This is a genomic window from Bradyrhizobium sp. GW821-FHT12B03 (assembly GCF_058807535.1).
The window spans coordinates 1-56,315 of the sequence record NZ_JBXAQU010000012.1 but is presented as its reverse complement, the minus strand read 5'-3'; the positions used below and the strand labels follow the sequence as shown (position 1 = coordinate 56,315).

Genomic DNA, 56,315 nt, shown 5'->3' with positions numbered 1-56,315 from the left:
TACAACACCGTCGGCATTCCAACCGGCTCGACCGGCGCCCAGATGGGCGGCTGGTTCCGGAAGGAGATCAAATCGATGGAGGATTTCAAGGGACTGAAATTCCGCGTCGGCGGCTTCGCCGGCACGATCATCGCCAAGGTCGGCGGCGTGCCGCAGCAGATCGCGGGCGGCGACATCTATCCGGCGCTGGAGAAGGGAACGATCGACGCGGCCGAATGGGTTGGGCCCTATGACGACGAGAAGCTCGGCTTCGTGAAGGTCGCGAAGTACTACTACTATCCGGGCTGGTGGGAAGGCACCGGCCAGGGCCACAACATCATGAATCTCGACAAATGGAACGCGCTGCCCAAGCCCTACCAGGCCGCGATCGAGATGGCCTCGCGCGACACCTTCACCTGGGTCACCGGCAAATACGACTACGTCAACCCGCCGGCGCTGAAGCGCCTGCTGGTGGCCGGCGCGATCCTGAAGCCGTTCCCGCAGGAGGTGCTTGAGGCCTGCTACAGCGCCGCGAACGAGATCTACGCCGACCTCACCAAGACCAACCCGCACTTCAACAAGATGTACACGAGCCTGTCCGCCTTCCGGAACGAGTCGCTCGCCTGGATGCAGGTCGCCGAGCTCAGCTACGACAGCTTCATGATGCGGATGCGCACGCGGACGTGAGGCGCTTAGCGGTTTGCTGAGTTGGAAATCGGGATAGGGGGGACGTCTCGCGACGTCGCCCCTCCCACACGACCGGACATACGGGTCCGTATCCGGCGGTTCACCGGACTAAGCGCGAACGGTTTGTTTTGCGTCCGCGCCTGAGGTTCAGATGGTGGACTCCGTCGCGTTGGCTTCGGCTCCTTTGAGCGGCGCCGTCCGGGCTTCACCCTTTCCCGCCGCTCCCAAGGCCAGTGACCTGGATTTCCGCCGCATGGCCGGCTCGAGGTTTCCACATCCAAACGTCTTTCCAGCGTTCGGGCCTTCAGCGAAACTCGTTCCGCCTCCAATGCCGTCTGCTGACTTCTGCGCTGCGGTCAGGCCACCTTACGGCCGCCTCAGTCCCGTTGCCGGGACACAGCGCAGACCTCCCGAGGTAAGACCGACCGCATCCGGTTCTTGTCCATCGGGCCGCGGCTTTGCTCCGGGCTTTCTTCAGACCCCATCTCGCGATGGCGCCCTTGCGCTTCGCTAATCCTTCGCCGTCATCAGGCTGGATAGAGGACTTCCACCTCCAAGCTGTCGTTCATACTCGGCACACACGAAAATGGCCGGAGCTGTGCTCCGGCCATCGCATCCCGTTACGTCGAAGCTCAGGCGGCGCCCTTCAGCTTCTTGGTGCATTCGCTGTAATAGCCGCCGCCCTTCTGGATCCACTTCAAGCCGCCATTGCCATTGGTGGTCTTGTTGGCATTGTACTGGTCGACGCAGGTGTGCAGCCGCGCCTTGCCGGCAGGCTCCTTGGCGTATTTCGAGTCGACCGCGTTCGGAAAGATTGCGGGTCCGGCCGGCAGGGTCGGCGCCGGGGCGGCAGCGGGCGCCGCCTCCTTCTTTGCAGCCGTCTTCGGCTCGGCGGGCGCGGCCGGTGCAGCCGCGGCCGGCGCAGCGGCGGGCGTCGCATCGGCGCCGCACTGGGCCTTGCGGAAGTCATTCCATTTCATCGTACCGAGCGAACCGTCCTTCTTGGCAGCCTGGTATTTCGCGCTGCACTCCTGCGAGGTCAGCGCCTGCGCCGGTGCTGTGGCCACCCATGCCGCAACACCCGACACCACGATCGCACACAACAATTTTGTCTGAATGGTCATCCCTAGGTCTCCTCCTTGGTCTTCCCGGACGGAAGCGAAACGAGGATTGCTATCCTAGCGTGCCGGTCGCTTCCGACAAGAAGGCGATGGCTTTCGCCGCCAAAATATAGTGATCCCCGCCACACGAACCATTCATGTCGCGTTCAGCAACGCGGGTCGACGTTCCATCCCTTCGCCATTTTGCCAAGAAGAGTGCAACACCATGACCCTCGCCTCTCGTCTCGCTGCCGTCGCCCTCGCATCCCTGCTCGCCACCGGCACCGCCTTCGCGCAGACGGCTGCGCCGGCTGCCAAGACCGACGCCGCTGCCACCGCCGACAAGAAGGCGCCGAAGGAGCGTTCGACCGAGTCGCTGGAATGCTCCAAGCAGGCGGATGCCAAGGGCCTGCACGGCAAGGAGCGCAAGAAATTCCGCTCCGAGTGCATCAAGACCGCGAAGGCCGGCACTGCCGCCCCCACCGCCGACAAGAAGTAAATCCGTCACGATCTTCCGCGAGCAATGAGGGGCGTGCGCATTGCGGCATGACGTAGCCGCAATTGTGCGCCTCTCGCCGATTTGCGATAAGGCGGTGTGAAGCAAATCACCGCCTCCCTGTCGTTCGAATGGCCAAGCCGTGCCAAGATCTTGAGCACGGTGGAGACACTCGTCATCGGCACTGCCGGCGGCCTGGTGTTTCTCGTCGCCAATCTTCCCGGCGGGCTGATCTCGGGCTCGATGATCGCGGTCGGGATCGCCGCGATCGCGGGGCGCCAGCTCATGCTGCCGCCGCTCCTGACCCAGACCGTGCTGGTGCTGCTCGGCATCTCGCTGGGCTCGGTCGTCTCGCGCCATCTGATCCAGCAGGTCAGCGCCTATCCTCTGACCATCGGCCTGCTCGCGCTCGCTACCTTCTGCTCGACCTTCGGCTCGAGCTACTACCTCCAGCGCATCCATGGCTGGGACCGCACCTCGGCCTTCCTCGCCGGCAGCCCCGGCGCGCTGTCGCAGATCACGATTTTGGCGGTCGAGCGCGGCGCCGACCTGCCGGGCATCGCGGTGGTGCAGACCATGCGCGTCATCATCCTCACTGCGGCACTGCCGATGGTGCTGGCGCTCGCGGGCGTGGCGCCTTCGGCTGCGCCGTCCCTGACGACGGCCATTGCCTCGCCGCTCGACCTCGTGGAGCTGGTCGCAGCCTCGCTGGCCGCAGCGCTCGTGCTGCGGCTGATCAAGTTTCCGGCAAGCTGGATGTTCGGTGCGATGATCGGCTCCAGCGTGCTGCATGGCGCCGGCTGGGTCGAGGGCGGCCTGCCGGACTGGGGGCGCGGCGTGGCGCTGATCGGCATCGGCGCCCTGATCGGCAGCCGTTTCGCGCGGATGCGGATCAAGACCCTCGCCGGCCACATCAACGCGGCGCTGGGGTCATTTGCCGTGGCAATCGCCGTCTCCGCGCTCTTCGTCGGCATCGTCGCTCTCACCACGCAGGTGAAGTTCTCCGACGTCGTCGTCGCCTTCGCGCCGGGCGCGATGGACGCCATGCTGGCCTTGGCGCTGACGCTGCACATCGACCCGATTTTCGTCGGCGCCCATCATCTGTCGCGCTTCGTGTTCGTGACGATCGCGACGCCCGGCATCGTGCACCTGTTCGGCCGCACGCAGGACGACGTGGATGATTAGGCTCTAGCGCTTCGCAGTCGCCACAAATCCCCACGCGGCGATCGCGGCCATCAGCAGCGAGATCAGCACGTTGTAGCCGGCGAGCGAAAGGCCGAGAAAGCGCCACTGCACCTCGTCGCAGCGCACCACCTTCACGGTGTCGAGCCGCGAGAAGAGATCCCCAGCGTTGCCAAGATTGACGACGGGGCCGGAGCAGTCGGTCGGCCCCTTCCAGAACCCCCATTCGACGCCGGAATGGTAGGTGCCGAGGCCGGCATTGGCGAGCGTCGCCAGCGCGAGGATCGCCAAGGCGGCGAGCAGCAGCGGCCGCGGCGCCCCGCTCCTCGCCGCAAGCGCCGTCAGCGCGCCGAGCGGGATCGCGAGGTAATAGGCGTAACGCTGCTCCAGGCAGAGCGGACAGGGCAGGATCTCCAGCACGAGCTGGAAGAACCAGGCGCCCGCGATCGTGGCTGCCGCAATCAACGTGACGAGCAGCGAGGCGGTCAACGCAGGGCTCGCGGCCGCCGGCTTGAATGCAGGTATTGCGGCACTCTGGGTCGTCACGGCAGCCTCTTCCGGTGGGTCGCTTCCATAGCCTCTAACCCCGGCCCATGCAGCTGTCGAGAACGGCCGGGATCACTTTGGCGCGGGTTGACCTCGCTTTGGCCATGGCTATAGTCCGCCGGCTTCGCGACGCCCGCTTTTGGGGCCGACCGAGGGCCCCTGTGGCGGAACTGGTAGACGCGCTCGACTCAAAATCGAGTTCCGCAAGGAGTGCTGGTTCGATTCCGGCCAGGGGCACCACGCTTCGCCCTTACGGGCTTCGCGTGGCGCAGCCACGCCAAGCCGGAAAGGCGAAGCGTGTCCGGCGAAGCCTCTTGGCGAAGACGGACTGGATCAACATTCCCTCCCCTTCCAATCGTCACATCCCACCTGTATAAACCGGTAGCTTCTTCCGTAACTCGAAGGAGCTCACATGAACGACCTGCACGCGTGGCTTTCAGAGCAGCACCACGGCCTGCGCACCTTCCGGACATTCCAGCAAAAGCTCGAGACGCTCGGCCGGGACGATCCCGCCCAGCGTGGTCTCTGCCGCCTGCTCGGCGGTGTCGTCGGCAGCTATGTCGAGGCCTTTGACGAGGCCCCGCTGCCGGTCGAGGTCGCCGAGGGCGCCTATCACCGCCTGCTGACGCTGGTTGCGAGCATCGACCTGAACGCCGACGCTGACCGCCGGCTCGCCGACATCAACCGTGTGGCGGAGAGCCGGCTCTGGCAGTGACGAGAAAGTGCCGCGTACACTTGCCGGCGTCGCGGACACGCCGTGCCGGCAGAAGGCCGCGTGCGTGCCGGTACGAACGACCGTCGAGGCGTTCGACTTCGCCGGGCTTGTACCTATATCCTGCGGCAACAGTTGGTGTGGCAGCGAGCAGCTTTGATGGCCAGGAGACGCACGACGGAAGCCGACATCGACGACCTTCCCCGCTATTTCGTCTGGGTCCGGGGCCTCGAAGGCCCCGAGCCGCAAAAATGGACGGCGATGGATTTCGGCGTCGGCGACTGGAAGCGGCCGCTCGTGCTCGCCTATCTGGAGCTGCCGGAAGGCGAGCGGCATCTGCCGCTGTCGGCGCTGGCGCGGCGTTATCCGCCGCCGCGAATGGACGTTTCGTAGAGTGGGTGAGCGTCAACGTAACCACCCTGCGACGATCCACATGACCGCCCCGTAGCCGTCCGGCCCGCCGACCACTGCGAGACGGCACGTTCCTGCTTGCCACCTCAGCGGGATTGTGTGCAGAATACACGTTATTTCATAACGCAACCATTGATTGAATCGGGGAAGTGGCGTCCGGCGCGGGCCTGAAACGCTTCCTCGTGCAATTGCCGGAGGAGCCCATGCCACATCATGATGGCGCGCGGAACACCGATATCGCCAGACCGGAACTCCCGCATAGCGACGTGAATGCCGACGGCACGACCGCCGCTCGGTCGCGACGCAAGCTGGTGCTGTTCGCCGATGGCACGGGCAATGCCTTCACGACCCAGGAATCCAGCGTCTGGCGTCTCTACGAGGCGCTCGACCACACTCAGCCGGACCAGATCGCCTATTACATCAAGGGCGTCGGCACCGCCGGCTGGGCGCCGCTCGCCGCGCTCGACGGCGCCACCGGCATCGGCGTGCCCGGCAACGTCCGCAAGCTCTACCGCTTCCTGTGCTGGAACTGGCGCGAGGGCGACGAGATCTACATCTTCGGCTTCAGCCGCGGCGCCTTCACCGCGCGCACGCTGGCGGCGCTGATCGCGAGCCAGGGCCTGGTGCCCGCGGAGATCAAGGGCGAACCGGTCTCACATGCCGAGATGGAGCGCAACGCCATGGCGGCGTGGCGGGAATACCGCAAGAAGTCGGTCGGCTATTGGAGCCTTCCGACGATCTGGATAACACGCTGGATTCGAGACCTGCTGCTCCTCATTTATCACTTCTTCTGCGGCCACCGCTCCTATTGCACCGTCCGCAAGGCCATGGTCGGCCGGAGAAACGTCAAGATCGAATTTCTCGGACTGTTCGACACAGTCGAAGCGTTCGGCGTCCCGATCGAGGAATTACGCGTGGCGATCGACTGGTCGGTCTGGCCAATCTCGTTCCGCAACCACGAACTCTCACGCACGGTGAAGCGCGCCTGTCACGCGCTCGCGCTGGATGACGAGCGCACCAGCTTCCATCCCTTGCGCATCGACCAGAGAAAACTGAAAGAGACGCACCAGACCGTCAACGAGGTGTGGTTCGCCGGCGTGCATTCCGATATCGGCGGCGGTTATCCGGAGTCCTCCCTTTCCTTCGTCCCGCTGGTCTGGATGGTCGAACAGCTCGGTGGGCAGCTCCGCTTCCAGAACGGATCGATCGAGCATTTCCAAGCCTATCAGTCGGCGATCGGACCACGGCATGATTCACGCAGCGGCGCGGCGGTGCTGTACCGATACGATCCTCGTCCGATCCGCGTCGGTGAGGAAAATGGCGGCCCGCCGGTGGTACACTTCGCCGTGGTCGAGCGGATGCTATTCGGGTGCGATGACTACGCACCGATCATGCTTCCAGCAAACGCGCGCGTGCTGATGCCCGATGGAAGCATCCAGGAGCTCACCGATGCCGGCACGCATAAGGCCATGCAGGACGCCTATCTGCAAAAGGCCAAGGGCTTGGGGGACAAGGAGCAAGCCGGCGCCTTCGCCGCGATGGCAGCACCCAACGCGGAGATGGTCAATCTCGCGCATGGCGCCGTGTGGTGGCGGCGCGTGGCTTATTTCTCGCTCCTCATCATGGCCGGTGTGATCGTCGCCTGGCCGTGGATCGCGCACAAGATCGTCGAATTGTCGGTGGAGAACGGCCTGCGCGATACCCTCGTGCTGCGGATCATCACCGACATCGACTGGGGCCTCGGCGCCGTGATCGGGCCCATCGCCAACCTGCTCAAGAACGTCTTGCCGTCCTATGCCGGGCCATGGCTCGACATCGCGCTCTACTACCCCAGCCTGACCTTGCTCGTCGTGCTGTTCACGTGGGGCGTCTGGCGTGTGAACTCCCTGCTGCGCGACGGCATTCAGGAGCGGGCGCGGCTCGCCTGGTACCGGCCGGACCGCAAGGCAAGCCTGAAGAACCTCAGCAGGCTGAACTTCTTGTTCAAATTCGGCGGCTTCATGCAGAGCAACGGCGGATGGCTACACGTCCCGTTCGCCAAGTTCGTCTTTCCGATCGTCGCCATCGTCGCGATCTATGCCTTGGGCCTCCTGATCGGCTCGAGCAGCTTCTTTACCTGGCGCCTCGCGACGGGCCAGGTTTGCGAGAGCCCCGACACAAGGGCGGAAAGGGAAAAAAGAGCCGGGGTAAAGGGGCCGGCGAATATCGCGCCGGCGAAGCCGGTGGGTGACGAGGCTGTCCAGGCAACCGAGCCGTTCAAGGTCGACCAGTTCTGCTGGGCAAGCAGGCTTTCGGTCGAGAAAGGCCGCAAATACCGCGTCTGGATCGATATGGATGAACCCTGGTTCGATCGCACGATCATGACCGGCGTCAACGGATTCCAGACCTACGAAACACATCACTACTTCGCCTTGCCGATTCGGCGGCTGTTCGGCGCAGACTGGTTCCAGCCGATGGTGCGCGTCGGCGAGAAGGGCTTGAACGATCAACCACTGCAAGCCGTGAACGCGATGTCCGCCGATGAGCTGCCCCGCCGGATGAATCCGACCCTCCCTGCGGAAAAGGACAATGACAAGTCGAAGAACAGATATCCCGTGCATCTCGAGGATGCGACGGAGTTGGCCGATCCCGCCGACACGGAGAAGCTGAAGAAGCTCAAGGGCGACGTGGCCGGAATGGGTACATTCGATGCGCTTCCCAAGAACGACACGGCACGCAAGGTCTGGGACACGCAGAAGCTGGCGAACCGGATGGTCGCCGAATTCGTGGCGCCCGACTCCGGCGAGCTGTTCTTCTACGTCAACGACGCCGTGCAGATCTTTCCGGAATTCCTGCGATGGTTGGTCCCGGCAAAATACGCCGCCTATTTCGGACCGGACGAGCAGTACTACAAGAACAACAGCGGAACCGCGCGGATCACGGTGCAGCGGCTGCCGGCACCATCGCTGCCGGTGGACCAACCGCCGGTGAACAAATAGCGCCTGGAGCCGCAACTCACTTCAGGTGACCTCATCGGCCAGCAGCTGCTGGCCCAGCGCCATGGGTCTCCCCCGCCCCATGATTATGGGTGTCGCGGCGCCCGTGCCGCGGCTAAACTTGGCCTTGCGCCGCGGGGGACACGCGGTGCGGGACGATGGACATGAGCGAACAGGGCGAGACGGGTGAAGCCATCACCATCCTCCTCGTCGAGGATGACGCGCCGACCTGCTGGCGGCTCCAGGACGCGCTGGTCAAGGCCGGCTACGAGGTGCGCAGCGCCGGCACGCTGGGCGAAGCCCGTTCAGCGCTGGGAGAGGCGGCGCCGCGCGTGCTGCTCACCGATCTCAGGCTTCCCGACGGCCACGGCGTCGAGCTGATCCGCGAGGTCCGGCAGCGCCTTCCCGACACCGAGATCATGGTGATCTCGGCGCTCGGCGACGAGGAGAGCGTGATTTCCGCGATCACGGTCGGTGCCACCGGCTACCTCCTCAAGGACGCCTTCCCCACCGATATCGCCACCACCGTGCGCGACCTGGTCGCCGGCCATTCGCCGATCTCGGCCTCGATCGCCCGTTTCATCGTACGGCGAACGCAGAATTCGGCAGAGCCGCCGCCGGGCCCCGCACTCAACACCGCAAGACTGACGCCGCGCGAGATCGACATCCTCTGGGGCATCGCCAAGGGTTTCAGCTATGCCGAGATCGCGAGCCATCTCGGCCTGTCCAGGCAGACCGTGCCCGGCCACATCAAGAACATCTATCGCAAGCTCGAAGTGCATACGCGCAGCGAAGCGGTGTTCGAGGCGGTGCAGCAGGGCCTGATCAAGCTGTGAGCGAGATCGCGGCGAAGGCACCGGTCAAACCCGCGCGGCGCCGGCTGCTGGCCGCGCGCCTCGTGCCTTATCTGCTGCTCCAGGCGTTGATCGTGATCGCCACCATCCTCGGACTGCGGCTGCTCCAGCCGAGCGACCCCGACGATTTTGCCCTGAGCGGATTTTCGCTGCGGGAGGACGGCGCGACACGTCCCGTGACGCTGCCGCATTTCACCTCGTCGCGCTACTCGCTGGCCGACCCGCCGCTCTACACTGGCGCCTTCACGTACCGGCGCGGCGAGGCGGCGGCGGGATGGTCGGTATTCCTGCCGCGCTTCAGCAATGCGGTGGAAGTCGCCGTCAACGGCGTCGTGGTGCTCGATTCCCGGCGCGATGCCAACGCCAACCGGCCGGACCGCAACACGCCGCAGATCGCGTTCATCCCCGCATCGCTGCTGCGCGACGGCGGCAACGAGATCACGGTGCGGCTTTTCGTATGGGGCCCGCTGAAGGGTTTTCTCGACACCGTCTATGTCGGACCCGATGCGGCTTTGCGTCCCGCCTATGAGACACGCACGCTGCTGTTCGTCACCTTGCCCGTGGTGTTCTCCGCCTGGCAGTCCATCCTCGCCGTGATCCTCGCGATCATGTGGCTGATGCGGCGACGCGAGCCGGTCTATGGCGTGCTGGCGGCGGCGATGGTGCTCGGCGTCGTGCAGGCGTTCGTTCCGCCGCCGGTGCCGCCGGCCACCACGTCTCGGCTTGCCGCGGTGCTGCTGGCATCGGCCCCGGCCGAGAGCGCGCTGATCGTCATGTTCGGCGTGCTGTTCTTCGGCTGGCGCTGGCCGCGTTACGGCGCGCTGCTGTTCGTGCCGGGCATCGTCGTGTTCGTGGTCGGGGTGATCGCCGGGCCGCCGCTGCCGCGCATTCTGTTTCTCCTGCTTGGCATCCCCACGGTCGGGGTCTGCCTGTTCCTGATGGCCTGCGTCACCGCGGCCGCGGTGGTGCGGCGGCAGGATGCCGCGAGCTTCACGCTCGGCTGCGCCGTGAGCATCGTGCTGACCTGCTGGGTCCACGACATGCTGTCGGTGTTCGAGATCGTGACCAATGAGCGCATCTTCGTTTCGCGCCTGTCCTATTCGGCGATGCTGGTCGCGATCGGCGCCGGGCTGACCTGGCGCTTCGCCCGTGCGCTGAACCAGGTCGACAGCTTCGCCGGTCAGCTCGTGACGCGCGTGCGCGAGGCCGAGGAGCGGCTGAAGGCGAGCTTTGCCCGCGAGGAGGCACGCGCCCGTGCCGCCGCACTCGCCAACGAACGCACGCGGCTGATGCGCGACCTGCATGACGGCCTCGGCGGCCAGCTCGTCAGCATCGTCGCGCTGTCCGAGCGCGGCCATGAGGGCGCGACCATCACGGATGCCGCCCGCGCCGCGCTGAAGGATCTCCGTCTCGTCATCGACTCCATGGACGACATCGGCGGCGACCTCATGCTCGCGCTCGGCTCCTGGCGCGAACGCGCGGCGATGCAATTGCGGCCGCACGACATCGCGCTCGACTGGCGCGTGGCGACGCCGCAGGGCCTACCGCTGCATCCCGAGCTCAGGCCATGGCACGTCATCCAGATCGTGCGTATCCTCGACGAGGCCGTGACCAATGCCGTCAAGCACGCACACGCCCGTAGTATCGCGGTCACCATCGAAACGCTTGACACAGACCGGGGGCCATACGGCGTGATCAGCGTGACCGACGACGGCCGTGGTTTCGCACTGGCCGGCGAGGCCGCGGCTGCGAGCCAGACCGCGCGGGGCTTGCGCAATATGAGAAGCCGCGCTGCGCGCTGCGGCGCCGTGCTCGATCTGAGCTCGGATGCCGGGGGCACGCGGGTGCGGCTGCAATTGCCGCAAACCTTTCCCGACAGCGACGCTGCTGCGGGCTGAAAAGCCCCCTCCCCGAACGTGTGGGACGCGCGGAGAGAGGGAACGGGCCGGATGTTTTGCCTGCGGAGGACGGGGGGTTCGTCCGCAAGGCTCCTGTGCCCGAAGCGATGCAATCAATTCAATCGAACGAGATTGTCAGCGCACGCCGACGCGATTGACCGGGCCGCCGCGATTCATCGGCGTGCCTGCACGGACGCCGACACCGGGCGCACCGACGCCGGGCGTTGCGACCGCCGCTGCCGCGACCGGGGCTCCCGGCGCGACCACCACCGCCGCCGTCGGCCGCACCACGCAGCCCTTGGGTACGCCGACCGTCTTGCAATAGACCACCGCCTGCGCCGGGCTCGTACCTAGCGACACCATCGCCGCACCCGCCAGCGCCATGATCGTCAGCCCGGCGCTCAGCGCTCCCGCTCTTTTCGACATCTTGCTCTCCTGCTCCCGTTCGGCGTCCCGGTGCAATCACCGGTTTTCGCAGCCGACGTGCAGTCTGAATGGCAAAAGACGGCGGGCGGATACATGCCATGAAGATGGGGGGACCGCCGGCCAGACGCGGGGGCCGATGCCATGAACATGGCATGGACCGGCACCAAGGCTTCGCGAGATGGTCCGCCCGCTTGATCCCAGACGGGACCACCGACAATCCCAAAGAGGTGCTTTATGAAGATTTCGGTTCTTGCCGCGCTGCTGCTTGCCGCCACCGCCCTGCCCGCCGCAGCACAATCCGGACCGACGCTGCAGGAGCAGATGGCCTGCCGCGGCGACGCCAGCAAATTCTGCGCCGAACATGTCGGCAAACCGCCGCAGATGAACGCCTGCCTGCGCGAGAACAAGTCGAAGCTTTCAGACAGCTGCCGCAAGGTGGTGGAATCGCGCGGCGGCTGATCTGGCGTAAGCTTCACCCTCCCCCTCCAGGGTCCCTCCAGGGGAGGGTGAAGCAACAGACGACCATTCCAAAGCACAAATCTTGCAAGCGCTTCGCTGCGTAAATGTCTTGGCGGAGTGCTCTTCAATGTACGACACGATCATCGTGGGCGCCGGCTCGGCCGGTTGTGTGCTGGCCAACCGGCTGTCGGCCGATCCGCACCGCAAGGTGCTGGTGCTGGAGGCTGGCCGGGCGGCGCCACTCGCCTCCGACATTCCGTCGGATTGGCCGACGATGTTCAACACGGCGGTCGACTGGGGCTATTACACCGAGCCGCAAGCGGGCTGCCGCGGACGGCGGATCTTCTGGCCGCGCGGCAAGATGGTCGGTGGCTCCGGCGCGATGAATGCGATGATCTACATCCGCGGCCTGCCCTCCGATTACGACGGCTGGGCGAAGGCGGGATGCGCGGGCTGGGCCTGGTGCGACGTGCTGCCGAAATTCATCGCCTTCGAGAACAATACGCGCTTCATCGACGATCCCTTGCACGGCACAAGCGGGCCGCTGCACGTCGCCGACGTTTCCCATGTCGACGCGAACGAGCTGAAATGGCTGGAGGCGGCCCAGGCCGCAGGTCTTCCGCACAATCCCGATTTCAACGGCGCCACCCAGGAAGGCGCCGGCTTCTTCCAGTTCGTCATCCGGGACGGAGAGCGTTTCGGCACCGGCAAGGCCTATTTGCGCCCGGCGCTGACGCGCGCCAATCTCACGCTCAAGACGGGCGTGCGCGTCACCCGCATCATCATCGAGCGCTCACGCGCCATCGGCGTCGAATATCTCGATAACGGGCAACCGAAGAGCGCCTTCGCCACCAGCGAGGTGGTGCTCGCCTCCGGCGCGATCGGCTCGGCGCAACAGCTGATGCTGTCGGGCGTCGGCCCCGCCGACGAATTGAAGGCGGCCGGCGTGGACGTCGTGCACGAGCTGGCGGGCGTCGGCAGGGATCTCCAGGATCACATCAACATTCCCATCACCTTCTACACGAAGGAGAAGATCGGCGTCGGCGCCTGGACCGAGGAGAGTCTGGCCGCGAGCCTCGAGGAGTGGCAGACGCACCGCAGCGGTCCGCGCACCTCGCCCTGGGTCGCCGCCGGCGCGCATGTGCGCAGCCGCCCCGATGTCGAGCCCGACCTCCAGCTCTACGGCGCGATCAGCCCGCACCGCGACTATGTCCGCTTCCTGTCGTCCAGGCCGGGCATCACCCTGCATGCGACCTTGCAGCGGCCGAACAGCCGCGGCCGCATCACGCTGCGCTCGGCCGATCCGATCGAGCATCCCGCGATCGACCCCTGCTATTTCACGTCGGATGCGAGCGGCAGCGACATCGCGACCTTGATCGAAGGCGTGCGCATCAACCGCCGCATCGCCGCGCAATCGCCGCTGAAGGAGATGATCGAGGGCGAGGTCACGCCGAGCGCGGAAGCGGTGAACGACGCCGAGATCGGCGACTACATCCGAGGCCATTGCACCACGCTCTATCACGCCGCCTCGACCTGCCGGATGGGCACCGACGATCTGGCCGTCGTCGATCCGCGGCGCTTGCAGGTGCGCGGCATCGACGGCTTGCATGTCGCCGACGCCTCGGTGATCCCGATCATGGTCTCCGGCAACATCCAGACGCCGACGATCCTGATTGCCGAGCGTGCCGCAGCCGCGATCCTGGGCTAAGCGCTAATCGTCGTCGGGACCGAACAGCCTGATCTGCGGAAAACCACTGCGCGGGCGGCCCGCATAGTCGCGCGCATCGGAATCTTCGCGGACGCTCCGCGCCACATCGTCCCAATCGGTACGGTCGCGCGTGCCACGTGGATCACGCAGGTCGTAGCGATGATGGTCGGCCCAACGCTCGCGGCGATCCATCCGGCGCCGTTCGGACGCGGCACGCTTCACGTCGGCATCCCTCGCTTTGGCATAGGCATTGTCGGGTGAAGCGGATAGCTCTGTCGAAGCCTGCTCGACGGGCTTTGCGACTTGCGGAGACGATTCCGATGCCTGCTTCGGCGGCTCGACTGCCGCCGCTTGCGACGACTGCGGCGCAGACTGCTCGGCCTTCGCCTGAGTGGTTTGCGCCTGAGTGGTTTGCGCGTCGGGCTTTGTCTCAGGCTTTGCTTCGCCCTGTGCCTGCGCGGGCGCGGCGATCATCGCACCGAAAGTTTGCGAGCCGGCGAGATATTGCACGCGCTCCGCCGGCGCACCTGTCATCGCCGGCGTTGCGGCGGCTTCGGCGCGTTGCGCCATCTTGCCGGTGTCCGGGCCCTGCTTGGGCGCGATCGGATTCATGATGTTGCCGGCGACGATGCCGCCACCGAGACCAATGGCGATGGCCGCGACGATGGTTCCGGCACCGACGAAATAGGCTGTCGAGGCGCGCATTGATCCGCTCCCTGTTTGGAGCGGGCAACGCCTGAAGATTGCCGGATGTTCCTGATATCGGCGGTTCCCTAACGCGCGGGAACCACGATTCAGATCTGCTGCGCGACCTTCTCGAGCCCGATGAGGCGAGCGAGCTTGCGCACTTCTTCCTTCTGGTCGTCACGCAGCTGGAACAGCAGCGGCATCGCCGCCGACTTCAACTGCTGGACCTCGTCGCAATTCGGATCGATTTGCGCGCTGGGCGGTGCGTTCGGATTGGAGAGCCTGTTCGCCGAGATCTTGCGGACAACGTTGCGCAGCGCGGTCTCGACCGAGGGCCAATAATATTCCTGCGACGACGACAGTTTCAGGCGATCCCTGATCCCCGCGATCTGCACTTCGGACAGCAGCGAATAGGACTTCTGCGGCTGCGGCTTGGCAACCGCTTTCGGCTTGGCCGGGACCTCGACAGCGGGAACTTCCGCCGTGGCGGGCGCCTCGTTCAAGTTCGCCGATGAACCCGTCTTGGGCATCGGAAAATCGGACGGGGTCGCCGCGGCAAAGGCCTGGCGCAACGGCTCGGTCAGCACGGGCGTCTGCGCAAGCCTGTCGGCGGGCACCTGGACCGGCTCGATCGCGGCCGAGGCCAGCGCCAGCGTCGGAACCAGACGGTCGGCCTTGGCGGCGCGGTTGGTCGCAAGCGGCTTCGGCGGGGCCTGGGTGATCATCTCCGCAGAGACGCTGGGCACGCTGTCGCGTCCGAGAATGGCAGTGGTGGCAGCGCCGAGGACGAGGAAACAGGTCAGCACGACGATGGTGATGGCTCGGGACAAACGTCTCTCCGGGGAAGGGACCGGTTCACGATGTTGTTAACGGTGCCCGGGAAAATGGAACGAATTAAGGCTTGAGTGTGCCTTTGCGGCGACAATCACCACGCCTGCGGCGACGCAGCCGAAAAGCCGTGTAAAATCAAGCAGCTGCCGCAAGATCGTAGGCATCCTGGATGTCCGCCACGATCTCGGAGGCCTCCCAGACCGCGCGCGGCTCGACCGATTGCAGCGTCACCGTCCAGTTGCCGCCCCGGCGGGTGCGGGGGACGCTGACGATGTCGAAGCGCACGTTGCGGCACAGCGGGTGGCGGGCCAGCGCATGGGCCACCCGGACACGGATTTCGTCCAGCGAAGCCGCCGTCTTGGAGTTGAGAAAATCGAAGTCCATCGCCTGTCCCTCACGGTCCTGCCTGGCGGCCCTGAGGGGGATTCTGGGCAGGCGATGGTTAATCTGCCGTTAAGCGAGGGGCTGCGGAGCTATGCGGGATTAACTGTGACCGGCGCCGGAAGTCTCCGTCAGGGCCAGGCTCGTCCCGGGCATGACGGAGCCCGGCTACCGTCCACCCGCCTCGCGGTATTCGGCAACAGTCCGCGCAACGAGATCGCCGACGGCGAGCACATCGGTCACGCCGGACGTCGAGTGCCCGCCGCTCCAGATATCGCGCCAGCGCTTTGGCCGGTTCTCCCGCGCGGTCACATCGATGTCCCTGGCGATGTCGATGGCCCCGCGCGCCGGCAGGTCGTCGGGATCGAGACCCGCGGCCACGATCGACGGCTTCAGCATGTTGGTCTGAAGTCCCGTGAACGCGGTGGTCAGCAGAATGTCGTCGGCGCTGCTCGCGACCAGCATCCGTTTGTAACGGTCATCCGCCATGCTCTCGCGCGTCGCGATGAATTTCGTACCCATATAGCCGAGATCGCAGCCGAGCACTTCCGCGGCATGCAGCGCGCGGCCGTCGCTGATGCCGCCCGCGAGCACGATGATGCCGTCGTAGAACGCGCGCACCGCACGGACGAAGGCGAACGGGTTGAGCCACCCGGTCTGCCCGCCCGCGCCGGCGGTGAGCAGCACGAGCCCATCGGCACCCGCTTCCGCCGCACGTTCGGCGTGGCGGATCGAGGCAACATCCGCCAGCACCAGCGCACCTGCGTCATGCAGCGGCTTCAACACGGGCGCAGGCGAGCCGACCGAGGTGATGACGATCTCCGGCCTGTGCCGTAGCAGCACCGCGAGATCCTGCTCCAGCCGCGCATTGGAGCGGTGCACGATCAGGTTTGGGCAGAGCGGCGCGGCCTTGCGGCCGGTTTGATCTTCATGCTGCCGCAGCCGCGCTTCAATGTCGGTGAGCCATTCGCCGAGTTGTTCCACGCTACGGCAATTCGCGGTGGGAAAGCTGCCGATCACGCCGCTCTGGCAGGCAGCGACCATGAGCTCGACGCCCGATACCAGAAACATCGGCGCAGCGATCAGCGGCAGGGCGAGACGATCGTGGAAACGTTGCAGGTGATCTGAACTCACGCATGCCTCCCTCGCACGGGCTTTGGCGTTCCATCCCGCATTCCCTGTGCTAGCGTTACGGCAAACATTGGCACGCCAGAAGCCGATGACAAAGCAACGAGGAAACATATGTCCGATCCGCTCCACGCATCGTCCCCGACTTGCGCGCAGGCGCTGCGGGCACTGTCGCGCTATCCTGGCCGCACCGCTTTCGCCTGGCCCGGCGGATCGCTGAGCTATCAGGGCACCATCGACCTGATCGGGCGCATCCAGGGCGTGTTCATGCGGCTTGGATTGCAGCCGGGCGCGCGCGTCGCCTTCCTCACTGCGAACCGCGCCGACACCTGGTGCGCGGGTGTCGCCGCGCAATTGTCTCGGCTCTGCGTCACCTGGCTGCATCCTTTGGGATCGCGGGGTGACCAGCTGTTTCAGCTCGAGGATTCCGGGGCCGAGGTGCTGGTGGTCGATGCGGCTGCCTTCCGCGATCGCGGCGGCGAGCTCGCCGCGCAGGCGGACTGGCTCAAGGCGGTCTTCACCATGGGACCGGCAGACTATGGCGTCGACCTCTTGCAGGCGATCGAGATCGAAGGCCATGCCAGCGCGCATTGCCTCGCCGGCCCCGACGATCTCTCCACGCTGAATTACACCGGCGGCACGACCGGAAAATCCAAGGGTGCGCTGCGCTACCATCGCGAAAATGCCGGAGCCGCGGCCGCGATCCTTGCCGACTTCGAGATTCCCGATGGCGCACGCTACCTCACGGTCGCGCCGATCAGCCATGTCGCCGGCACCAAAGTGCTGCCGACCCTGATGCGCGGCGGCACCGTCCACATGCTGAAGGGTTTCGATCCCGAGGCCGTGCTGGCGACGATCACGCGCGAGCGCATCAACTTCACGCTGTTCGTTCCGACCATGATCTACGTGCTGCTCGACCATCCCGCGCTGAGCAGGACCGACCTCTCCTCGCTCGAGCTCGTGCTCTACGGCGCCTCCGCGATGTCACCGAGCCGGCTGATCGAGGGCATCGAACGGATCGGACCGGTGTTCTCGCAGCTCTACGGCCAGACCGAATGCTATCCGGTCTCGGTGCTGCGCAAGGCGGATCACGATCCGAAGACTCCCGAGCTGTTCCTGTCCTGCGGCTTCCCGATCGCGGCCTGCGAGGTCAAGATTATCGACGACAACGACCAGGAGGTGAAGACGGGCGAAGCCGGCGAAATCTGCGTGCGCGCCCCGCATGTCATGGCGGAGTACTGGAAGCGGCCCGACATCACGGCCGAGACGTTGAAGAACGGCTGGGTCCATACCGGCGACATCGCGCGCAAGGACGAGCGCGGCTACATGTTCATCCTCGACCGCAAGAAGGACATGATCGTCTCCGGCGGCTTCAACATCTTTCCGCGCGAGATCGAGGATGTGCTGTCGCAACATGCCGATGTCGCGATGGTCGCAGTGGTCGGCGTCCCCGACGAGAAATGGGGCGAGGCCGTCACCGCCATCGTCGTGCCACGCGAGGGCGCAAAGCCTGATCCGGACGAGCTGATCAACATGGTGCGGACCCGAAAGGGGTCGGCGCACGCCCCCAAGCAGATCCAGTTCGTCAAGCAATTGCCGATGACCGGCGTCGGCAAGGTCGACAAGAAGGTGCTGCGCGCAGGCTTCTGGAGCGGACGGGATCGGATGGTGGGTTAAGGTGTTGGACAGCCGCCGGACTTCAGCGAAGCATCTGATCGAGGCGATCGCGGAGCTGATCCTGATGGTAGGGCTTGGCCAGCCTCGGCAGATCGAGTTGAGACCCCTCGGGCAGCTCGGCATATCCGGTGGCCAACAGAATCGGCAGTGACGGTCGCAGCTGACGCGAGGCAGCCGCCAGTTCGAGGCCGGTCATGCCGGGCATGACGTGATCGGTCACCATCAGGTCGATTTGCTGCCCGCTGCGGATGATATCGAGGGCGTGCAGGCCCGAGCTGACACCGATCACGCGGTGGCCGAGATCCTCAAGCATCTCGGTGGTCGACATGGCGATCAAGGGGTCGTCGTCGACAAAAAGGATGACGGCAGATCGACCGACCTGTCGCTGCACCGGCATCGGCACCTCCGCTTTCGGAAGCTGGGTCGCGACCGGAAGAATCAGGGTCGCCGTGGTGCCAACTCCGACCTTGCTGGAGAGCTGAAGGGCACCGCCGAGCTGTACGGCAAGCCCATGCACCATCGAGAGGCCAAGTCCCGTTCCTTTCCCAAGCGGCTTCGAGGAAAAGAACGGCTCCACTGCCCGCTTCAACGTCTCGGGAGACATGCCTTCGCCATTGTCGATCACGGATAGCGCCAGATAGTGACCCGGCGGCAGCCGCGCCTCCTCGTCCGCCTGCTCGTCGCGGATGCGGATTTCGATCGTGCCTCCATCGGGCATCGCATCGCGCGCGTTGATGGCGAGGTTCAAGATCGCGAGTTCAAGCTGGTTTGAATCGACCCGTGCCGGCGGCACGCGATCCGGAACGTCCAGACGCAGCTCGACCCGAGGACCGAGAGAGCGCTCCAGCAAGTCGCTCATTCCCCTGATCAACATACCGAGATCGACCGCTTCCGCCCGCAGATCCTGCTGACGGGCGAACGCCAGCAGGCGTTGCGTCAACGAGGCACCTCGTTCCGCGCCCTGCAATGCGCCATCGATCAGCCGGCGCAGGCGCGGGTCATCCGGGATGCGCTTGCGCAGCAGATCGAGATTGCCCATCACGGCCATCAACAGATTGTTGAAGTCGTGCGCGACGCCGCCGGTCAACTGGCCGATCGTCTCCATCTTCTGGGCCTGCCGCAATTGATCCTGCGCCTTTTCGCGCGCGGCGACCTCGTTCATCAGATCCGTCGTACGTTGCTCGACGCGCTGCTCGAGCGTGGCCGTGAGCTCGGCGAGCGCGGTTCGCTCGGCAGCAAGCTGGGACAGCAAGTTTTCACGCTCGATCTCGGCGACCTTGCGCGCGGTGATATCGGAGCACACCCCCACCAGCGATTCCACGCTGCCGTCGGGCCGAAACACCGGCCGGGCCCTGACATCGACCCAGTGCTGCGAGCCGTCAGGCCAGATGTTTCGATATTCGATGCTATAATCGCCGCCGCTGGCGACAGCGCGGTCGAACACGGCCTGCCGCCTGGCGCGATCGTCCGGGTGCACGGAATCGACCAGGTCCTGGTAGGAAAATTCCTGTTCCTGCCGTCGCCCGAAGAAGAGCTTGCAGGTGTTCGAGGCTTCGAGCATCAACGACGGAAGCTGCAGTTCCAGCGCGCCGAGCTGACCAGCGCTCAACGCCGTTTGCAGCAAGCCTTCGCTCTCGGTGAGAGTCTCCAGGGTCGCGCGCGACTGGTACTGGCGGCGACGCCCTCTGAGGGCGGCGCCCACGACACTCACCAGCGTGGTCGGGTGAAACGGGCGCTCGATGAAGGTGACGTTTCCCAGCACCAGACCGAGCCGCATGGCGTCGGGATTCCGCTCCGGTCCACCGCCCTGGCGCGTCAGCAGCACAATCGGAAAGTCCGACCATGAGGGCTGTTCGTTCAGCCACCTGACCAGACTGCGCAAGTCTGCGGTCTTCACGGCCTCGTTGGCGATGACGGCGAGCCCCGCACCGGCTGCCATTTCGCGAACGAGCGCATCGAGGTCGGCGCAGACGTCGGCGACAAAGCCTGCCTCACGAATCAAGCTCGCGGCGACATTTGCGTCGCGCCCCGTCGGAGCGAGGACAATGGCACGTTCGGACGTGTCGCCCGGTCTCACGCACCGGGCTCCCTGAGCAGAGGTCTCGTGTCGCCCATGTAAACGGGCACACCGCGCAACACGCCCTGGAATTCCTCGAGAGGCTCGCCGATGGCCAGACCGCGATTGCTGATGCGGAACTCGCGAATGGTCGATTCATGCTGGCCCATTCGCTTCTTGATAACGGATATCGCGCGCCGCACGCTGCCCAGCGCCTCGAAATAGCGGAGCAGAATGACCGTATCGGCGAGATAGGTGACGTCGACCGGCGCCTTCATGTCACCGACGAGGCCGTGCTGGGCCACGGTCATGAATGTCGCAGCACCGCGGCGATTGAGGTACTGCAATAGTTCGTGCATGTGGAGGATGAGCGAATTTTCCTCGGGCATGGCAGCCTGATAGCCATTGAGACTGTCGATCACGACGGCCTTGATCCCCTCCTCGTCAACCCGCTTGCGAACCATATGGGCGAATTCCCCTGGGGAGAGTTCGGCCGCGTCGACTTGTTCGATCGCGAGGCTGCCGTTCCGTCGCAGCGCGTCGAGATCGATTCCGATGCCCTTCATGCGCGAGAAAAGCAGACCGAGCTCCTCGTCGAACACGAACAGGGCCGCCTTCTCTCCCCGCGCCACCGCCGCGACGGCGAACACGATTGCTATGAGCGATTTGCCCGTACCCGACGGTCCGAGAACGAGCGTGCTCGAGCCCGATTCCACACCTCCACCCAGCAACTGATCGAAGCCCGCAATACCGCTGGAAAAAGTGGTGCGCCGCAGATCGGCGCGATGCTCGGAAGCAACCAGCCTCGGAAACACATTCAGGCCGCCCGTCGTGATGGTTGCGTCGTGATAACCGCCGCGAAACTTCGTGCCGCGATACTTGATGACGCGCACGCGGCGGCGCTCCGCGCCATAATCCGGAGCGAGCTCTTCAAGGCGCAGAACCGCGTGCGCGACGCTGTGGACCGTCTTGTCTGCGACATCGGCCGTGAGATCATCGAGCAGCATCACGGTCGTATTGAACCTGGAGAAATAGTGCTTGATGGCCAGGATTTGCCGGCGATACCGCAACGAACTCTGGGCGAGAAGCCGGATTTCCGAAAGACTGTCGAGCACGACGCGGTGCGGCTTGATCCGCTCGACCGCCTCGAAGATCTGCTTGGTCGTCTCGCCGAGTTCGAGATCGGACGAGTAGAGAAGGCTCTGCTGTTGTTCGGAATCGAGGAGGCTCTCCGGGGGCAGCAGTTCGAAAACGGTAATTCCCTCGTCCAGCGTCCAGCCGTGCGAAGCAGCGCCATCGCGCAGCTCGCGCTCGGTCTCCGACAATGTGATGTACAGGCATCTCTCGCCGGCCTTGGTGCCTTCTCGCAGGAATTGCAGCGCCACCGTCGTCTTGCCCGTACCGGGCGCGCCCTCTACGAGAAACACATGCCCGCGCGACAGCCCGCCGGACAGGATGTTGTCCAGTCCCCAAACCCCGGTTTGGGCCCTTCCCGAAAATTCCTTAATCGAAGTCATATTTCCCTCTACGGGGAATAAAACCGGGAATGGAACAATCGGTTCCGGTCTCGGCGGTCACGACCTATGCAGACAGGACAGGGAACATTTCAGCGACGAGGTGGAACGATCCATACGACGCCAGTGAAGACGGCTGTCGACGTGGATGGTCCTACCGCTTCTCGATCACCAGGCTCTGCACCGCGCGGCCGAAGTAACCTTGGCGGTCGGCCAGCCGCGACATCGCGAGCCCTGCGCCATCCGGGCCGATCCAGGATTCGCCGTCGAGCAGGATCCACTCGCCGACCGGCTGGCGCGCAAAGCTCACGGTGAGGTCGGCGTTGATGTAGGTCCAGGCACGGAAGTCGAGCGTCGAGGCGGTGCCGTTGGAGAAATCGGCGGCGACCACGGCACGCATGGCCTGCGAGATCGCTTCGCCCTCGATCAGGGGATGGTCGACGCGAAACCAGATCGCGCCGGCACCGGCCTGGCCGAAGCGGCCGCGTGCGGCACGCATCGAGACCGATCGCACGAACGGACTGGTCGCGGCGTGGCCGTCCTCGACCAGCGAGTCCTCGGGCGGGGGCAAGGTGACCGGCAGATCCTTGACGTCATCCGGCAGCGTCTGCGCCTGGTTCTTGATCTTGAGCACCGTGGCGCCAACGACCTGCACGCCATCGGCCAGGAGCTTCACTTCGCAGAGCTGGATCTTGCGACCCTCGCGCAAGACCTCGGTCGCAATCGTAAGCGGCGCCACGGGGACCGGGCGCATCAGATCGATGGTGACGCGTGCGATCACCATCGGCACCGGCGTCGGAATGCGTTCGGCCGCCCACGTCACCAGCGACGCCGGCGCCGAGCCATGCTGCATGCGCCGGTCCCAGGGACCGGCGGCATCAGGGCCGGTGATGACGCTGTTGCCGTCGACGCGATAGATGGGGGGCATCGCTCAATCTCTGCTGGCGGAAACGCTAGGAGCCCAAAATCAGGTGTCGTCCCGGCGGAGGCCGGGACGACGAATGACATATCGTGCGCCAAGCGGCCATTCTTCACAACGGCGGGTCAACCGCCTCGTCGTATTCCTTCTTGAAGCGCGCGATCAACTCGGCGGCAGGCAGAACCTGGTCGACGCTGCCGATGCCCTGGCCCGAGCCCCAGATCTCCTTCCAGGCCTTCGGCTTGGCGCGCTCGCCTGAGGCGTCGGTGCCGAAATTCATCTTGGACGGATCGGAGGTCGGCAGGTTTTCCGGATCCATGCCGGCGGCGAGGATCGAGGGCTTCAGGTAGTTGCCGTGGACGCCGGTGAAGAGGTTGGAATAGACGATGTCGTCGGCCGTCGAGCCCGCGATCATCTCCTTGTACTTCTCGACCGCGTTGGCTTCCTTCGTCGCGATGAAGGCCGAGCCGATATAGGCGAAATCGGCACCCAGGACGCGCGCCGCGCGGATCGCCTTGCCGTTGCCGATCGCGCCCGACAGCGCGATCGGGCCATCAAACCACTTGCGCGTTTCAGCAACGAAGGCGAGCGGCGAGATCGTGCCGGCATGGCCGCCGGCGCCGGCTGCGACCAGGATCAGGCCGTCGGCCCCCTTCTCGATCGCCTTGTGCGCGAATTTCTGGTTGATCACGTCGTGGAAGACGATGCCGCCCCAGCCGTGCACGGCCTGGTTCAGCTCCTCGCGCGCGCCGAGCGAGGAGATGATCATCGGCACCTTGTACTTGGCACAGAGCTGCATGTCGTGGTCGAGCCGGTTGTTCGACTTGTGCACGATCTGATTGACCGCGAACGGCGCCGACGGCTTGTCCGGATGCGCGCGGTCATAGGCCGCGAGCTCCTCGGTGATCCGCGCCAGCCATTCGTCGAGCAGCTCCGGCGGGCGGGCGTTCAGCGACGGAAACGAGCCGACCACCCCCGCCTTGCACTGCGCGATCACGAGATCGGGCACCGAGATGATGAAGAGCGGCGAGCCGATCACGGGGATCGAGAGGCGTCCCTTGAACAAGGCAGGCATGGACATTGCGGAGCGATCCTCTGTTGGCGGACGAATTGAAGGTTGGCTGCCATACCAACAAGGCAATCTTTCCACTGTCAAGTATTGCGTTGTGACGCCGCAGCAGACGCCGTTACCGCAATTCCGATGCACGGAATTCTTCACCTCTCCCTATGGGAGAGGTGCGGCACCATCAACGCTGCAAAAGCTCACCCAATCAAATCCGGATTGATCAGCCGCTCGAACGAGAACATCTCGTCCCACTTCTCCTGCGTCAGCAGCTTGCGCTCGGTCACGACGATCTGGTGCAGCGACTTGCCGCTCTTGTAGCCCTCGCGCGCGATCTCGGCACATTGCTTGTAGCCGAGCAACGGCTTCAGCACCGTGACGATACCGAGCGAGTTCAGCACCATGTTGCGGGTGTGTTCCGCGTTGGCGGTGATGCCGACGACGCAGTTCTCGCGCAGGCTGTTGACCGCGCGCTCCATGGTGCGGATCGAGAAGAACAGCGCGAACGAGATCACCGGCTCCATCACGTTGAGCTGGAGCTGACCGGCGCTTGCTGCCAGCGTCACCGTGGTGTCGAGGCCGATGACGAGGAAGCTGGTCTGGTTGACGACCTCGGGGATGACGGGGTTGACCTTGCCCGGCATGATCGAGGAGCCCGGCTGGAGCTGCGGCAGGTTGATCTCGTTGAAGCCGGCGCGCGGACCCGAAGCCAGCAGGCGGATGTCGTTGCAGATTTTTGTCAGCTTGCTCGCGGTGCGCTTCAGCACGCCGGAGAGCTGCACATAAGCGCCGGTGTCCGACGTCGCCTCGACGAGATCGCCGGCGAGGATGAAATCGACCCCGGTCAGCGCGCTGAGATGCCGGACGGCGAGCTTGGGATAACCGTGCGCCGCCGTGACGGAGGTGCCGATCGCGGTCGCGCCGAGATTGATCTCGCGCAGCAGCGCCCGCGCCTCGGAGATGCGATCGACCTCCTCGCCCATGGTGGTGCCCCATCCCCGGAATTCGGCGCCGAGCGACATCGGCACGGCGTCCTGAAGATGCGTGCGGCCCATCTTCAGCACGCGATCGAACTCCCTGCCCTTGGCGAAGAACGCCTCCTGCAGTTGCCGCAGCGCCGTCATGTAGCTTTCGAGCCGCAGGATCAGCGCCAGCCGAAAGGCGGTCGGATAGGTGTCGTTGGTCGACTGGCCGTAGTTCACATGATCGTTCGGGCTGACATGCTGGTAGTCGCCCTTGCTGAAGCCGAGCGATTCCAGCGCGAGGTTGGCGATCACCTCGTTGGCATTCATGTTGGTCGACGTGCCGGCGCCGCCCTGGATGAAGTCGGTGACGAACTGATCCATCATGTCGCCCGCAATCACGCGGTCGCAGCCGAGAATGATCGCATCGGCCACCTTGGCGTCGATCGCGCCGAGATCGCGATTGGCCATCGCCGCGGCCTTCTTCACGTAACCGAGCGCCTTCACGAAGTAAGGCTCCTGGTTCATCGGAATGCCGGTGATGTGGAAGTTCTCCTTCCCGCGGATGGTCTGGACGCCGTAGTAAATGTCGTCGGCGATCTCACGCTGTCCGAGGAAATCCTGCTCCGTACGGCTCATGGGCACTCCTTGTTGCATGCGCGCGAGGCCTTCATGTCAGTTCTGGCACAGCGCGCTGGTCACGAAAGTATCGGTGCGGCAGTCGTCCGGTTTGCGTTGCCTGCCCGGGATGAGAACCTTGGCCGAGCATTTCTCGGCAGAGTCGGCGTTGAGGCTCTTGCCTTCCTTGTAGCCCTTGCCCTGGCAGAGCTGGTCGGCGGCCTGCTTGCAATCCGGCGCGCCGTTCGACGAGACCGGGCAGGCCACGCGACCCGAAACCATGGTCGAGGGCTTGGCCAGCCGCGACAGGTCGTTCATCGTCTCACCAGGGCTTTTGATCGTCGGCAGGATCGAGGGCAGCTTGTCGAACAGCTTGCCCATTTCGTTGATCAGCCCGGAATTCTCCTCGCGCTCCGGCGGCGCCGAGGGAGCCGGTGTCGACGGCGGCGGCACGGCCTGCGGCCCTTGCTCCCGGAGGCCGAGCGCCGGCGGCGAAGATTGCGGCCATCCGGTCCCGCCGGCACCGAGCAGGAGCGATAGCACCGCAAATGTCAGCGTCCCCAGTCGCAGGACCGGATTGCCGGATCGAACCATCATGGCGGCAAGCGTAGCCGAAGCCGGCCCGGCGGCAAAGCCGCCAAGCCGTTAGATCAGCTTGATGGCGATGACGAAGCCGAGCACCAACGCCGCGGCTCCGACCGCCACCACGAGACCGAGATGCTTCTCGATCTTGACGCGGATCCAGTCGCCATAGCGATTGAGCAGGATCGCGACGATGAAGAAGCGTCCGCCGCGCGCAATGACGGAGAACAGGACGAATAGAAGCAGATTGTATCCGGCAAAGCCGGATGTGATGGTGACGAGCTTGTACGGGATCGGCGTCAGCCCCTTGAGCAGGATGATCAGCGCGCCCCATTCGGCATATTTGGCACGGAAGCCGTCGACCTGATCGCCGAGCCCGTAGAGCTGGATCAGCCAATGACCCAGCGAGTCGTAAAGCAGCGCGCCGATGGCGTAGCCGAGGATGCCGCCCAGCACCGAGGTCGCAGTGCAGACGGCGGCATAGAGCCAGGCGCGCTGCGGGCGCGCCAGGGACATCGGGATCAGCATCACATCCGGCGGGACCGGAAAGAAGGAGCTTTCGGCGAAAGACACGATGCCCATGATCCAGAGCGCATAGGGCTTGTGGGCGGCGTCGATGCACCAGTCGTAGATACGTTTCAGCATGGCGCCGCGATGAAGCACCATGGGACGGATTTGTCCATGCCGAGATTGAGGCGAATTATGACGGTTCTAGTGGCGCTTGCGCGCGGCGCGCCCCTCGAGCGCGACAATTGGCCGCCTCGCGGCGACGCGCGGTGACGCAACTTTGGGCAGCTTCATCGCCGACTTCGGCAGCTTCTCGGCAATGCCGAGCATGTCTTCCCGCCGCGTCATCTCGCGCCAGACGTCCTCTGGGCGCACGCCGGCCGAGGCCCAGAGCACGGTGAGATTGTAGAGCAGATCGGCGCTTTCCCGGACCACGGCATCGGTGTCGCCATTGACGGCATCGATGACGACCTCGATGGCCTCCTCGGCCAGTTTCTTCGCCATTTTGGAGGGGCCGCGCTGAAACAGCCGGGCGGTGCGCGATGTTGCCGGATCAAGGTCTCTGGCCGCGAGTACAGCCAGATATAGCCGCTCAAGCGAATCACTCATGGTACTCAAAACTACTCTAAACCAATGGCGAGCGCGTTAACGCCCGGCAATAAAAGCAGAAAACAGGCCGCCGCGGCAAGTGCGACGGCCTGTTTTGGAGAACCTTGGTCAACCTTTGGTAGCCACGGCTAGTAGCAGTTGGTGTGATAGCCTTGGCCGCAGAGCTCCGAGGGGGCCGTACCGCCGTAGCGCTGATACTGGTAGTTCGGGCCCGGACCGTAATAGGGGCCGTTGCCGTAATAAGCAGGGCCGCTGTAATAGGCGGGACCGCCATAATAAGGACCGTCGTCGTAGGCGTAGGCGTTGCGGGTCGCGGCGATCGCAAGGCCGGTGCCGACGATGCCGGCAAAGGCCGCGGCAGCCGCGGCGCCACCGCCACCATGATGCCAGTGACGACCGCCGGCGTATGAGGCGGTCGGGGCGACCGCAGTCAGCGCCAGCACCGCGGCGGTGGCGAGAACGGCCTTGCGGCCGGCAAGTCTCGAAAATCTGTCAAACATGTCTGGACCCTCCTTGGGACCTCGAATGGTGCCTGTAGACAGGCTCATGTCCTTCAAACACCCACGTCCCATGTTGGGTTCCCCAACCCCAACACAAGCTGAACGCGGTTGCGTAATCATGACGCAACCGTCGCTCATCCGCCGTTCATGTTGGCGCGCGCAGGGTCCGCGCCGGCCGGCGCTGCGAGCGTCACGAAACCACAACAATGCGGGACCGGCGCAACCGATGTCGGGATTCAAGACGATCATCCTTCGTTGCCTGCTGGCCCTCTCGATCTCGCTTGCGACACTGACCGCACGCGATGTCACGGCGGCCGAGAACGCCGCGCCATCCGCCGCGATCCACTTCACCTTCGACCGTCCGATCGATGCGAGCATGGCGCCGTTCTTCCTCGCCGCGAAGGACGGCAAGTTCGGCGCCGAGCATCTCAACGTCTCCTTCAACACCGCGCCCGGATCGCCGGAGACGCTCGCGCGCGTCGCCAAGGGCGACAGCGAGCTCGCGCTCGTCGACATCAACGAGCTCATCCGCTTTCGCGACAAGGACGATGCGGCACCGGTCAAGGCGGTGTTCATGCTGTTCAACCGCGCACCCTACGCGATCGTCGCACGCAGGAGCCGCGGCATCCATCTGTTGCCCGATCTCGACGGCAAGACCGTCGGCGTCGCCGACAGCGATCTGTCGATGCGGCTGTGGCCGGCGCTGGCGCGGCAGAACGGCATCAACGTCTCGCGCATCAAATTCCACAAGATAAGCGCGGCGGTGCGCGAGCCGATCCTGTCCGCGGGACAGGTCGATGCCGTCGCCGGCTTCAGCTATCTCTCGGCGGTGAACCTGCGCGACCGCGGCGTGCCCGGCGGTGATCTCGTGGTGCTGCGTTATGCCGACTATGGCTGCGAAGCCTATGGCTTTGCCGTGGTGGCCAACCCTGCTTTCGCCGCGGCAAAACCGGACGCGGTGAAGGGTTTTGTCCGCGCCTTGATCGCCGGCATCAACGCAACGGTCAAAGAGCCGGCGCGTGCGGCGACCGAGGTCGCGAGCCGCATCGACGACGGCGATCGTGATCTGGAGCTGGAGCGCCTGCGCACCGTGCTCGTCGACAACATCCTGACCGACGAGGTCAGGCGCGACGGCCTCGGCGGCGTCGACCCGGTGCGCCTGGAGCGCTCGATCGACCAGATCGCCCAGGACTTCAAATTTCGCAAGAAGCCGGTAGCGGGGGATATCTTCGATGACCGGTTCCTGCCGCCGGTCGCGGGGCGGCTGATCAATTGAGCAAAACTGATAGCTTCCGCTGTATCTCGCGGGCGATCCCTGCTTAGAATACGGACCCTGCTATCCGCCCGAGTTGCTCGCCGCATGTCCATTTTCAGCCTCTATACCCGCGTTCTCGAGTTGCTCGGCAAGGAGGCGCGGCTGGGCTGGCTGCTGGCGTTTGCCAATCTCCTGCTCGCCGCCTCGCAATTCGCCGAGCCCGTCCTGTTCGGCCGGATCGTCGACGTGCTCTCCGGCAAGTCGGTCGCCGGCTCGAACTCGGCATGGCCGTTCCTGCTTGCCTGGGTCGCGTTCGGGCTGTTCACCATCGTCTGCAACGCGGTCGTTGCGCTGCAGGCCGACCGGCTGTCTCACCGCCAGCGCCAGGCGGTGCTGACCGACTATTTCGAGCACATCCTGCAACTGCCGCTGACCTTCCATTCCGGCACCCATTCGGGCCGGCTGATGAAGGTGATGCTGAACGGCACCGATGCGTTGTGGCGGCTGTGGCTCGGCTTCTTCCGCGAGCACTTTGCCGCGATCCTCTCGGTCGTGGTGCTGCTGCCGCTGTCGCTCTATCTGAACTGGCGGCTCGCGATCCTGTTGTTCGTGCTCTGCATCGTCTTCACTGCGCTGACGACCTTCGTCGTGCGCAGGACCTTCGGCATGCAGATGGCGGTCGAGGAGCACTACAGCGAGCTTTCCGCGCGCGCCTCCGACGCGCTCGGCAATGTCGCGCTGGTGCAGAGTTTTGTCCGCGTCGAATCCGAGGTGCAGGGATTGCGCTCGGTCGCCAATCAGTTGCTCGAAGCCCAGATGCCGGTGCTGTCGTGGTGGGCGCTCGTCACCGTCATCACGCGGGCCTCCACCACCATCACGGTGCTCGCGATCTTCACACTCGGCATCGCGCTGCACGACCAGGGGCTGACCTCGGTCGGCGAGATCGTGATGTTCGTGAGCTTTGCGACGCTCCTGATCCAGAAGCTCGAGCAGGTCGTGAGCTTCATCAACAACGTGTTCATGGAAGCGCCGCGCCTGCGCGAGTTCTTCAACGTGCTCGATGCCGTCCCGGCGGTCCACGACCGTCCCGACGCGATCGATGCCGGACGCCTGTCCGGCCTCGTCGAGTTCAACGACGTCACCTTCTCCTATGACGGCAAGCGGCCGGCGGTCGAGGATCTCTCCTTCACCGCGCTGCCCGGCCAGACCATCGCGCTGGTCGGCCCGACCGGCGCCGGCAAATCCACCGCGATCGCGCTGCTGCATCGCGCCTTCGATCCGCAATCCGGCTTCATCAGGATCGACGGCATGGATGTGCGCGGCGTCACGCTGACATCGCTGCGGCGGAACATCGGCGTGGTGTTCCAGGAGGCGCTGCTGTTCAACCGTTCGATCGCGGAGAATTTGCGCGTCGGCAAGCCGGATGCGACCGAGGCCGAGATGCGCAAGGCGGCCGAGCGCGCGCAGGCGCTCGAATTCATCGAACGCAGCGGCGGCTTCGAGACCAATGCCGGCGAGCGCGGTCGCATGCTCTCCGGCGGCGAGCGGCAGCGGCTGTCGATCGCGCGTGCGCTGCTGAAGGACCCGCCGATCCTGATCCTGGACGAGGCGACCTCCGCGCTCGACGCCGTCACCGAGGCCAAGGTGAATGCCGCTCTCGACGAAGTGATGAAGGGCCGCACCACTTTCGTGATCGCCCACCGCCTTTCCACCATCCGCAATGCCACGCGGATCCTGGTGTTCGAGAACGGACGCGTGATCGAAAGCGGAACTTTCGATGAACTCGTGGCCAAGGGCGGCCATTTTGCCGAACTCGCCAGGGCCCAGTTCATGGTCCACGAGAACGCACGGGCCAGCGTGACGGCGGCTGAGGCTATCGCGACTGCGGCCAAATCTCCTTAGCAAGTCCCGGTAGGACCGCCGAAATTCGGCCTATTTCATTGCGGAATACCGCTCCGAAACCCCTATTCTCGACGCAACAGCCGGTATAGGTTTGCGACGCCGCAAGCGGCGGCGCCGGAATTCAAAAACCGAAACTCAGATCACGAGAACCGTCGGGAACCGGCGGGCCTCCAAGGACCGGAATCGGATAGTGCACGCCCTTCGCCCGCTGCTTCGCAAATCCCTGTTCAACCTGTTCGCCGCAATCTTCGCATGTGCCGCGCTGCTTGCGCCGCGCGCGGCGGGCGCCGAAGCGCTGCTGCTGATCGAAGCCGACAGCGGCAAGGTGTTGCAGGCGGACAACGCGACCATTCCCTGGTATCCGGCCTCCGTCACCAAGATCATGACCGCCTATGTGACGCTGAAGGCGGTGAAGGACGGCAAGCTCACGCTCGACACGCTGCTCACGGTGTCGCCGACGGCCGCCTCGCAGTCGCCCTCGAAGATGGGGTTCCGCCCGGGAACACAGCTCACGGTCGACAACGCGCTGAAGATGATGATGGTCAAGTCGGCGAACGACATGGCCGTGGTGCTCGCCGAAGGCGTCGGCGGCTCGATCGACGGCTTCTCCGCGATGATGAACGACACCGCGAAGAAGCTCGGCATGACGCAGACGAGCTACGTCAATCCGAACGGCCTGCCCGCCGACGGCCAGATCACCTCCGCGCGGGATCTCGGTATCCTGGCACGCTCGTTCCTGCGCGATCTGCCGGAGTACGAATACTTCGTGCACATCCCGGCGATCCGCTTCGGCAAGCGCATCACGGGGAATTTCAACAAGCTGATCGGCCGCTATCCCGGCGCCGACGGCTTCAAGACCGGCTTCATCTGCGCCTCCGGCTACAACCTCGTCGCGTCAGCGACGCGCAACGGACGCCGGCTGATCGCGGTCGTGCTCGGCGCCAACTCCGGCACCGCACGCGCGGTGAAGGCGGCGCAACTGCTCGAGCGCGGCTTCAGCCAGGACAATCTGTCGTGGCTGCGGCCCTCGCTCGGCACCGTCGACAACCTCGTGCCGGTCGACGCCTCGCCTCCGAACCTGCGCGAAGACATGTGCGGCGGCCATCGCAAGCGGCCCGCCAGCGACGACGACGATGCGCTGATCGCGGCCAATGGCGGCACCAGCGGATCGGCCTCCGCCACCGGCGGCGAAGCCCAGGTCACCTTCTTCACCGCCGGCCTCCAGCCGCCCCTGATGAAGGCCTCCGAGCTGATGGCCTCGGCGCCCGCGGCGGCCGAGCCTGTGCTGGTCTATACCGGCCCGACCCGCACCGGCACCGCCCTGATCGCTGCGGTCGCAGCCGACGCCGACCAGCAGGCCACGCCAAAGGCGCGTGGCAAGAAGTCGCGCGTCGCCAAGAAACCCGACGCGGCCGACAGGCCGGCCGATAAGCCGAAGGACACCAAGACGGCGGCCGCGAAGCCGGACGCCAAGGGGGATGCGAAAGGTGGCGCAAAGGCCGACACCAAGACCGCAGCCAAACCCGCCGGGACCAAGCATGCCGCGGCGAAGCCCGATGCGGCGGCGAAACCCGCGGAGAAGCCCGCAGCAAGTGGCGACCAGGCGGCGAAGCCCGCCAAGCCAAAGGCCGCGACCAAGCCTCCCGCCAAGCCGGCCAACAACAGTTAGCGCCCCTCGGAATTAAACCGCTACCCGCACTTCGCACCTGCGGCAGCGCGGCTTGCGACGATTCCAGTAGCCACTCTCAGACCTTTGCCCTAAGCCTCGACGGCTTGCCACCCGTTCCGGCAGGCTCGATACTGGCGGTAATGAGGCAAGCCCGAGACACAACGGGCTCTGGTGCAAGAGAGGGGAGTTTCCATGGAGCGCATCTGGCTTAAGCAATATCCGCCCGGCGTGCCGGCCGATATCGAGCCGACCCAATACGCATCGCTGGTCGACCTTCTGGAGGAGAGCTTCGCCAAGTTCGCCGACCGCAAGGCGTTCATCTGCATGGACAAGTCGATCAGCTATCGCGACCTCGACCAGATGTCGGTCGCGCTCGCTGGCTATCTGCAGGGCCGTGGCCTGCAACGCGGCGCCCGCGTCGCCATCATGATGCCGAACGTGCTGCAATATCCGGTCGCCACCGCCGCGGTGCTGCGGGCCGGCTTTGCGGTCGTCAACGTCAATCCGCTCTACACGCCGCGCGAGCTCGAGCATCAGCTCAAGGATTCCGGCGCCGAAGCCATCATCGTGCTGGAGAATTTTGCCCACACCGTCGAGCAGGTGATCGCGAAGACGCAGGTCAAGCACGTCATCGTCGCCAGCATGGGCGACCTGCTCGGCTTCAAGGGCGTGATCGTCAATCTCGTCGTTCGCCGCGTCAAGAAAATGGTGCCGGCCTGGTCGCTGCCGGGCGCGGTGTCCTTCAACGACGCGCTGTCCGCCGGCCGCGGCATGACCTTCAACAAGCCGAAGCTGTCGCCGGGCGATGTCGCCTTCCTGCAATATACCGGCGGCACCACCGGCGTCTCCAAGGGCGCCACGCTGCTCCACCGCAACATCGTCGCCAACGTGCTGCAGAACGACGCCTGGCTGCAGCCGGCGCTCGCGGCGCCCCCGCATGTCGATCAGCTCATGATCGTCTGCGCGCTGCCGCTCTATCATATCTTTGCGCTGACGGCCTGCTACCTGCTCGCGGTGCGCGCCGGCGGCTGCAATCTGCTGATCCCCAATCCGCGCGACATCCCGGGCTTCGTCAAGGAGCTGGCGAAGTACCAGGTCAACAGCTTCCCGGCCGTCAACACGCTCTACAACGGCCTGATGCACCACCCTGATTTCAAGAAGCTCGACTTCTCCAAGCTGAAGATCTCCAACGGCGGCGGCATGGCCGTGCAGCGGCCCGTCGCCGAGCAGTGGAAGGCGGTGACCGGCTGCTTCATCGCCGAAGGCTATGGCCTGTCGGAGACCTCACCGACGCTGACCTGCAATCCGGCAACCACGAACGATTTCTCCGGTTCGATCGGCATCCCCGTGCCCTCGACCTATATTTCCATTCGCGACGACGACGGCAACGAGCTGCCGCTCGGCCAGCCCGGCGAGATCTGCGCCAAGGGCCCGCAGGTGATGTCGGGCTACTGGAACAGGCCGGAAGAGACCGCCAAGGTGATGACCGCCGACGGCTATTTCCGCACCGGCGACATCGGCGTGATGGACGAGAAGGGCTACACCAAGATCGTCGACCGCAAGAAGGACATGATCCTGGTCTCCGGCTTCAACGTCTATCCCAACGAGATCGAGGAAGTGATCGCGAGCCATCCGGGCGTGCTCGAATGCGCCGTGATCGGCATCCCCGACTCCAAGTCGGGCGAAGCGGTGAAGGCCTTCGTGGTGAAGAAGGACCAAAACCTCACCGCCGAGGCCGTGATCAAGTTCTGTCACGAGCAGCTCACCGGCTACAAGGTGCCCAAGCACATCGAATTCCGCACCGACCTGCCGAAGACCAATGTCGGCAAGATCCTGCGCCGGCAGCTCCGCGACGAGAAGAAGGCGGAGGCGGCGTAAGGCTGCCTTTGAGCCATGACTGACGTCGGCGACATCGAGCCGGCCAGCATTCTCGCCTTCTGGCGCGAGGCCGGCCGCAACGCCTGGTATAAGCGTAACGACGCGTTCGATGCGGATGTCCGGCGCCGTTTCCTCGATCTGTGGCGGCAAGCCGCCGCCGGCGAGCTGGCGTCTTGGGAGAGAAGCGACGACGGCGCGCTGGCGCTCGTCATCGTGCTCGACCAGTTTCCCCGCAACATGTTCCGGGGCACCCCGCAGGCCTTTGCCAGCGACGCACTGGCGCGCGACATCGCCCGCCGCGCCATCGATCGGGGCGTCGATCGCAGGATCGACCCGGCGCTGCTCGAATTCCTCTATCTGCCTTTCATGCATTCCGAGCACCTGCCGGACCAGGAGCACTGCGTCGCGCTGTTTCAGGACACCGACAATGCCGAAAACCTGAAATACGCGCGCGAGCACGCCGACATCATCCGCCGGTTCGGCCGTTTTCCCCACCGCAACCGCGTCCTCGGACGCCCGACCACCGAGGACGAGCAGGCCTTCCTCGACGATGGCGGCTTTTCGGGCTGATGACATCACGGTGAAGGGCGGCCGCCCTCGCCGCTTTCCCTGCCGGCAATATTGTGCAGGCCCGCCGCACGGTCTAAAAAGCGGGATCGATATTCAGGGAGACTGACGATGGCGATCCAGACTGGCGACAAGCTGCCCGAGGCGAAATTCCGCGTGATGACCGCGGAAGGTCCGCAGGTGAAGACCACCGACGATATCTTCAAGGGCAAGAAGGTGGCGCTGTTCGCGGTGCCCGGCGCCTACACCGGCACCTGCCACAAGATGCATCTGCCGAGCATCTTCCTCAACGCCTATGCCATCAAGGACAAGGGCGTCGACACCATTGCCATCATCTCCGTCAACGACGCCTTCGTCATGAACGCCTGGAAGCGCGACACCGACCAGCGCGACGAAGCCGTCTTCCTCGCCGACGGCAACGCCGACTTCACCAAGGCGATCGGCATGGAGCTGGACGCCTCCGCCAACGGCCTCGGCATCCGCTCCAAGCGCTATTCGATGCTGATCGAGGACGGCGTGGTGAAGAAGCTGAACCTCGAAGCGATGCCCGGCAAGGTCGAGGTATCAGGCGGCGACACGCTGCTCGGGCAGCTGTAAGGCGGTCGCCGCTCGTGGCCACACTCTCGGTGTCGTCCCGGCCTAGTGCGCAATTGCGCACGGGGGGCCGGGACCCATACGCCGGGTGGGAGTTGTGACGCGAGATGGTCATGACCAATCTCCGCCAAATTCAGTTTGGTGGCTATGGATCCCGGCCTTCGCCGGGATGACATGGGAATTGGGGCACGAGTTGCCCCAATTCTCCGCGTTGTTGCGCCCGATGATGAGTTAGGAGCTGGCGTCGAGAGCCCCCTACTCCGCCACCCTCTGCTGCAACCGCGCCTTTACGATCCCGTCCCGTGCCAGCTGATCGGCTCGCTCGTTCTCCGGATGCCCGGCGTGGCCCTTGACCCAGTGCCAGCGGACCTCGTGCGCCTTCAGTGCGGCGTCGAGGCGCTGCCATAGCTCGACATTCTTGACCGGCTTCTTGTCGGCGGTGCGCCAGCCGTTGCGCTTCCAGCCGTGGATCCAGCCGGTGATGCCCTGCCGGACATATTGGCTGTCGGTGTAGAGATCGACCGTGCACGGCTTTTTCAACGCTTCGAGCGCGGAGATCGCCGCCATCAACTCCATCTGGTTGTTGGTGGTGTGGCGCTCGCCGCCGTTCAGCTCCTTCTCCTTGTCGCCGAACTTCAGGATCGCGCCCCAGCCGCCGGGCCCGGGATTTCCCGAGCACGCGCCATCGGTATAGATCGTGACATTGGGAAGCTCGCTCACGCGACCAGTCCTGACGGCATCAGCCCGTAGTCGCGCACGCTTGAAACGCTCTGGTGGAAGCGCAGCTTACGGACATATTCCAGCGGATCCTTCGGACGCACCAGCGCGCCGGGCGGCACGTTGAGCCAGTCGACCAGCCGCGTCAGCAGGAAACGGATCGCAGCGCCGCGCGCCAGCAGCGGCAGCGCGGCCTCTTCCGCCTCCGAGAGCTTGCGCACGCGGCCATAGGCATTGAGGAAGGCGCGCGCCTTGGTGACGTTGAAGGAGTGATCCGGCTCGAAGCACCAGGCGTTGAGACAGATCGCGACGTCATAGGCCAGCATGTCGTTGCAGGCGAAGGTGAAGTCGATGATCCCGGAAAGCTTGTCGCCGAGGAAGAAGACGTTGTCATTGAAGAGGTCGGCGTGGATCACGCCCTCGGGCAGATCGGTCGGCCAGACCCCGCTCGCGAGATAATCGAGCTCGGCTGCGAGAAACGCGCGCAGGCCCGGCTGCACCTCGTCGGCGCGGTCGGACGCTGCATCGAACAGCGGCCGCCAGCCGGAGACGGAAAGCGCATTGGCGCGCCGAACCGCGAAATTGGCGCCGGCCAGATGCATCCTGGCGAGCCCCTCGCCGACGCCGGCGCAATGGGCCACGTTCGGCTTGCGCGGCCAGACGCCTTCGAGAAAGGTGATGATCGCGGCGGGGCGGCCCGACAGCTCGCGCAGCGCCTCGCCGTCCCGTCCTCTCACCGGCAGCGGACAATTGACGCCGTGCTCGGAAAGATGCGTCATCAGCGCGAGGAAGAACGGCAGATCGTTCTTCGCCACGCGCTTCTCGTAGAGCGTGAGGATGAACGATCCCTTGGTGGTGTGCAGCAGGAAGTTGGAATTCTCGACGCCCTCGGCGATGCCCTTGTAGGAGAGCAATTCGCCGAGATCGTACTGGCTCAGAAAATCCGCAAGCTCGTCGGCGGCAACGTCGGTGTAGACCGCCATAAAAGTCTACTCGGCGGCAGCTTCGGGGCGCACCTGACGCGGCAACGGGAAGAACTCGTTCTCTTCCGCCGCCGAAACCGTCTCCACATGCAGCGTGAAACGCTCGGCGAAGGCGTCCATGATCTCCTCGACGATCACTTCCGGCGCCGAGGCGCCCGCGGTGATGCCGAGGCTGCTGATGTTTTCGAACCGCTTCCAGTCGAGGTCGGCGGCGCGCTGCGCCAGCACCGCGATCGGGCAGCCCTCACGCTCGGCGACCTCGCGCAGGCGCTGCGAGTTCGACGAATTGGGGGCACCGACAACAATGAGCGCGTCCACCACCGGCGCCACCTTCTTCACCGCGAGCTGGCGGTTGGTGGTGGCGTAGCAGATGTCTTCCTTGTGCGGCCCGTTGATGTTCGGGAAACGCTCCTTGAGCAGCGCGACGATCTCCGCGGTGTCGTCGATCGACAGTGTGGTCTGGGTCACGAAGGCGAGGTTGTTGGGGTCCTTCGGGGTGATCGTCTTGGCGTCCTCGGCGGTCTCGATCAGGGTGACGGCGCCGAGGGGGAGCTGGCCGAGCGTGCCGACCACCTCGGGGTGATGGGAATGGCCGATCAGGAAGATCTCGCGGCCGCGCTTGAAGTGGATCGCGGCCTCGCGGTGGACCTTGGTCACCAGCGGGCAGGTCGCGTCCAGCGAGAACAGATTGCGGGACTGGGCGTCGGCCGGAACCGATTTCGGCACGCCATGGGCCGAGAACACCACCGGCGCGGTGGTGTTTTCCGGGATTTCTGCCAGCTCCTCGACGAAGATGGCGCCCTTCTTCTTCAACCCGTCGACGACATATTTGTTGTGCACAATCTCATGGCGAACATAGACGGGCGCGCCGTATTTATCGAGCGCCCGTTCCACGGTGTCGATCGCCCGGACCACCCCGGCGCAGAAGCCGCGGGGAGAACAAAGCACGATCTTGAGGTCTGGTTTTGCTGACATTGAGCGATCTCGGGACCGAATCACCTCGCCAAATGGGCGGGAAGCGGCCTTTGGATGAATAGGGCTTAGGTACGGGTTTACGGCGACTTCAGAGGGAATTGGGCCCCCTTTCGGGCGCTGTCAAGGCACTATCTATAGCAGAACCATTGCGTGGCTACCCCCTCCGGGCTTATATAGCGTGAATTCCCAGTCATCGCTGATGACCACCGGCTTCGCCTCCAAAGGGGTGGGCGAAGCACAAAGGAGATTTGCCATGAGCAACGCACCTCTGATGCCCAAGGCGACCGCCGTCTGGCTGCTCGACAACACCGCGCTGACCTTCGATCAGGTCGCCGATTTCACCAAGATGCATCCCCTCGAGGTGCGCGCGATCGCCGACGGCGACGCGGCCCAGGGCATCAAGGGCATGGATCCCCTCTCCAACGGCCAGCTCACCCGCGAGGAGATCGAGAAGGGCGAGAAGAACCCGGATTACCGGCTCCGCCTCCAGGAGAGCAAGGTGGTGCTGCCGCCGCAGCCCAAGCGCAAGGGCCCACGCTACACCCCGGTCTCGCGCCGCCACGAGCGCCCGAGCGCCATCCTCTGGCTGCTGCGCAACCACGCCGAGCTCAAGGACGCCCAGATCATGCGCCTGGTCGGCACCACCAAGAGCACGATCGCCAGCGTGCGCGACCGTACCCACTGGAACACCTCCTCGCTGACCCCGATCGATCCGGTCACCCTCGGCCTCTGCTCGCAGATCGAGCTCGATTTCGAGGTGGCGCGCGCGGCCAAGGAGAAGCCGATCGACGCGGCCTATGGCGGCGCGACCCTGCTGCCGGCCTCGGAGACCACCAAGAAGGATGAGTTCGAGCCGGCCGAGCGATCGAGCGACGACCTCAACGTCGACGCCGTGTTCGCCAAGCTGAAGACGCTCGGCGGCAAGAAGCAGGACCAGGAGGAAGAATAGTCCTCCGTTCTCCGTCCGCGATCAAACGCAAACAAAACGCGGCAGGGAAACCTGCCGCGTTTTTGCTTGTGGTCTCTCCACCGTCGAGAGGCAGCGTGCTTGCGCCATACCCTCAGTGTCGTCCCGGCGAAGGCCGGGACGACGTTAGGGAAGAGTGTGCCTCCCTAACGCAATAACAACCTCAGAACTTGTACGTCACGCCGGCGCCGACCAGCCACGGGTCGATATGCGCGGTGCCGGTGACGGGCAGCCCACTGACGGTCGCGCTGTAGTCCGGCCGCAGCCAGAGCTTCTTGACGTCGACGTTGAGGCCCCAGTGCCGGTCGAGCATGTAGTCGAAGCCGAACTGCACGGCGCCGCCCCAGGCATTGCTGACATGCAGGCTCGTGGTGGTGGCGACGATCGCGGGCGGGCCGACGATGGCGGCCGGCGCATTGGCGGCGGAGTTGTTGAAGAACACGGTGTAGTTCACGCCGGCGCCGATATACGGCTTGAACGCACCGAAATTGTCGAAGTGATATTGCAGCGTCAGCGTCGGCGGCAGCAGCGTGGTCTTGCCGATCGGCAGATTCGCGAGCGAGCCGGTGCCGCTGATCGAATGCCTGGTCACACCGAGGATCAGCTCGGCCGCGATGTTCTTGGTGAAGAAATAGCTGATGTCGAGCTCGGGCACGACCTGATCGCTGATCGAAAGGCCGGAATTCGGCGACGACAGCGACGGCACGCCCGCGACGTTGACGGTGGAGCCGCCGGCATCGGGCAACACGCCGAGCACGCGCAGGCGCACCATCCAGGGATTGAACGCCTCCACCGGCGGCGCCTTCTTGTAGACCGGCAGGTCCGCGGCCTGCACTGATGCAAAAGTCCCCGCGAGCATCGCGCCGACCACCGCGATCCGCGCCAAGTTTCTTGTCGTTCTCTGCATTGCAATCCCCTTCAGCCATCTCTCGCGCATCGTTGCGCGACATCAGCGTCAGAGCAGAAAGGGGATGGTGAAGGATTTGACGCCGATCAAACCAGGCGAAACGTGGCACGATTTGTGTCGCGGCGTTGCAGATGTGTCACGAGAAACGCGGATGCGAGCAAGTGGCCAGGCAGGATAATTCCGCGCGCGATATCACGGCCGCTCGGGATGATTCAGCATGTACTCGCCGAGATCGCGCTGGCGGCGGTCGGCGCGGGCGGTGGCGGCATTGCGCTGGACGTCGCGGTCCTTGCGGCAGGCCACATATTCCGGCGAGCCCACCGCATAGCCGCGGCTCTGGCAGACCGCGTCGTCATCGTCGCCGCCCACAGCCACCGGCGTCTGGTAGCGCGCCGAGCAAGCGGAGAGAGCGATGGCGATAGCTAAGGCAGTGAGCAGGCGCGGCGCGGCGGAGAGCGGCATCTAGGGTCCCTTGTTGCCGGCACTGTTTAGCGCGGAATGCGGAGAATGTAAGTCCGGAGGATCCGGTTTCCGCTGGACGTCATTCCCCGCGAAGGCGGGGAATCCAGTACGCCGCGACTTCTCCGCGCCTCTCGCCGTCCCCGGGAATACTGGATCGCCCGCTCCAGTGCGCAATTGCGCACAAGGCGGGCGACGACAGCGGAAAGCGGTGAGGCAGCGCCGCCTCACACCCGCCCCTTCAGCGCCTCGCCGATCTCGTCCAGCACCTTGGGATCCTCGATCGTCGCCGGCATGGTCCAGGATTCGCCGTCGGCAATCTTCTTGATAGTGCCGCGCAGGATCTTGCCCGAGCGCGTCTTGGGCAGGCGGCCGACGGTGATGGCGAGCTTGAAGGCGGCGACGGGGCCGAGCTTGTCGCGCACCAGCGCGATGATCTCCTTCTCGATCTCGGCAGGGGCGCGCTTCACGCCGGCCTTGAGCACCAGGAAGCCGCAGGGCACCTCGCCCTTGATCGCATCCTTGACGCCGAGCACGGCGCATTCGGCGACATCAGGATGCGAGGCCAGGATTTCCTCCATGCCGCCGGTGGACAGCCGATGGCCGGCGACGTTGATGATGTCGTCGGTGCGGCCCATCACCCAGACATAGCCGTCCTCGTCCTTGTAGCCGGCGTCCGAGGTTTTGTAATAGCCGGGGAATTCGCTGAGGTAGGCTTCCTTGAAGCGTTCATCCTGATTCCATAGCGTCGGCAGGCAGCCCGGCGGCATCGGCAGCTTGATGACGATCGAGCCCATCTTGTTCGGGCCGACCGGCTTGGCCGCTTCATCGACCACGTCGACCTGATAGCCCGGCATCGGCACCGTCGGCGAGCCGTGCTTCACCGGCAGCATGCCGAGGCCGACCGGATTGCCGGCGATGCACCAGCCCGTCTCGGTCTGCCACCAATGATCGATCACAGGCACCTTCAACTGCTGCTCCGCCCATTCCACCGTCGGCGGATCGGCGCGCTCGCCGGCGAGGAACAGCGTGCGGAATGTCGAAAGATCATATTGCCGGATGAATTTTCCTTCCGGGTCTTCTTTGCGGATCGCGCGGAACGCAGTCGGCGCGGTGAACAGCGCCACCGCCTTGTGCTCGGAGAGGACGCGCCAGAATGCGCCGGCATCGGGCGTACCGACGGGCTTGCCCTCATACATGATCGAGGTCGCGCCATGCAGCAGCGGGCCGTAGATGATGTAGCTGTGGCCGACCACCCAGCCGATGTCCGAACCGCACCACCAGACCTCGCCCGGCTTGACGCCATAGAGATTGAACATCGACCATTTCACCGCGACGAGATGGCCGCCATTGTCGCGCACGACGCCCTTGGGAATGCCCGTGGTGCCCGAGGTGTAGAGGATGTAGAGCGGATCGGTGGCGGCGACCGGCACGCAAGGCGCCTTCTTGCCGTCGTTCATCGCCTTGCGCCGCAGGCTGGCCCAATCGTAGTCGCGGCCCGGCGTCAGGTCGCAGGTGAGCTGCGGTCGTTGCAGCACGATGCAGGCCTTCGGCTTGCTGCTCGCCAGCCTGATCGCCTCGTCGAGCAGCGGCTTGTACTGCACGATGCGGCCGGGCTCGATGCCGCAGCTCGCCGACAGGATCAGCTTCGGCTGCGCATCGTCGATGCGGGTGGCGAGCTCCTTCGCGGCAAAGCCGCCGAACACCACCGAGTGCACCGCGCCGATGCGCGCGCAGGCGAGCATCGCAACCACCGCCTCCGGCACCATCGGCATGTAAAGGATGACGCGGTCGCCCTTGGCGACGCCGAAAGCCTGCATGACGGCGCCAAGCGCCTGCACCTCGTCCAGCAACTCGGCATAGGTGAGCTTGGTGACCGCGTTCGTCAGCGGCGAATCATGGATCAGTGCGACCTGGTCGGCGCGGCCGCGTTCGACATGGCGGTCGAGCGCGTTGTAGCAGGTGTTGACCACGCCGCCGGCGAACCAGCGGCCATAGGTTCCTTGCGTGGCATCGAAGATCGTCTTGGGCGGCTCGATCCAGTCGATCTCCTTGGCCGCCTCGGCCCAGAAGCCCTGGGGATCAGCCAGCGAGCGTGCATGGACCTCATGATAGCTGCTCTTGCCCTGGATGTTCATGTCCCGCGCTCCCGTTCGCTTTATTGGCCTGGCCCAGACCTGACGACAGGACGGGGGTCCCGCCATGACCAGGATCAATTGCCGGCGTTGTTTGCGGGCTATTTTCCCGGGAACGGGCCGCGGTTCAAGCTGAAAAGGATGGGCCCTTTGGAGGAGGCACTACCGCCGCGAAGGCAGGCGCGCCCGCGGGGAGGTGAGAGTTGGGCTCACGGAAGCTTCCACAGCGTCATGGCCGGGCTTGTCCCGGCCATCCACGTCTTGCCATGTGGCACGAAGAACGTGGATGCCCGGGCCTTCGCCTCGCCGAAGCGGCTTCGGCCGCGCAGGCGGGACAAGCCCGGGCATGACGACCTCTCATGAACGTTCGTATGCAATTGCCCTGTCGCAGGCGGGGAGAGGCGAGGAACACCGGCGTCGAACGCCTCAGCTCTCCATCGCGTTCAGCCGCTGCAGCCGATCCTGCATGACCTTCCTCAGATCATAGCCGGGCCGGCCAAAGCTGGCATTGCGGAGGCTAAGGAAATCGCGCTGGGTGCGGCGCAGATCGCCGGCCGAACGCTTGCTCGCGGATTTCAGCACGCGCTCGTAGGTCTCGGCGATCTGGCGGTCGAGCACGCCCAGCTGCGGATCGGCGCAGATCACCTTCTCGACCTCGCGCCTTGCGGTCGCGCAATCGAAGGACGGGCCGTTGCCGGAATTCGCCGCGAGCGGACGCCGCGGCTCGTCGCCGAATTTCGCGATCTCCGCGATCATGGTGCGCCGGCCGCTGGCCGCGTTGTCGTTGCCGGGGTCGAGCTTCAGCGCGGTCTCGTAGTCGGCCAGCGCCTTCCTGCGCTCGCCCATCTTCTTGTAGAGCACGGCGCGGTTGTTGTAGGTCTGCGCGAAATTCGGGTCGAGCTTCAACGCAGCCTCGTAATCGCTCAACGCAGCTCCGAGCTCGCCCTTGAGCTGATAGGAATCGCCGCGGTTGGTGAAGAAGTTCGGCTTCGGCGCCAGCCGCAGCGCCTGGTCGTAATCGGCGATCGCCTTGTCGTATTCGCCCATCGCCGCCAGCGACAGGCCGCGATTGTCGTAATATTCCGGCACCTTCGGATCGAGCCTGATCGCCTCGCCGTCGTCGGCGACCGATTTGTCGAGCTGGCCGAGCTTCTTGTAGGCCGCGCCGCGATTGGTGTAGGTGCGCGGCCGGTTCGGATCGAGCCGCAGCGCCTCGCTGAGATCGCGGATCGCCTTGTCGTTGTCGCCGCCGAGATAATGGGTCACGCCACGATCGGACCAGGCCTGCGCGTCATCCGGCTTCAGCTTGATCGCCTGGTCGTAATCGGCGAGCGCGCGGTCGAGCCGGCGCTGATTGGTGTAGACGACGCCGCGCAGCTCGTAAGCCTCCGCATCCTGCGGATCGAGCTCGATCGCCTTGCTGAGGTCCGCCGCGGCGCGGTTCAAATCGCCGCCCGCCTCGCGCAGCAGGTCGCCGCGCAGCCGCCAGGCCTTGGCATTCCTGCCATCGAGCGCGATGGCGCGATCGATGTCCCGCAGGGCCTGGCTCAGGCCGCCCGAGGTCCGCGCATTGGCGTCAGCGCGAACCAGCAGCGCCGCAGCACGGTCGGACGATGGAAGTGAGGCCTGGTCGATGACGGCACTGCACGCCGGAATCAGCTCGGCGGGAGCGACCTTGCTGCCCGCCACGCAATCGACAGCGGCTGAGGCCGGGGCGGCGAGGACAACGCTCACGGCCGCGCCGAGGACGAAGGTGCGCAGCGAGAGTTTGGCAAACGGGAACATTTGCGCGGAAGAACGCGTGCCGCACATCGGGAAGGCTCCGTGACATCAGGTTTTCACCATTGTCGCGGCGGAGACAGAAAGGGTTCAATTTGGGGGGGCGCACCGCCGCCACACGCCCTCGCCCGTTCTTACGGGGAGAGGTTGGATGAGGGGCTGCTTCCGCAGGGACGGAGGGAGTCGAACGCGCGGAGACTCCCCCTCACCCGGAATTCGCTGCGCCAATTCCGGCCTCTGCCCGCACGCGGGGAGAGGCGAACAACTCAATACCCGTCCACCCCGTTCAGCCGTTGCAATCTGTCTTGCATCGCCTTCTTGAGATCGTAGCCGGCTCGCCCGTACCCGGCATTGCGGCGCGCGATGAACTCGTCCTGCTCGCGCTGGAGCATCTTGGCTTCCGCGGGATTCCGCGCCTCCCGGATCGCGCGTGCATTCGACCCAAAAATCTCACGGTCGAGGTCGGCGAGCTCGCGGTTGGCGCAGATCGCCTTCTCGACGGCCCGGACCGCGCTCCTGCAATTGAAGCTGGGCTTGCCGGCCACCGCCATCTGCGCGCCGATCCGCTCGATCTCGCGCGCCATCGCCTTGTGATTGGCCTTGGCCTTCTCGTGGTTCGGATCGATCTTCAGCGCGGCACCGAAATCCTGCACCGCCCTCGGCTTGTCGCCCTTCCTGAGCCACAGCTCGCCGCGCGCATTGAAGACATCCGCGAGCGCGGGATCGAGCAAAAGAGCACGGCTGTCGTCGGCGATCGCCCGGTCGATCTGATCATGCCGCGCATAAAGCGCGCCGCGCGCGACCAGCGCCTTGATCAGGTCCCCCTTCGCCGTCTTCTCATTGTCGATCACGGCCGCGCAGGTGGAAATCGCCTTGTCCATGTCGTCCGCCGCGGCAGCGCTGAGACACGGCGCGATGTCGACCTGGACGACGGCCGCCGGCTCGCCGCCGGTCGCGGCCTGGGCCGCGCCGAGCGGGAGCGCGCAGAGCAGTACAACACTGGACAATCGAATGAGATTTTGAAAACGCATGCTTGCTGCAGTCTGGAGCTCTTGCCTTGAGGCCGTACTATCCATCATACGGCCGGATTGGTGCTAGCTTGTGGCGCCGCGCAATCGGTTTCGGGGATTATCGTGTCGACATTCGAATGGATCATCGCGCTGCTGCTCGGCGCCGTTGCCTTATCGGCGCTGGCGCGGCGGATCAAGGTCCCCTACCCGACCTTTCTCGCCATCGGCGGCGCGCTGATCGCCTTCGTGCCGTCGAGCCCCACCTGGACGCTGGAGCCCGACCTCGCATTGGCGCTTTTTGTCGCACCGGTGCTGCTGGATGCGGCCTTCGACACCTCGCTGCGGGATCTGCGCAACAACTGGGTTCCGGTCTCGACCCTCGTCGTCGCCGCGGTCGGCCTGACCACGGCCGGCGTCGCCTTCGTGGCGCACCGGCTGATGCCTGACATGCCCTGGGCTGCCGCGGTCGCGCTCGGCGCCATCGTGGCACCGCCGGACGCCGCGGCTGCGGTCGCGATCCTGAGCCAGGTCAAGCTGCCCCACCGCATGGTGAAGGTGCTGGAAGGTGAGAGCCTGCTCAACGACGCGAGCGCGCTGCTGATCTATCGCATCGCCGTCGGCGCGGTCGTCATGGAGCATCTGAAATGGAGCGAGGTCGCGCCGACGATCGCGCTGGCGCTGGTCGGCAGCGTCCTCGCCGGCCTCTTGGCGGGCCGCATCATCCCGCTGTTCCTCGAACGCGTGAAGGAAGCGCCGAGCGCGATCATCCTGCAGTTCGCCACAACCTTCATGGTCTGGATCGCCGCCGAGCATCTCGGCCTCTCCGGCATCCTCACCATCGTCGTCTACGCCATCACCATGGCGCGCACGGCTGGGGCGCGGATGCCGGCTCGGCTGCGGGTGCCGTCCTATGCGGTGTGGGAGACGATGGTGTTCGTGCTCAACGTGCTCGCCTTCATGCTGATCGGCATGCAGATGCGGCCGATCTGGACGCGGCTCGACGCGGACGTGCGCTGGGAATATTGCGTGGCGGCAGCCTGGATCCTGCTCACTGTAGTCCTGGTGCGGCTGTTCTGGGTGACGTTCTACCGCACGACGCTGCGCGTGCTGATCGCGCACGGGCTCTATCACCCGAAGGATCCGAAGCAGGTGGCCTCGCCGAAGGGCGGCCTCATCATCTCCTGGTGCGGCATGCGCGGCCTGGTCACGCTCGCCACCGCCTTTGCGCTGCCGGAGAACTTTCCCTATCGCGACTTCATCGTCTTCATCGCCTTTGCCGTCGTGCTCGGTTCGCTGGTGATCCAGGGCCTGACGCTGCGGCCGTTGATCCTGGCCTTCGGTCTCACGGACGACGATCCCGTCGGCGCCGAGGTCGCACGCGGTCGCGCCGTCGCCTATCGCGCGGCTCTGGATGCGATCGAAAGCGACCCGTCAGAGGAGGCGGAGATCCTCAGGCTCGAATATCGCGCCATCCTGATGCAGACGGAAACCGATCCGAACGGCGGCATCGCCAATGGCGAATTGCCCGCCGACCCGCTGCGCCGCCGCGCCATCGAGGCCGCGCGCAAATCCATCTTCGACCTGCGCGCCACCGAAGTGATCGGCGACGACGCCTTTCACCGCCTCGAGGAGGAACTCGATCGCGCAGAATTGAGCGCGGGGGGATGAGACTCTTGCCGCATCCACAAACCCGGTGTCGTCCCGGCGGAGGGTGAACGGCTGGCTTGAACCAAACCCCGCCTCCCCAGACTCACTCCAGATGACGACCCTGACCGACGACCGTCGTGTCCGCGCGCGTGATGCGTCGCCCGCACGATATTTTTATCTTCACATGGCCCTGGCCTGCGCGGCGACCGCCTTTCTCGGCTTCGCGCCAACCTATTGGGTGCCGCTCGCCCGCGGTGCGTTTTCCGCAAGCCCGCTGATCCACTTTCACGGACTCTTGTTCTTCACCTGGACTCTCTATTTCGTGATCCAGACCTGGCTCGCAGCCTCGGGCCGCGTGGTCAATCACCGCGCGATCGGCATCGTCGGCGTTTCGCTCGCGACCGCGATGACGATCTTCGGCTTCCTCGCCTCGGTGCACGTGATGCAGCATTCCGCCGCACTCGGGCAGACCGATGCGGGCATCGCCTTCTCGATCGTGCCGATGAGCGGCATCGCGTTCTTTGCCGTGGTGTTCGTGCTCGGCATCGTGAACACGCGCAAGCCGGAAGTTCACAAGCGCCTGATGCTGCTCGCCGCGGTCTCGATCCTCGACGCCGCGATCGCACGCTGGTTTCTGACTTTCCTCGCGCCCCCGGGACCGCCCGGCCCGCCTCCGGTGCCGGTCACTATCGCGCCGGCGGTCGTCGCCTCGTTGCTGCTCGTCGTCGCCATGGTGCGCGACTGGCGCACTGAAGGCCGCGTGCATCCGGTCTACATCACCGGCACACTCGCATTGCTGGCGGTAAAGGTGCTGAACTGGCCGATCAGCGAGACGGCGGCATGGCATTCGTTCGCCGGCGGGATTTTGGCGCTGGCGCAGTAGGTCGCCAAGCATTCAGGCGTCGTCCCGGCGAAGGCCGGGACCCATTACCCCCAAGGTCAGTTGTTGGAGAATGCTGGAGGCCCAGCCTTCGTCAAACCAGGCCTTGAGGTTATGGGTCCCGGCCTTCGCCGGGACGACACAGGAGTGTGAGGCAGCAGCTAGACCTACGCCCCCGCCTTGCACGTGATCCCGCCGTCCACCACGAGCTCGATCCCCGTGACATATTTCGACTCGTCCGAGGCCAGGAACAGCGCGGCGTTGGCGACGTCGAAGGCGTCGCCCATGTGCCCCATCGGCACTTGCGCATCGCGGGCGCGCCACATCGCCTCGACATCGCCCTTGGCGTAGCTGGCGGCAAGGCCGGCGGAATGCTCCACCATCGGCGTCTTCATCAGGCCGGGCAGGATCGCATTGACGCGCACGTGATGCCGCGCGAACTCGATCGCGGTGGTTCGCGTCATCTGGTTCATCGCTGCCTTCGAGGTGCCGTAGGTGACGTAGGAGATGCCCATGTGGCGGATCGAGGCGATCGAGGAGATGTTGATGATCGAGCCGCCGCCCTGCTTCACCATCACGGGGATGACGTGCTTCATGGCGAAATAGGCGCTCTTGAGATTGACGCTGAAGACGCGATCCCAGCTCTCCTCGGTCACCTCGACCACGCTGCCCATCTCGGCAATGCCGACATTGTTGTCGAGCACGTCGATGCGGCCATAGGCTTTCAGGCAGGCTGCGACCATCGCCTCGATCTCGGCGGGCCGTGACACGTCGGCCGTGAACGCGGTTGCCTTGCCGCCCTCGCCGGTGATGATCTTCGCGGTCTCCTCGGCGGCGGCGCCGTTGCGATCGACGCAAAACACCTGCGCGCCCTCGCGCGCAAAGGTCACTGCGGTGGCCTTGCCATTGCCCCAGCCCGGTCCGATCGAGCCGGCCCCCACCACCATCGCAACCTTGCCCTTGAGCCGATCCATCGCGTGTCTCCCGTGTTGTTGTTCTTGTAGCCCGGATGGAGCGAAGCGCAATCCGGGGCAGCGGTCCCGGATGCCGCTGCGCTCATCCGCGCTACTGATCGTTGCAGACCTTCATCGTCGTGACGTTAGCACCTATGGGATGCCCGACAATCTCCGACAACGTCCGGCACGTGCCCTCATGGCAGAGCCGCCATTCGCCGGCCGCACCGGAATTGCCGAGCACGACCTCCCGCATCGGCGCACGCTGCGGCCGCCATTGAAACCAGCCGTCGACCAGCCGCGCCTCGGGCGGCGGCTCCATGCCGGGACCGGTGCCCTTGACGCGGGCCTGCACCAGTTCGAGGCCGGCAGGCGTTACGCGCCAGTCCTCCTGCCATTCGACCTTCGCGATCGAATGCGTCCATGCAAGCGTGAACGCGGACAGCGCCAGCGCCTTGACGCCGCCGGCTGTTGCCAAGCAGAAGCTCACACCGCCTCGACCGGCGCCGGCGGGCGTTGCCGCCATTGCCACAGCACCAGCGCCGCAGAGAGCACGAAGCCCGCGGTGTCGCTGAACGGGAAGTCGCCGAGCAGGCAGAACGCAGCGCCGAGCGCGACCAGGCGTTCGATCAGTGTCAGCCGCGTGAACAGGAAGCCGATCGCGACCATGCCGAACAGCGCGATCGCCACCAGCGCCTTGAGGGTCGCGAGCGCCACCGCGCCGTAGAAGCCGAGTTTTGCCGCCATGGGATCGCCGCCCTGCAGCATCAACGCCGGCGAATAGGCGAAGATGAAGGGGATGACGTAGCCGGCGAGCGCGATGCGCATCGCTTCCCAGCCGATCTTGTCCGGATTTTCCTTCGCGATCGGCGCGGCCGCGAGCGCGGCGAGCGCCACCGGCGGCGAGAGGTCGGCCATGATGCCGTAGTAGAACGCGAACATGTGGCTGGCGATCAGCGGCACGCCGAGTTTTGCGAGCGCGGGCGCTGCGAGCGCCGCGGTGATGATGTAGGTCGGGATCGTCGGAATGCCGGTGCCGAGCAGGATCGACAGCAGCATGGTCATGATCAGCGCCAGGAACAGGCTCTTCTCACCGAGCCCGATCACCCAGCCGCCGAAGATGGTGCCGACACCGGTCTGCGACATCATGCCGATGATGACGCCGACGATGGCGCAGGCCATGCCGACGGTGATGGCGGACTTGGCGCTTTCAGCCAGCGCATTGCGGCATTCGCGCAAGGCCGCGAACCCGCCGCGCACGAACGCCGTGATCACGATCAGCCCGACCACGATGCTCGCAACCGGCACGATCTGAAGTCCGTCGCGCGACAGCGCGGCGACGACGAGTGCAAGACCGATCCAGAAGACATAGCGGATCAGCATCGACGAGGCGCCCGTCGTGATGGCGGTGCCAAGGATCAGCGCCACCGTCAGCGCGAGGCCCATGCTGCCGGCATAGAGCGGCGTAAAGCCTTCGAACAGCATGTAGACCAGCGCGGCGAGCGGCAGCACGAGGTACCAGCGCGTCACCAGCGCCCTCCAGGCGCTCGGGATCTCCGAGCGCTTCATGCCGACGAGGCCGTGCTTGCCGGCTTCCAGATGCACCATCCAGAACGCGGAAGCAAAGTAGAGGATGGCGGGGATCGCCGCCGCCTTGACGATCTCCGAATATTGGACGCCGAGCGTCTCCGCCATGATGAAGGCGACCGCGCCCATCACCGGCGGCATGATCTGCCCGCCCATCGACGCCGTGGCCTCGACGCCGGCGGCGAAGGCGCGGCGATAGCCGAACCTGATCATCAAGGGAATCGTGAACTGGCCGACGGTGACGACGTTGGCGACGCCCGAGCCCGAGATCGTGCCCATCATGCCCGAGGCGAACACCGCGACCTTGGCAGGACCGCCGCGGGTCCTGCCGAATAACCCGAGAGAAACGTCGGTGAAGAGCTGGATCATGCCGGCGCGTTCCAGGAACGAGCCGAACAGGATGAACAGGAAAATGTAGGTCGCCGAGACGTAGATCGGCACGCCGTAGAAGCCTTCGGTGCCGAACGACAGATGCGTGACGATCTGGTCGAAATCATAGCCGCGATGGTTGAGCGGCGACGGCAGATATTGGCCGAAGAACCAGTAGAGCAGGCACGCCCCGCACATCAGCGGCAGCGCCGCGCCCATCAGGCGCCGCGTGCCCTCGAAGATCAGCACCGCGAGCAGCGTGCCGACGACGAGATCGAGCCTGGTCGGATCGCCGTCGCGCGCGATCAAATCGGCGTAGAATATCCACTGATAGAGTCCGCAGAAGAAACCGGCCGCGCCGATCACCCAGCCGAGCGCGCGGCCGACATCGCTCCTGGCGGTGAAATTGCCGATCAGGCCGAAGGTGAGGAGAACGAGGAAGCCGACATGGACGCCGCGCACCACCTGACTCGGCAGATAGTTGAAGGCCGCGACATAGAGCTGGAAGGTGGCGAAGGCGATGCCGATCCAGTAGGCGAGATGGCCCCACCAGCCGGGACCGAAGCCTTCGGGGAAACCGTGCTCGAAATTGTCGAACTCGACCTTGATGGGCTCCGCGGAGCCCTCTGCCTGCAACATCGATATGTCCCCAACCGTCCAACGCTTATAACATTGCACAGCGTCTCCAGACCGTCATGCCCGGGCTTGTCCCAGGCATCCACGGACTTTCTCGCCCAGCCTTAGAACGTGGATGGCCGGGACGAGCCCGGCCATGACGTCCGATAACGAAAGCTGACTACTTGATCAGCCCCTTTTCCTTGTAATAGCGGATCGCGCCGGGGTGCAGCGGAACCGGGCTGCCGGTGGCGGCCGTCTCGAGCTTGATCTCCTTGCCCGCGGCATGGGCATTCTGCAATTCCGGCAGCGACTCATAGACCAGCTTGGTCATCTGGTAGGCGAGATCGTCCGATACTGCCGAGCTCGTCACGAGGTAGTTGACCACGGCCGCGGTCGGCACGTCCTTGTCCTGACCCGTATAGGTGTTGGCCGGAATGGTCGCCGCGATGAAGGGCGGGCCGATCTTGTCGACCGTCTCCTTCGGCACCGACACCACCGTGATCGGGCTCGAGGTCGAGAGATCCTTCAGCGAGGCCACACCGAGCCCGGCCGATTGCAGCGTCGCACCCAACTGGCGGTTCTTCATGAGGTCGACGGATTCGGCGAACGGCAGATACTCGACCTTGCCGAGGTCCTTGTAGCTCATGCCGGCCGCACTGAGGATCGCGCGGGAATTCAGCTCCGTGCCGGATTTCGGCGCACCGACCGACAGGCTCTTGCCCTTGAGGTCGGCGAGCGTCTTGATGCCGCTCTCGGCGGTCGCGACGATCTGGATGTAGTTCGGATAGATCGCGCCGATGGTCCTGAGCTTGTCGAGCTTGGTCTTGAAGCCGGCCTCCTCCTCGCCGTCCCAGGCGGCTTTGAGCGAGTCGCCCAGCGTGAACGCCAGCTCGCCGCGGCCCTGCTGGAGCAGGATCAGGTTCTCGACCGACGCCTTGGTGGCCTGCACCTGCGTCTTCACGTTCGGAATCTTGTCGCCGTAGATCTTCCCGATCGCGACCCCGAGCGGATAGTAGACGCCGGAGGTGCCTCCGGTCAGCACGTTGATGAAGGATTGCGCATGCGCGCAAGGCACCGACGCCGCCAGAGCAAGAGCCGCGGCCACGCCGAAAATCGTCCGTTTCATGATTTCTGTACTCCCCAAACCGGCGGGGAAATTGGCCGGATGAGGGGGGCAGGTCAACCCATCCAATAGGCAAAACAGGAGTGCGGTAAACAGCCGTTCCGGCTCGACTTTTGGGAACCAGGCGGGTGCGGCGACGTGGCGCAGGAGAATCGCCCCGCGCCCGACCGCACCGGCTTCGCGCGCGCCCTCACTGGAACGTCATGTCCAGGCACTTGGAGATGTCGGAGCCGAGGCCGGAGGAGATGATGATGCAGCCGCGCACCTTCTGCGCGGTGACGTCGGCCGCCCAGATCGAGTAGCCGCCCGGGCCGAAGAACGAATTGGTGTTCGGCGGCTCGGTCTCGGTGGCGTCGAAGTCGTAGTGGCCGTCGGTCTCGAAGACGCGCGGCTTCTTGGTGCAGCCGCCGTCGGTCTGGACGTTGATGACTTCCTTGTTGTCCCGGGTCAGCGCCAGCGAGACCTGGCAGCGGAAATATTCCGAGGTCTTGGTGTTGAACAGGTAGGTGTAGGACTTGCAGGTCGCCGTGTTCAGCTTTCCCGGAGCAAGGCCGCGGCTGCACGAAATCCGCTGGTTGTGGCTGAGCTGGTAATCATCGGCCCGGGCGGCCGGCGCCAGCGCCGTCAGCGACAATGCAGCAGCCCAGCAAAATTTAATCACGTGGCGCATCCGAATCATCCCTACCAATAATTTTGTCGAGTTGCGTTCTAGACGGAAAGCGGAACATAGTCGCGAGGGGACGAAGGGAAAATCACAAACTGCTGGGCAAGACGTGATGCGCTGCGGCGCTTTCGCGAATTGACCTGGAAATACCGTTCGTGATTTGTTCAAGCCGGATGCCCCGACGATGGGGAGGATGGAATCATGGCATTTTCAACGAAGGCATTTGCGATCGCGGCGGCGCTCGGTGCATTCACCGCACCCGCATTGGCGCAGACCGAGGCGGCGCCCTGGGAGCTCAAGTCCGACATGGGCTACGCTTATGACAAGGACGGCAAGACGTATTCCTACAAGATGGGCACCAGCAACGCCGGCGAGCTGCTGAAGGGCGCCAAGAAGGTGCCGAAGGGCACGCTGTTCTTCATCGGCCACAACGGCCAGCTCTACATGCGCAGCGGCCCGTATCTGGAAGGCGACGGCAAGTTCAAGTTCGGGCCGGATCAGTAAGGCGCGTCAGCGCCGTGCCCACCATCCATCAGCGCGTTCCGATCGAAAGCGGTGGGCACGCTGCGCTTTGCCCACCCTGCGGCAGCGTCCTAAAACGCCCCCGCCAGCTCCCGCGCGCCGGCATTGTTGCTATTGCTGTCCATCCGCGTATCCGTCACCGCCAGCAGCTTGGCCACCGTGTTGTGGCGGATCGCGACCGGGTTGCGCTCGTAGCCGCCGCGCTGGAAGAAGTTCGAGGTCGGCACCTGCTCGCGCATCGCCTGCGGCATCGTCACCATGTCGAGCCCGGTGCCGTCGCCGGTGAGGTTCATCATCTCGAGCTCGGCCGCGCTGAGCGGACGGGTGTAACCCTTGGCACGCGCGAACAGCACGGATGTCAGCAGTTTATGGGTCTGCAGCATCGGCCCGATGTCGATGTCGAGCACCATCGCATGCATGGCCCAGCCCTGCGCGGTGTTGCCGATCTTCTCGTGCTCCGACCAGGTGTCCGGCACCGACTTGGCATGCGCCACCATCTTCTTCAGCACGGTGAGCTTGTGCTCGAGCGACTGGCGCGCCGGCCCTGAGGTCCGCGCCACCTTGTCGGAAAGCGCGCGAATGAATTCATGGCCCTGCTCGGCCAGCAATTCGACGCTGTTGGTGGTCAGGAGCTGGTTGTAGCCCATCGCGGTCGAGATCGCGCGCTTGCCGCCATGCTCGATGCCCGCCTGCACGTCGTAACTGCCGGTGCCGCCGGTCTCGAACGAATAGACCCGCACGGCCTGCTCGCGCGTCAGGCCCGAGGCGAGCGCGTAGCGCGCATAGGCGCGCTTGAACTCGACCTCGCTGGACGGGCGCTGCGGCGTGAACTGGTAGAGCTCCTGCGCCGCGCGCAGCAAATCCGAGACCACGGGTATCGGCTTTTTGGTCGGGCGCTCCGGCGTTTCCTCCGGCTCCGGATTCACCGGCCGCTTCGGCCCGTTGTAGAGCGGCGGATGCTCGAGCACGTAGTCATCGAGCGTAATCTGCTGTCCGCTGCGCCGCTTCGCGTTGCGGCCTTTCCGCTTCTCGGAGATCTGGCTCCAATAGGCGCCGGCCTCCTCGTCGAAGGCCGCGCGCGCGGCCTGATAGTCCGCAAGCTTGCGACGATATTCGAGCACGGCGGGCGACGCCCCGCCTTGCGCGAAAAACTGCGACAGCAGCTGCGCGTTGGCATTGCGGACGGCCGGCGGCAGCGCGTCGGGCTCGCTGCCACGCGCAGCAGGCGCGAGCAGGACGAGCGCGAGTGGAACCAGCGCCAGGGGTTTTCGAATCGAGCGATGCATGCTGCCCTCCTAGCAGGCATCCGGTAACCGGCACGTTAACGCGCCGTTTACCTCTTTTTTTCAGCTCTTGCGTCACTTCCAGGCGAACACCGGCTGTTCCAGCTCGGCCACGCGGGTCTGCCGCCCCGCCAGCACCTCGCGGAACTGATAGATCAGCGCCGCCGTCGGCGCGTGGATCAGGCTTGCCTGATGATGGAAGCGGATGACGCGGCGCGCGCTCTCGGGGATCGCGACGAAGTCGAAGGCGTCGTCGCGCTCGATCGTGGCGAGCGCGATACGATGGACGGAAGCGACCTCGTCCGGGTTCGGACGAATCGCGGCGCCGTCCATGGCCCAGACCACGACCGGCGTGATCAGATAGCCGGAGCGGGTCGGATAATCGTCGAGCGTGCCGAGCACCTCCGCGCCGGTGAGGCGAAGGCCGAGCTCCTCGTCGAGTTCGCGCAGCGCCGCCTCGACCGGCGTCTCGCCGGCATCGCAGCGGCCACCCGGCAGGGCCCATTGGCCGCGATGGGCGCGCAGATGCGATGCGCGCAGCGTGAGCAGGAACGCGGTGTCGTCCCCCTCGCCCGCCGCGGTCAGCGCGACCGCCACCGCGGCGCGCTTCAGCGCCGGCGCTGCGCCGTCTTCCGGCAGCCGCGTGAAGGCCGCGCAGGCGGCGGCGATATTCCGCCGTGTGGCATCGTCGAAAGGTCTCATCATGCTTGACTACACCACGTCCGCCCCCGATGAAATGAGATCGCAAGGCCCGCAGAGGAATGGACGACGAGATGACCAACAAGGCCGCCGCAAGGCTGAAATCGGAGGGCTGGACCATCCTCGAGACCACGGGCTTCATGCACCTGATCGGTCCCCTGTGGGAGCGCAAGGTCGACGGCCATTACGAATTCGCACTCGCCACCGAGGACAAGCACCACAACCGCCGCGGCATGGTCCAGGGCGGCGTGATGATGACGTTCGCCGACCGCACCTGCGGCATGACCGCCCGCTACGTCTCCGGCAAGGAGTTCATGGCGACGGTGCAGCTCGACACTCATTTCGTCGAAGCCGGCCAGATCGGCGACATCCTGATCTCCCGCCCCCGCGTGGTACGCTCGACCCGCAGCCTCGTCTTCATGAGCACCGAGGTCACCGTCGAGGGCCGCTGCATCGTGATGGCCAATGGCGTGTTCAAGATCCTGAAGGGGCCGGGGTAGGCGCGCCCGGTCAGGCCGACGCTGCCGACACACCCACCGCCGTCATTCCCCGCGAAAGCGGGGAATCCAGTACGCCGCGGCTTCTCGATTGAACTACAGCCGTCTCGGAGTACTGGGCGGATTCAACGGCTCGTCGCAACACCCTGTGTATCGCTCACTCGTAGCAATTGGTCGAGAGTTTCCGCCGGTGTTTTCCAACCTAGGGT

At 65.1% G+C, this 56,315-nt stretch carries 53 protein-coding genes and 1 tRNA gene (1 of these 54 running past the window's edge); 23 read left to right on the top strand and 31 right to left on the bottom strand.

Translation table 11 applies throughout. From position 1 onward, the window contains the following. A protein-coding gene (locus AC1RUR_RS22585; RefSeq protein ID WP_492847988.1) for a TRAP transporter substrate-binding protein crosses the window boundary here: on the top strand, nt 1-666 show its 3' portion. 426 nt of this gene lie to the left of the window's left edge; the window shows 666 of its 1,092 coding nt (coding positions 427-1,092); its start codon lies beyond the left edge, outside the window; the stop codon is at nt 664-666. A gap of 632 nt (nt 667-1,298) precedes the next feature. On the opposite strand, the gene AC1RUR_RS22580 is transcribed toward AC1RUR_RS22585, so the two are convergent. Further along, a complete protein-coding gene (locus AC1RUR_RS22580; protein ID WP_492847986.1) occupies nt 1,299-1,790 on the bottom strand; it encodes a hypothetical protein in 492 nt (163 codons plus the stop codon). Nucleotides 1,791-1,992: 202 nt separating this feature from the next. Between AC1RUR_RS22580 and AC1RUR_RS22575 the strand changes: the two genes are divergently transcribed. Both AC1RUR_RS22575 and AC1RUR_RS22570 read left to right on the top strand, forming a co-directional pair. Next, nucleotides 1,993-2,265, top strand: a complete 273-nt coding sequence (locus AC1RUR_RS22575; RefSeq protein WP_492847984.1) for a PsiF family protein — start codon at nt 1,993-1,995, stop codon at nt 2,263-2,265. Nucleotides 2,266-2,361: 96 nt separating this feature from the next. After that, nucleotides 2,362-3,447 (top strand): AbrB family transcriptional regulator, encoded by a 1,086-nt coding sequence (locus AC1RUR_RS22570; protein WP_492847982.1) that lies wholly within the window; start codon nt 2,362-2,364, stop codon nt 3,445-3,447. A gap of 3 nt (nt 3,448-3,450) precedes the next feature. Here AC1RUR_RS22570 and AC1RUR_RS22565 read toward each other — a convergent pair whose 3' ends face one another. Continuing rightward, nucleotides 3,451-3,990 (bottom strand): disulfide bond formation protein B, encoded by a 540-nt coding sequence (locus AC1RUR_RS22565; RefSeq protein WP_492847980.1) that lies wholly within the window; start codon nt 3,988-3,990, stop codon nt 3,451-3,453. A 155-nt stretch (nt 3,991-4,145) separates the two neighbouring features. On the opposite strand from AC1RUR_RS22565, the gene AC1RUR_RS22560 reads away from it, so the two are divergent. The 6 genes from AC1RUR_RS22560 (at nt 4,146) to AC1RUR_RS22535 (ending at nt 10,840) form a co-directional block, all read left to right on the top strand. Beyond that, a tRNA-Leu gene (locus AC1RUR_RS22560) sits at nt 4,146-4,230 on the top strand. 172 nt (nt 4,231-4,402) lie between these two features. After that, nucleotides 4,403-4,705 (top strand): hypothetical protein, encoded by a 303-nt coding sequence (locus tag AC1RUR_RS22555; protein ID WP_492847978.1) that lies wholly within the window; start codon nt 4,403-4,405, stop codon nt 4,703-4,705. Nucleotides 4,706-4,861: 156 nt separating this feature from the next. Next, nucleotides 4,862-5,095, top strand: coding sequence for a hypothetical protein (locus AC1RUR_RS22550; protein ID WP_492847976.1), 234 nt, complete (start codon nt 4,862-4,864; stop codon nt 5,093-5,095). A gap of 221 nt (nt 5,096-5,316) precedes the next feature. Beyond that, entirely contained in the window at nt 5,317-8,091 is a 2,775-nt protein-coding gene (locus tag AC1RUR_RS22545) for a T6SS phospholipase effector Tle1-like catalytic domain-containing protein (protein ID WP_492847974.1), read from the top strand. A gap of 161 nt (nt 8,092-8,252) precedes the next feature. Further along, nucleotides 8,253-8,924, top strand: coding sequence for a response regulator (locus AC1RUR_RS22540; protein WP_492847972.1), 672 nt, complete (start codon nt 8,253-8,255; stop codon nt 8,922-8,924). Further along, entirely contained in the window at nt 8,921-10,840 is a 1,920-nt protein-coding gene (locus AC1RUR_RS22535) for a sensor histidine kinase (protein ID WP_492847970.1), read from the top strand. The genes AC1RUR_RS22540 and AC1RUR_RS22535 overlap by 4 nt, the downstream gene beginning before the upstream one ends. A gap of 135 nt (nt 10,841-10,975) precedes the next feature. On the opposite strand, the gene AC1RUR_RS22530 is transcribed toward AC1RUR_RS22535, so the two are convergent. After that, entirely contained in the window at nt 10,976-11,266 is a 291-nt protein-coding gene (locus AC1RUR_RS22530; RefSeq protein ID WP_271567639.1) for a hypothetical protein, read from the bottom strand. 234 nt (nt 11,267-11,500) lie between these two features. Here AC1RUR_RS22530 and AC1RUR_RS22525 point away from each other — a divergent pair, with 234 nt between their 5' ends. Beyond that, entirely contained in the window at nt 11,501-11,725 is a 225-nt protein-coding gene (locus AC1RUR_RS22525) for a cysteine rich repeat-containing protein (RefSeq protein WP_492847967.1), read from the top strand. A 127-nt stretch (nt 11,726-11,852) separates the two neighbouring features. Continuing rightward, nucleotides 11,853-13,433: a GMC family oxidoreductase gene (locus tag AC1RUR_RS22520; RefSeq protein ID WP_492847965.1), complete on the top strand. Its 1,581-nt coding sequence runs from the start codon at nt 11,853-11,855 to the stop codon at nt 13,431-13,433. A gap of 3 nt (nt 13,434-13,436) precedes the next feature. Here the strand turns inward: AC1RUR_RS22520 and AC1RUR_RS22515 are convergent, their stop codons facing one another. The 4 genes from AC1RUR_RS22515 to AC1RUR_RS22500 all read right to left on the bottom strand — a co-directional run bounded on the left by AC1RUR_RS22515 (nt 13,437) and on the right by AC1RUR_RS22500 (nt 16,466). Continuing rightward, nucleotides 13,437-14,138 (bottom strand): hypothetical protein, encoded by a 702-nt coding sequence (locus AC1RUR_RS22515; RefSeq protein ID WP_492847963.1) that lies wholly within the window; start codon nt 14,136-14,138, stop codon nt 13,437-13,439. Nucleotides 14,139-14,227: 89 nt separating this feature from the next. Beyond that, nucleotides 14,228-14,950 (bottom strand): hypothetical protein, encoded by a 723-nt coding sequence (locus AC1RUR_RS22510; protein WP_492847961.1) that lies wholly within the window; start codon nt 14,948-14,950, stop codon nt 14,228-14,230. Nucleotides 14,951-15,086: 136 nt separating this feature from the next. Further along, complete coding sequence (locus AC1RUR_RS22505) at nt 15,087-15,335, bottom strand: hypothetical protein (protein WP_271567644.1); 249 nt, start codon at nt 15,333-15,335, stop codon at nt 15,087-15,089. Nucleotides 15,336-15,500: 165 nt separating this feature from the next. Beyond that, entirely contained in the window at nt 15,501-16,466 is a 966-nt protein-coding gene (locus tag AC1RUR_RS22500) for an NAD(P)H-dependent flavin oxidoreductase (protein WP_492847959.1), read from the bottom strand. Between the two features lie 108 nt (nt 16,467-16,574). Here AC1RUR_RS22500 and AC1RUR_RS22495 point away from each other — a divergent pair, with 108 nt between their 5' ends. After that, nucleotides 16,575-18,137: an AMP-binding protein gene (locus AC1RUR_RS22495; RefSeq protein ID WP_492847957.1), complete on the top strand. Its 1,563-nt coding sequence runs from the start codon at nt 16,575-16,577 to the stop codon at nt 18,135-18,137. A 22-nt stretch (nt 18,138-18,159) separates the two neighbouring features. Here AC1RUR_RS22495 and AC1RUR_RS22490 read toward each other — a convergent pair whose 3' ends face one another. From AC1RUR_RS22490 to AC1RUR_RS22450, 9 genes are all read right to left on the bottom strand, one after another. Continuing rightward, nucleotides 18,160-19,839, bottom strand: coding sequence for an ATP-binding protein (locus tag AC1RUR_RS22490; protein ID WP_492847955.1), 1,680 nt, complete (start codon nt 19,837-19,839; stop codon nt 18,160-18,162). Nucleotides 19,840-20,210: 371 nt separating this feature from the next. Next, nucleotides 20,211-21,710 (bottom strand): ATPase domain-containing protein, encoded by a 1,500-nt coding sequence (locus AC1RUR_RS22485; RefSeq protein ID WP_492847953.1) that lies wholly within the window; start codon nt 21,708-21,710, stop codon nt 20,211-20,213. 151 nt (nt 21,711-21,861) lie between these two features. Continuing rightward, complete coding sequence (locus tag AC1RUR_RS22480) at nt 21,862-22,635, bottom strand: thioesterase family protein (protein WP_492847951.1); 774 nt, start codon at nt 22,633-22,635, stop codon at nt 21,862-21,864. Nucleotides 22,636-22,738: 103 nt separating this feature from the next. Then, nucleotides 22,739-23,707: an NAD(P)H-dependent flavin oxidoreductase gene (locus AC1RUR_RS22475; protein WP_492847949.1), complete on the bottom strand. Its 969-nt coding sequence runs from the start codon at nt 23,705-23,707 to the stop codon at nt 22,739-22,741. Between the two features lie 182 nt (nt 23,708-23,889). Further along, on the bottom strand, nt 23,890-25,290 hold the full coding sequence (locus AC1RUR_RS22470) for an aspartate ammonia-lyase (RefSeq protein WP_492847947.1): 1,401 nt from the start codon (nt 25,288-25,290) through the stop codon (nt 23,890-23,892). 36 nt (nt 25,291-25,326) lie between these two features. Then, a complete protein-coding gene (locus AC1RUR_RS22465) occupies nt 25,327-25,866 on the bottom strand; it encodes a hypothetical protein (protein WP_492847945.1) in 540 nt (179 codons plus the stop codon). A gap of 48 nt (nt 25,867-25,914) precedes the next feature. After that, nucleotides 25,915-26,517, bottom strand: coding sequence for a YqaA family protein (locus AC1RUR_RS22460; protein WP_492847943.1), 603 nt, complete (start codon nt 26,515-26,517; stop codon nt 25,915-25,917). Between the two features lie 45 nt (nt 26,518-26,562). Beyond that, nucleotides 26,563-26,967, bottom strand: coding sequence for a phosphoribosyl-ATP diphosphatase (hisE, locus tag AC1RUR_RS22455; RefSeq protein WP_492847941.1), 405 nt, complete (start codon nt 26,965-26,967; stop codon nt 26,563-26,565). Nucleotides 26,968-27,095: 128 nt separating this feature from the next. After that, nucleotides 27,096-27,467: a hypothetical protein gene (locus AC1RUR_RS22450; protein ID WP_492847939.1), complete on the bottom strand. Its 372-nt coding sequence runs from the start codon at nt 27,465-27,467 to the stop codon at nt 27,096-27,098. Between the two features lie 226 nt (nt 27,468-27,693). On the opposite strand from AC1RUR_RS22450, the gene AC1RUR_RS22445 reads away from it, so the two are divergent. The 6 genes from AC1RUR_RS22445 to AC1RUR_RS22420 all read left to right on the top strand — a co-directional run bounded on the left by AC1RUR_RS22445 (nt 27,694) and on the right by AC1RUR_RS22420 (nt 35,335). After that, nucleotides 27,694-28,743 carry an ABC transporter substrate-binding protein gene (locus tag AC1RUR_RS22445; protein ID WP_492847937.1) on the top strand — a complete coding sequence of 350 codons (1,050 nt, stop codon included), beginning with the start codon at nt 27,694-27,696 and terminating at the stop codon, nt 28,741-28,743. Between the two features lie 84 nt (nt 28,744-28,827). Continuing rightward, nucleotides 28,828-30,624, top strand: a complete 1,797-nt coding sequence (locus AC1RUR_RS22440) for a glucan ABC transporter ATP-binding protein/ permease (RefSeq protein WP_492847935.1) — start codon at nt 28,828-28,830, stop codon at nt 30,622-30,624. Nucleotides 30,625-30,814: 190 nt separating this feature from the next. Further along, entirely contained in the window at nt 30,815-32,293 is a 1,479-nt protein-coding gene (locus tag AC1RUR_RS22435) for a D-alanyl-D-alanine carboxypeptidase family protein (protein ID WP_492847933.1), read from the top strand. A 192-nt stretch (nt 32,294-32,485) separates the two neighbouring features. Continuing rightward, nucleotides 32,486-34,171, top strand: a complete 1,686-nt coding sequence (locus AC1RUR_RS22430) for a long-chain fatty acid--CoA ligase (protein WP_492847931.1) — start codon at nt 32,486-32,488, stop codon at nt 34,169-34,171. Between the two features lie 15 nt (nt 34,172-34,186). Next, nucleotides 34,187-34,741, top strand: coding sequence for a DUF924 family protein (locus tag AC1RUR_RS22425; protein ID WP_492847929.1), 555 nt, complete (start codon nt 34,187-34,189; stop codon nt 34,739-34,741). 108 nt (nt 34,742-34,849) lie between these two features. After that, nucleotides 34,850-35,335 carry a peroxiredoxin gene (locus AC1RUR_RS22420; protein WP_492847927.1) on the top strand — a complete coding sequence of 162 codons (486 nt, stop codon included), beginning with the start codon at nt 34,850-34,852 and terminating at the stop codon, nt 35,333-35,335. Between the two features lie 252 nt (nt 35,336-35,587). Here the strand turns inward: AC1RUR_RS22420 and rnhA are convergent, their stop codons facing one another. Genes rnhA through ispH form a run of 3 tightly spaced genes read right to left on the bottom strand, consistent with a single transcriptional unit; the run spans nt 35,588 to nt 38,007 of the window. Beyond that, nucleotides 35,588-36,052 carry a ribonuclease HI gene (gene rnhA / locus AC1RUR_RS22415; protein WP_097662137.1) on the bottom strand — a complete coding sequence of 155 codons (465 nt, stop codon included), beginning with the start codon at nt 36,050-36,052 and terminating at the stop codon, nt 35,588-35,590. Further along, entirely contained in the window at nt 36,049-37,032 is a 984-nt protein-coding gene (locus tag AC1RUR_RS22410; protein ID WP_492847925.1) for a homoserine kinase, read from the bottom strand. The genes rnhA and AC1RUR_RS22410 overlap by 4 nt, the downstream gene beginning before the upstream one ends. A gap of 6 nt (nt 37,033-37,038) precedes the next feature. Then, nucleotides 37,039-38,007, bottom strand: a complete 969-nt coding sequence (gene ispH, locus AC1RUR_RS22405) for a 4-hydroxy-3-methylbut-2-enyl diphosphate reductase (protein ID WP_492847923.1) — start codon at nt 38,005-38,007, stop codon at nt 37,039-37,041. A 253-nt stretch (nt 38,008-38,260) separates the two neighbouring features. Between ispH and AC1RUR_RS22400 the strand changes: the two genes are divergently transcribed. After that, nucleotides 38,261-38,956: a DUF1013 domain-containing protein gene (locus AC1RUR_RS22400; protein WP_492847921.1), complete on the top strand. Its 696-nt coding sequence runs from the start codon at nt 38,261-38,263 to the stop codon at nt 38,954-38,956. A gap of 181 nt (nt 38,957-39,137) precedes the next feature. Here the strand turns inward: AC1RUR_RS22400 and AC1RUR_RS22395 are convergent, their stop codons facing one another. From AC1RUR_RS22395 to AC1RUR_RS22375, 5 genes are all read right to left on the bottom strand, one after another. Continuing rightward, nucleotides 39,138-39,881, bottom strand: a complete 744-nt coding sequence (locus AC1RUR_RS22395) for an OmpW/AlkL family protein (protein WP_492847919.1) — start codon at nt 39,879-39,881, stop codon at nt 39,138-39,140. Nucleotides 39,882-40,073: 192 nt separating this feature from the next. Further along, on the bottom strand, nt 40,074-40,343 hold the full coding sequence (locus AC1RUR_RS22390; RefSeq protein ID WP_492847917.1) for a hypothetical protein: 270 nt from the start codon (nt 40,341-40,343) through the stop codon (nt 40,074-40,076). 224 nt (nt 40,344-40,567) lie between these two features. After that, nucleotides 40,568-42,478, bottom strand: coding sequence for a propionyl-CoA synthetase (locus tag AC1RUR_RS22385; protein ID WP_492847915.1), 1,911 nt, complete (start codon nt 42,476-42,478; stop codon nt 40,568-40,570). A gap of 423 nt (nt 42,479-42,901) precedes the next feature. Then, nucleotides 42,902-44,287 (bottom strand): tetratricopeptide repeat protein, encoded by a 1,386-nt coding sequence (locus AC1RUR_RS22380; RefSeq protein ID WP_492847913.1) that lies wholly within the window; start codon nt 44,285-44,287, stop codon nt 42,902-42,904. 233 nt (nt 44,288-44,520) lie between these two features. After that, on the bottom strand, nt 44,521-45,285 hold the full coding sequence (locus AC1RUR_RS22375; RefSeq protein ID WP_492847911.1) for a tetratricopeptide repeat protein: 765 nt from the start codon (nt 45,283-45,285) through the stop codon (nt 44,521-44,523). 102 nt (nt 45,286-45,387) lie between these two features. Between AC1RUR_RS22375 and AC1RUR_RS22370 the strand changes: the two genes are divergently transcribed. After that, a complete protein-coding gene (locus AC1RUR_RS22370) occupies nt 45,388-46,932 on the top strand; it encodes a cation:proton antiporter (RefSeq protein ID WP_492847909.1) in 1,545 nt (514 codons plus the stop codon). A gap of 91 nt (nt 46,933-47,023) precedes the next feature. Further along, on the top strand, nt 47,024-47,794 hold the full coding sequence (locus AC1RUR_RS22365; protein ID WP_492847907.1) for a hypothetical protein: 771 nt from the start codon (nt 47,024-47,026) through the stop codon (nt 47,792-47,794). A gap of 164 nt (nt 47,795-47,958) precedes the next feature. On the opposite strand, the gene AC1RUR_RS22360 is transcribed toward AC1RUR_RS22365, so the two are convergent. The 5 genes from AC1RUR_RS22360 to AC1RUR_RS22340 form a co-directional block, all read right to left on the bottom strand. Continuing rightward, nucleotides 47,959-48,765 carry an SDR family NAD(P)-dependent oxidoreductase gene (locus AC1RUR_RS22360; protein ID WP_492847905.1) on the bottom strand — a complete coding sequence of 269 codons (807 nt, stop codon included), beginning with the start codon at nt 48,763-48,765 and terminating at the stop codon, nt 47,959-47,961. Nucleotides 48,766-48,856: 91 nt separating this feature from the next. Continuing rightward, nucleotides 48,857-49,270, bottom strand: a complete 414-nt coding sequence (locus AC1RUR_RS22355; protein ID WP_492847903.1) for a DUF1850 domain-containing protein — start codon at nt 49,268-49,270, stop codon at nt 48,857-48,859. Beyond that, nucleotides 49,231-51,339 carry a TRAP transporter permease gene (locus tag AC1RUR_RS22350; RefSeq protein WP_492847901.1) on the bottom strand — a complete coding sequence of 703 codons (2,109 nt, stop codon included), beginning with the start codon at nt 51,337-51,339 and terminating at the stop codon, nt 49,231-49,233. The genes AC1RUR_RS22355 and AC1RUR_RS22350 overlap by 40 nt, the downstream gene beginning before the upstream one ends. Before the next feature lie 157 nt (nt 51,340-51,496). Next, nucleotides 51,497-52,444 carry a TAXI family TRAP transporter solute-binding subunit gene (locus AC1RUR_RS22345; RefSeq protein WP_492847899.1) on the bottom strand — a complete coding sequence of 316 codons (948 nt, stop codon included), beginning with the start codon at nt 52,442-52,444 and terminating at the stop codon, nt 51,497-51,499. 187 nt (nt 52,445-52,631) lie between these two features. Beyond that, the gene (locus AC1RUR_RS22340; RefSeq protein WP_492847897.1) at nt 52,632-53,111 is read right to left on the bottom strand and encodes a hypothetical protein; all 480 of its coding nucleotides are present in this window, start codon (nt 53,109-53,111) and stop codon (nt 52,632-52,634) included. Between the two features lie 195 nt (nt 53,112-53,306). Between AC1RUR_RS22340 and AC1RUR_RS22335 the strand changes: the two genes are divergently transcribed. Next, a complete protein-coding gene (locus AC1RUR_RS22335) occupies nt 53,307-53,609 on the top strand; it encodes a hypothetical protein (RefSeq protein WP_492847896.1) in 303 nt (100 codons plus the stop codon). 89 nt (nt 53,610-53,698) lie between these two features. On the opposite strand, the gene AC1RUR_RS22330 is transcribed toward AC1RUR_RS22335, so the two are convergent. Further along, nucleotides 53,699-54,913 (bottom strand): hypothetical protein, encoded by a 1,215-nt coding sequence (locus AC1RUR_RS22330; protein ID WP_492847894.1) that lies wholly within the window; start codon nt 54,911-54,913, stop codon nt 53,699-53,701. Nucleotides 54,914-54,985: 72 nt separating this feature from the next. After that, on the bottom strand, nt 54,986-55,615 hold the full coding sequence (locus AC1RUR_RS22325) for an NUDIX hydrolase (RefSeq protein WP_492847892.1): 630 nt from the start codon (nt 55,613-55,615) through the stop codon (nt 54,986-54,988). A 68-nt stretch (nt 55,616-55,683) separates the two neighbouring features. Here AC1RUR_RS22325 and AC1RUR_RS22320 point away from each other — a divergent pair, with 68 nt between their 5' ends. Beyond that, nucleotides 55,684-56,109 carry a PaaI family thioesterase gene (locus AC1RUR_RS22320; RefSeq protein WP_492847890.1) on the top strand — a complete coding sequence of 142 codons (426 nt, stop codon included), beginning with the start codon at nt 55,684-55,686 and terminating at the stop codon, nt 56,107-56,109. Nucleotides 56,110-56,315: the final 206 nt, after the last annotated feature.

Excerpts from the sequence above, each read along its gene's own strand:
- AC1RUR_RS22495 (WP_492847957.1), top strand. The coding sequence starts at position 16,575 with ATGTCCGATCCGCTCCACGCATCGTCCCCGACTTGCGCGCAGGCGCTG.
- AC1RUR_RS22400 (WP_492847921.1), top strand. The coding sequence starts at position 38,261 with ATGAGCAACGCACCTCTGATGCCCAAGGCGACCGCCGTCTGGCTGCTC.
- AC1RUR_RS22470 (WP_492847947.1), bottom strand. The coding sequence starts at position 25,290 with ATGAGCCGTACGGAGCAGGATTTCCTCGGACAGCGTGAGATCGCCGAC.
- AC1RUR_RS22545 (WP_492847974.1), top strand. The coding sequence starts at position 5,317 with ATGCCACATCATGATGGCGCGCGGAACACCGATATCGCCAGACCGGAA.
- AC1RUR_RS22420 (WP_492847927.1), top strand. The coding sequence starts at position 34,850 with ATGGCGATCCAGACTGGCGACAAGCTGCCCGAGGCGAAATTCCGCGTG.
- AC1RUR_RS22325 (WP_492847892.1), bottom strand. The coding sequence starts at position 55,615 with ATGATGAGACCTTTCGACGATGCCACACGGCGGAATATCGCCGCCGCC.
- AC1RUR_RS22340 (WP_492847897.1), bottom strand. The coding sequence starts at position 53,111 with ATGCGCCACGTGATTAAATTTTGCTGGGCTGCTGCATTGTCGCTGACG.
- AC1RUR_RS22580 (WP_492847986.1), bottom strand. The coding sequence starts at position 1,790 with ATGACCATTCAGACAAAATTGTTGTGTGCGATCGTGGTGTCGGGTGTT.
- AC1RUR_RS22345 (WP_492847899.1), bottom strand. The coding sequence starts at position 52,444 with ATGAAACGGACGATTTTCGGCGTGGCCGCGGCTCTTGCTCTGGCGGCG.
- AC1RUR_RS22445 (WP_492847937.1), top strand. The coding sequence starts at position 27,694 with ATGTCGGGATTCAAGACGATCATCCTTCGTTGCCTGCTGGCCCTCTCG.
- AC1RUR_RS22555 (WP_492847978.1), top strand. The coding sequence starts at position 4,403 with ATGAACGACCTGCACGCGTGGCTTTCAGAGCAGCACCACGGCCTGCGC.
- AC1RUR_RS22530 (WP_271567639.1), bottom strand. The coding sequence starts at position 11,266 with ATGTCGAAAAGAGCGGGAGCGCTGAGCGCCGGGCTGACGATCATGGCG.
- AC1RUR_RS22385 (WP_492847915.1), bottom strand. The coding sequence starts at position 42,478 with ATGAACATCCAGGGCAAGAGCAGCTATCATGAGGTCCATGCACGCTCG.
- AC1RUR_RS22480 (WP_492847951.1), bottom strand. The coding sequence starts at position 22,635 with ATGCCCCCCATCTATCGCGTCGACGGCAACAGCGTCATCACCGGCCCT.
- AC1RUR_RS22550 (WP_492847976.1), top strand. The coding sequence starts at position 4,862 with ATGGCCAGGAGACGCACGACGGAAGCCGACATCGACGACCTTCCCCGC.
- AC1RUR_RS22425 (WP_492847929.1), top strand. The coding sequence starts at position 34,187 with ATGACTGACGTCGGCGACATCGAGCCGGCCAGCATTCTCGCCTTCTGG.
- AC1RUR_RS22505 (WP_271567644.1), bottom strand. The coding sequence starts at position 15,335 with ATGGACTTCGATTTTCTCAACTCCAAGACGGCGGCTTCGCTGGACGAA.
- AC1RUR_RS22330 (WP_492847894.1), bottom strand. The coding sequence starts at position 54,913 with ATGCATCGCTCGATTCGAAAACCCCTGGCGCTGGTTCCACTCGCGCTC.
- AC1RUR_RS22365 (WP_492847907.1), top strand. The coding sequence starts at position 47,024 with ATGACGACCCTGACCGACGACCGTCGTGTCCGCGCGCGTGATGCGTCG.
- AC1RUR_RS22515 (WP_492847963.1), bottom strand. The coding sequence starts at position 14,138 with ATGCGCGCCTCGACAGCCTATTTCGTCGGTGCCGGAACCATCGTCGCG.
- AC1RUR_RS22360 (WP_492847905.1), bottom strand. The coding sequence starts at position 48,765 with ATGGATCGGCTCAAGGGCAAGGTTGCGATGGTGGTGGGGGCCGGCTCG.
- AC1RUR_RS22540 (WP_492847972.1), top strand. The coding sequence starts at position 8,253 with ATGAGCGAACAGGGCGAGACGGGTGAAGCCATCACCATCCTCCTCGTC.
- AC1RUR_RS22410 (WP_492847925.1), bottom strand. The coding sequence starts at position 37,032 with ATGGCGGTCTACACCGACGTTGCCGCCGACGAGCTTGCGGATTTTCTG.
- AC1RUR_RS22440 (WP_492847935.1), top strand. The coding sequence starts at position 28,828 with ATGTCCATTTTCAGCCTCTATACCCGCGTTCTCGAGTTGCTCGGCAAG.
- AC1RUR_RS22575 (WP_492847984.1), top strand. The coding sequence starts at position 1,993 with ATGACCCTCGCCTCTCGTCTCGCTGCCGTCGCCCTCGCATCCCTGCTC.
- AC1RUR_RS22485 (WP_492847953.1), bottom strand. The coding sequence starts at position 21,710 with ATGACTTCGATTAAGGAATTTTCGGGAAGGGCCCAAACCGGGGTTTGG.
- AC1RUR_RS22475 (WP_492847949.1), bottom strand. The coding sequence starts at position 23,707 with ATGTCCATGCCTGCCTTGTTCAAGGGACGCCTCTCGATCCCCGTGATC.
- ispH (WP_492847923.1), bottom strand. The coding sequence starts at position 38,007 with ATGTCAGCAAAACCAGACCTCAAGATCGTGCTTTGTTCTCCCCGCGGC.
- AC1RUR_RS22380 (WP_492847913.1), bottom strand. The coding sequence starts at position 44,287 with ATGTGCGGCACGCGTTCTTCCGCGCAAATGTTCCCGTTTGCCAAACTC.
- AC1RUR_RS22375 (WP_492847911.1), bottom strand. The coding sequence starts at position 45,285 with ATGCGTTTTCAAAATCTCATTCGATTGTCCAGTGTTGTACTGCTCTGC.
- AC1RUR_RS22465 (WP_492847945.1), bottom strand. The coding sequence starts at position 25,866 with ATGATGGTTCGATCCGGCAATCCGGTCCTGCGACTGGGGACGCTGACA.
- AC1RUR_RS22395 (WP_492847919.1), bottom strand. The coding sequence starts at position 39,881 with ATGCAGAGAACGACAAGAAACTTGGCGCGGATCGCGGTGGTCGGCGCG.
- AC1RUR_RS22350 (WP_492847901.1), bottom strand. The coding sequence starts at position 51,339 with ATGTTGCAGGCAGAGGGCTCCGCGGAGCCCATCAAGGTCGAGTTCGAC.
- AC1RUR_RS22450 (WP_492847939.1), bottom strand. The coding sequence starts at position 27,467 with ATGTTTGACAGATTTTCGAGACTTGCCGGCCGCAAGGCCGTTCTCGCC.
- AC1RUR_RS22335 (WP_492847896.1), top strand. The coding sequence starts at position 53,307 with ATGGCATTTTCAACGAAGGCATTTGCGATCGCGGCGGCGCTCGGTGCA.
- hisE (WP_492847941.1), bottom strand. The coding sequence starts at position 26,967 with ATGAGTGATTCGCTTGAGCGGCTATATCTGGCTGTACTCGCGGCCAGA.
- AC1RUR_RS22520 (WP_492847965.1), top strand. The coding sequence starts at position 11,853 with ATGTACGACACGATCATCGTGGGCGCCGGCTCGGCCGGTTGTGTGCTG.
- AC1RUR_RS22320 (WP_492847890.1), top strand. The coding sequence starts at position 55,684 with ATGACCAACAAGGCCGCCGCAAGGCTGAAATCGGAGGGCTGGACCATC.
- AC1RUR_RS22460 (WP_492847943.1), bottom strand. The coding sequence starts at position 26,517 with ATGGTGCTTCATCGCGGCGCCATGCTGAAACGTATCTACGACTGGTGC.
- AC1RUR_RS22355 (WP_492847903.1), bottom strand. The coding sequence starts at position 49,270 with ATGGCGGCAACGCCCGCCGGCGCCGGTCGAGGCGGTGTGAGCTTCTGC.
- AC1RUR_RS22525 (WP_492847967.1), top strand. The coding sequence starts at position 11,501 with ATGAAGATTTCGGTTCTTGCCGCGCTGCTGCTTGCCGCCACCGCCCTG.
- AC1RUR_RS22390 (WP_492847917.1), bottom strand. The coding sequence starts at position 40,343 with ATGCCGCTCTCCGCCGCGCCGCGCCTGCTCACTGCCTTAGCTATCGCC.
- AC1RUR_RS22430 (WP_492847931.1), top strand. The coding sequence starts at position 32,486 with ATGGAGCGCATCTGGCTTAAGCAATATCCGCCCGGCGTGCCGGCCGAT.